The sequence below is a fragment of the Nocardiopsis sp. L17-MgMaSL7 genome (genome assembly GCF_003182025.1).
Lineage (GTDB): Bacteria > Actinomycetota > Actinomycetes > Streptosporangiales > Streptosporangiaceae > Nocardiopsis > Nocardiopsis prasina.
The window spans coordinates 1-57,280 of record NZ_QGTF01000014.1; the positions used below are offsets into that span (position 1 = coordinate 1).

Here is a 57,280-nt window from a genome sequence, read left to right on the forward strand (position 1 = left end):
TTCGTCACCGTCCCCAACGGCGCCCATCCGGCCGACGAGAACCGCATCATCATGAGCGACGCGGCCCCGGCCCTGTTCGAGGCGATCAACAACGGTGTGGACCTGGGCGGCGGCGAGGACGAGGACAAGGACGAGGAGAAGTCCGAGGACGTCTCCGTGGAGCCCGGGGACGTCGCCGTCGAGGTGGTGAACAACACCGGGATCGAGGGGCTGGCCCTGGAGATCCAGGCGGTGCTGGTCCAGGACGGGTTCGTGGTCACCGGAGTCGGCAACCCGGAGGTCCGCGCGCCCGAGCTCACCACCGTCTACCACGGCCCCGGCGACGAGGCCGCGGCCAAGCTGCTCGCGGACAGCCTCACCAACGCCCAGACGGAGGAGGCCGAGGGCCTGGAACAGACCCTCGAACTGGTCGCCGGGTCCGACTGGGAGGGCTTCGGTGGCTCCTCCTCCGAGTCCGACCTGTCCATCACCGACGACCTCGGCGGCGTCACCGCCGAGAAGCAGGAGAGCGCCTGCTAGGTCGCGGTACTACGGGGGTGCCTCACCGGGGGCGCCCCCGTTTCCGTACTCGGGGTCTGACACAACGAGACCGTTCCGGTACCATCCGGGGGGTTACGTCCGAGTAGTCATGGGGAGTCCTGTGACTCGTTCCCTCTTCGGGCGGTTTCTCCTCTCATGTCCCAGATCGGATCGCAGGTGCCCTCTTGGCCCCAAGAAACGTGTCGAAGGCCGCTGCCGGGATGACACCCGGTAAGTGGTTGGCGTGCGGGATGACCGGGGTGGTCATCGCCGGGAGTCTGACTGGCTACGGCGTCTACCAGGACGTCCTCGCCATCGACACCGCCGAGATCGACCCCGACGGCTGGGGGGACCGGCCCGCGCAGGTGGACGGGGTGCACAACATCCTGCTCCTCGGCACGGACGAGCGCGCGGGGGACGACGCCAGCTACAACGAGCTCAACGGCATCCGCCCCGACGTCCTGGTGGTCGTCAGCATCGACGTGGACCAGGGCGGGGTGACCATGGTCAACCTGCCCCGCGACACGATGGTGGAGATCCCGCCGTGCGACGCGGGCGAGGACGGCCAGGGCTGGAACGGCGGCGTCGACCAGCTCAACCACGCCATGACCTACGGCGGCATGGACTGCCAGGGCAACACGGTGGAGACCATCACCGGCATCCACCTCGACCACATGGTCCTGGTGGACTTCGCCGGGTTCGAGAACATCGTGGACTCGATCGGCGGCATCGAGATGTGCGTCCCCGAGCCGATCGACGACCCCAAGGCGCACCTGGTGCTGGACGCCGGACTCCAGCGGCTCGACGGGGAACAGGCCCTGGGCCTGGCGCGCTCCCGCGACAGCGCGGAGAACGGCAGCGACCTCGGCCGGATCGACAACCAGCAGCGGATGATCGGCGCCATCCTGCGCGAGGTCACCGAGGGCCAGATCCTCTCCAGCCCCAGTACCCTCTACGGCTTCCTGGACTCCATCACCGACAGCCTCACCACGGACGACGGCTTCAGCACCGACAAGATGACCGAGCTGGCCGTCGCCATGCGCGAGGTGGACCTGGGCCGGATGAACATGGTCACCGCCCCCGTGACGGACTACCCCGTCGACCCCAACAAGGTCGCGCTGGAGGAGCCCGCCGCACAGGAGCTGTTCGCCGCGGCGGCCTCGGGTGAGCTGGCCGAGGGCGAGGACACCGGGGACGACGCGGGCAGCGAGGAGGACTCCGGCGGGGTCGACTCCTCCGAGGTGTCCCTGCGGGTGCTCAACAACACCGGCATCGACGGCCTGGGCAGCCAGGTGCAGGGACTGCTGGAGGCCGAGGGCTTCGTGGTCACCGAGTCCACCAACCCCGACCTCCGCGCGCCCGAGACGACCACGGTCTACCACGGGCCGGACCGCGCCGAGCACGCCGAGGTCCTGGCCTCCTCCCTGTCGGTCGCCGAGGTGGTCGAGGAGCCCACGCTCGGCGACGACCTGGAACTGGTCATGGGCTCGGCCGACTGGGACGGTCTGGCCGCCGACGAGGGGGCGGGAGGCGGATCCGCCACCGACGGCATCGAGACGACCTCCGCCGCAGAGGACGAGGTGAGCTGCTCCTAGGAGCCGGACCCACGCCACCGCACGAGAACGGGGCCCGTCACACCAGGTGTGACGGGCCCCGTTCTCGTGTGCTCGGGTGGGAGCGGATCAGCCCCCGGCTGTGTTGCCGCGCATGCCCTTGGGCAGCTTCGCGCCCTTGGGCATGGGGCCCTTGGGCATCCGCATCGCGGGCGGCAGCGCCTTGAGGCGGTAGTTCAGCTCGGCGGTGTCGCCCTTGTCCAGGTTGCGCGGCAGCTTGACCAGCGCGCGCTGGAGCTTGGAGACCGGAACCTGGTCCTCGCCGTTGCCGACCTTGAAGTCGTAGATGGGCGTGTCGTGGGCCACGCGGGCCACGCGCTTCTTCTCACCGGCGATCAGCCCCTTGAGCCGGCCGGGGTCGCCCTCGCCGACCAGGACCACGCCGGGGCGGCCCACCACGCGGTGGACGACGTCCATCTGCTTGTTCGCGGCCACACCGGGCTCGACCACCCAGTTGCCGCGCATGTTCTCCAGGATCGCCATGCCCGCGCCCAGACGGCCGTCCAGCATCTGGTACTGGACCCGCTGGGCGGAGCGGGTGAACATGATGAACCCGACAAGGAAGGCGATCGGCAGACCGGTCAGCGGCCAGATGATCCAGGAGCCGGTCCAGATGCCGATGCCGACGAAGACCGCGAGGATCACGACCGCGACGGCGATCGCGATCGGGATCGTCCGCGGGCTCTGCTTGTGCACGACCTTGGCGACCATGCCGATCTGCTTCAACCGGCCCGGCTGCTTCTCGCCACCCTGACCGGCGGTCGTTTTCTCGGACTTCTTCGCCATCGTGCTTCAGGCAGCGCACACCGACCTCGTCGGTGGGGAAGGAGATCCCTGTGCTGCCTTGCCTCCTCTTCGCGGTCGACCTATGGTGCGGCGCCTTCCGGCGCCGCCAGCTGGGCGCCTTGGAACACCAGGATATGTGTCCGGCTCCCGAGATGCGGAACGGTGGCCCGTGGGCCACCGTTCCAGCTTGGTCACGACTCGGTTGTATCAGCCGTTATGCGTTGCTCGTGGCCTTGGCGGCCTCGGCGTCACGCTTCTCGCGGGCCTGCTTGTACAGGGTCCCGGCGCGGTACGACGAACGCACGAGCGGACCGGACATGACTCCGGCGAAGCCGATCTCCTCGGCCTCCTTGCCCAGTTCCACGAACTCCTGCGGCTTCACCCAGCGGTCGATCGGGTGGTGCAGCTTGGAGGGACGCAGGTACTGGGTGATGGTCAGCAGGTCGCATCCGGCCTCGTGGAGGTCGCGCATGGCCTCGCTGATCTCCTCGCGGGTCTCGCCCATGCCCAGGATCAGGTTGGACTTGGTGACCAGACCGTCCTCGCGCGCCTCGGTGATGACCCTCAGCGAACGCTCGTAGCGGAAGCCCGGGCGGATGCGCTTGAAGATCCGCGGCACGGTCTCCACGTTGTGCGCCAGGACCTCGGGGCGCGAGCCGAAGACCTCGGCCAGCTGGTCGGGGTCCGCGTTGAAGTCCGGGATGAGCAGCTCGACGCCGGTGTCCGGGTTGAGCTCGTGGATCTTGCGCACCGTCTCGGCGTAGAGCCAGGCGCCGCCGTCCTCCAGGTCGTCGCGGGCCACACCGGTCACGGTGGCGTAGCGCAGCTCCATCTTCTTGACGGAGGTGGCGACCTTGGTCGGCTCCATCCTGTCCAGCGCCGTCGGCTTGCCGGTGGCGATCTGGCAGAAGTCGCAGCGGCGGGTGCACTGGTCACCGCCGATGAGGAACGTGGCCTCCCGGTCCTCCCAGCACTCGTAGATGTTGGGGCAGCCCGCCTCCTGACAGACGGTGTGCAGGCCCTCGCCCTTGACCAGGGACTGGAGCTCGGTGTACTCCGGCCCCATGTGCGCCTTGATCTTGATCCATGGCGGCTTTCTCTCGATCGGGGTCTCGCTGTTGCGCGCCTCCACGCGCAGCAGCTTGCGGCCCTCAGGAGCGATGGTCAACGCGAACCCGTTCCCTTCTGTACCCCTTGACGGGGACCCTCGCGCCCCTCGTGGGGGCTGTGGTCAGTCATCCACGGGCGGTGGCGCCGGAGAGCATTCCGGAGCCGTCGGTGTGGCTGTACTCCGCCGCGCCGAGGACGTCGGCCAGGTGCCGTTCGAGGCGCGGTCGCGCGTCGGCGACGGTGACGGAGCGCCCCAGTTCGTTGGTGAGCGAGGTGACCCCCGCGTCGGAGATCCCGCAGGGGACGATCCGGTCGTACCACGACATGTCATTGTCGCAGTTCAACGCCAGACCGTGCATCCCGACTCCGCGGGCGATTCGACAGCCGATCGCGGCGACCTTGCGTTCGATCAGTCCGCGCTCGGGATCGGCTTCCAGCCAGACCCCGGTACGACCCTCGACCCGCAGGCCCGTGAGGCCGTACTCGGCGAGGGTGCGGATGAGGGCCTCCTCCAGCATGCGGACGTAGGCGATCACGTCGATCGGGTCCGGCAGCCTGACGATCGGGTACACCGTCAGCTGGCCCGGCCCGTGCCAGGTGATCTTTCCTCCCCGGTCGATGTCCACCACGGGAGCGCCGGGGTCGGTCATGGGACGATCCGACCTCCCAGTGCGCTTGCCCGCCGTGTAGACGGGTTCGTGTTCCAGGAACAGGACCGTGTCGGCCACCTCATCGGCGACGCGGCTCTGATGGAGCCGTCTCTGGAGTTCCCAGCCCTCGTGGAACGGGACGGGGGTGTCGCCCAGCCATGCGTAAACGAGATCACTCACACCTCCACCTTACGCCCCGGCGAGAGGGGCGGGTCAGGGCAGGATGTCGGATAGCGCACTGCCGTCGCCGGGCCCTCTAAGGGAATAGGGGAACCCGTCCTGGCGTTGCCGCCGAACTTTTCCCGGGTTTTTCGGCGAAAGGACTGCGGGCGGCGGCTGTGTCTTCTAGGTTGTGAGTGGGACATGGAACTCCGCGTCAGTGCGGAGCTACCGTGGGCGACGCCCTGTCGGGCTGGCAGGCGCTCGCTGAACCCGCAGACCTTTGATGATGGGGATCATCAGGGGATGGTGATTGGTGGGGTAGAAAGACGGGGCGGTGCCGTTCAGGCGCCGCCCCGTCCACCTTTTCGCCCGCGCGGTCCCTCAGCCCGGGAAGGGGCGCCGTGCGCGGGCCTCACGCAGCGACAGCGCCCACCACACCAGCTGGTCCAACATCTCCTCCACGGCGTCCTCCGCGCCCCTCAGCTCCGCGACGGGGCCTCCCTGCGAGCCGAACGTCCGCTGGGCGTTGTGCAGGCTCACGGAGGTGCGCACCGACGTGACGTGCAACTCGGCGAAGACCGCGCGCAGCTGCTCCACCGCGCGCAGGCCGCCGGACATGCCGCCGTAGGAGACGAAGGCGACCGGTTTGGCGAACCACTCCTTGCGCGCGGAGTCGATGGCGCTCTTCAACGGGCCGGGGTAGCCGTGGTTGTACTCCGGGGTGACCACGACGAAGCCGTCGGCGGCGTCGACGCGGGGCGAGAACGCGTCCAGGGCGGCCCCGTGGCCGTCGCCGAGGTCCAGCTCGGCCACGTCCAGGACGTCGAGGGTGACGCCCTCCCGGGACGCGGCCCGGTCCAGGAACCATCCGGAGACCACGGTGCCGGTACGGCCGTTGAGGTTTCCACCCAGGATGACGGCGATCCGCAGGTCCGGCTGTTGCATGGAGTTCCTCGTCTTCGACTGGCCCGGGGCCGGGGGTTCGGGGAGGCGCGACCACGATAGGACGTCAAGTGAGGTTGAGGTCAAGTCGGGGGTGGTGGTGGGTGTCGCCGACGTACGAAAGGCCCGGGCCGGACACCCGTGCTGGGTGCCCGGCCCGGGCCGGGAGCGGCCTCCCCGAGCGGGGAGGCGTGGCTCAGGACAGACCGAGGTCGCCCTCGAAGGCGCCCTCCTCCAGGCGCTCCTTCACGGTCTGGAGGAAGCGTCCGGCGTCGGCGCTGTCGATCAGGCGGTGGTCGTGCGCCATCGACAGGTAGACCATCGAACGGACCGCGATGACCTCGCCGCCCATGGCCTCGTCCTCGACGACCACGGGACGCTTGACGACCGCGCCGGTCTCCAGGATCGCGACCTGCGGCTGGTTGATGATCGGGGTCCCGAAGAGCGCACCGGTGTGGCCCGTCTCGGAGATCGAGAACGTGCCGCCACCCAGCTCGTCCGGGCCGAGCTTGCCGGTGTGGGCGCGCTCGGTCAGGTCGGTGAGGCCGCGGGCCAGACCACCGAGGTTCAGCGAACCGGCGTCCTTGACCACCGGGGCGAGCAGACCGCGCTCGGTGTCCACGGAGACGGCCAGGTTCTCGACGTCGTGGTAGGTCACCGTCTGGTCGGCGGCGTTGATCACCGCGTTGACCTTCGGGTGGGCCTTGAGGGCCTCCACGGCGGCCAGCGCGATGAAGGGGAAGAAGCCCAGCTCCACGCCCTCGCGCTTGGCGAAGTCGGCGGAGGACTGGTCGCGCAGGCGCGCGATCTTGCTGACGTCGACCTCGATGACCTGGGTGGTCGTGGCGGAGACGCGCAGCGACTCGACCATGCGGTCGGCGATGGACTTGCGCAGACGGCTCAGCTTCTCCGTGCGACCGCGCACCGAGGTGTCCGAGGTGACCTTGCGAGCGGCGGCGGGCGCGGCGGCGGCCGAACGCTGGGTCTCGGCCGCCTTGAGGACGTCCTGCTTGCGGATGCGACCGCCCACGCCGGTGCCGGTGACCCGGGTCAGGTCGACGCGGTGCTCGCTGGCGAGCTTGCGGACCAGCGGGGTCACGTAGCCCTCGGCCACGGCGTCGGTACCGGAGGCCTGACCGGTTCCGCTGAGCGTCTCGACGTCCACCGACGGGCTGCCAGCGTCCTGCTCACGTGCGGCGGGAGCAGGCGCGGACTGGGCGGGGGCGGGCTCGCTCTTGGGGGCGGGCGCGGGCTCGGCCGGGGCGGCGGCAGCGGGGGCGGGGGCGGCACCGGATCCGCCGCCGATGATCGCGATCTCCGCGCCGATCTCGACCGTCTCGTCCTCGTCGACGAGGATCTTGGTGAGCACTCCGGCCACCGGGGACGGGATCTCGGTGTCCACCTTGTCGGTGGAGACCTCGAGGAGCGGCTCGTCCTCCTCGACGGTGTCGCCGACGCTCTTCAGCCACTGGGTGATGGTGCCCTCGGTGACGCTCTCACCCAGGGCGGGGATGGTCACGGGGGTGCCGGGGCCGTCGGAGTCGGCGGCCGGCGCGGCGGGCTCGGGCTCGGGGGCCGGGGCGGGCTCCTCAGCGGCGGGCTCGGGCTCAGGCTCGGGCTCGGCGGCCTCGGGCTGAGCGGCCTCGGGCGCGGGTGCCGCGTCGTCGGCGCCGTCACCGTCGCCGCCGATGATCGCGATCTCCGCGCCGATCTCCACGGTCTCGTCCTCGTCGACGAGGATCTTGGTGAGCACTCCGGCCACCGGGGACGGGATCTCGGTGTCCACCTTGTCGGTGGAGACCTCAAGGAGCGGCTCGTCTACCTCGACGGTGTCGCCCACGTTCTTCAGCCACTGGGTGACGGTCCCCTCGGTGACGCTCTCACCCAGGGCGGGCATGGAAACGGAAGTCGGCATGGATTCCTCGTTGGATCTGGACGCGGTACCTGCCCAGGCCTTGATGGGCAGCGCGGATGTGTGCGGGGGCGGGCCGGTGAGGGCCCGCCCCCGGGGGTGAAGCGGTCAGTCGTGGACGTGCAGCGGCTTGCCCGCCAGCGCGAGATGCGCCTCGCCCAGCGCCTCCGACTGGCTCGGGTGCGGGTGGATCAGCTGCGCCACCTCGGAGGGCAGGGCCTCCCAGTTGTAGATCAGCTGGCCCTCGGCGATGAGCTCGCCGACGCGGCTGCCGACCATGTGGACGCCCAGCACGGGGCCGTCCTTCTCGGCGATGACCTTGACCGCGCCCTGGGTCTGGAGGATCTGGCTCTTGCCGTTGCCCGCCAGGTTGTAGTTCATCTCGACGACGTCGTGACCGCGCTCCTTGGCCACCTTGGTGGTCAGACCGACGGAGGCGACCTCAGGCTCACAGTACGTGACACGGGGGACACCGTCGTAGTCGATCGCGGGCGGGTTCTGCCCGGCGATGTGCTCGGCGACGAAGATGCCCTCGGCGAACCCGACGTGCGCGAGCTGGAGGGTCGGGATGAGGTCGCCGACCGCGTAGACGTTGCCCACACCGGTGTGCAGGTTCTCGTCGACCTTGACGAAGCCGCGGTCCAGGGTGACGCCCTGCTCCTCGTAGCCCAGGCCCTCGGAGACCGGGCCGCGGCCGATGGCGACCAGCAGGACCTCGGCCTCCAGGGTCTTGCCGCCCTGGAGGGTGACGACCACGCCGGAGTCGGTGGTCTTGACCGACTCGAACGGAGTGCCCAGCTCGGACTTGATCTTCCGCTTGCGGAAGGCGCGCTCCAGCAGCTTGGAGCTGGACTCCTCCTCGACGGGGACCAGGTTCTTGAGGGCCTCGACGATGGTGACGTCGGCGCCGTAGGAACGCCACACGCTGGCGAACTCCACGCCGATCACGCCGCCGCCCAGGACGATGACGGACTCGGGGACGCGGTTCAGGCCCAGGGCCTGGTCGCTGGTCATGACCTTGTCGCCGTCGATCTCCAGGCCCAGGGTCTTGGGCTTGGAGCCGGTCGCCAGGAGGATGTTCTTCCCCTTGTAGACCTTGCCGTCGACCGTGACCTCGTCCTTGCCGGTGAGCTTGCCCTCACCCTCGACGACGGTGATCTTGCGGGACTTGATCAGTCCGCTCAGGCCCTTGTGCAGGCCGCTGATCACCTTGTCCTTGTACTTGTGCACCGCGTCGATGTCGATGCCCTCGAACGTGGCCCGGACACCGAAGTTCTCGCTCTCCTTGGCGGTGTCGGCCACCTCGGCCGAGTGCAGGAGGGCCTTGGTGGGGATGCAGCCGCGGTGCAGGCAGGTGCCGCCGAGCTTGTCCTTCTCGATCAGGACGACGCTCATGTCCAGCTCCGCGGCGCGCAGTGCCGCCGCGTAGCCGCCGCTGCCGCCGCCAAGGACGACGAGGTCGAAGGTGCCGCCGCTCTCACTCACGGGAACGAACTCCTAGTTGTGGTGGCTGGTGATGGGTGGTGGAAGACCGCGGGCCACCGCCGCCGCTGGCGGTGTGTCGATCGGGGACCCCCGGCTGCCGGGGACGGGGGGCGCTCGGCTCGGGAGCGCCGCCCCGCCCTTCCGGACTACTGCTTGCGGGCGTAGTCCTCGGCGATGCGGACGAGGGTGCGGGTACCCGCACCCGTGCCGCCCTTGGGGGTGTATCCGTGCGGGCCGCCCTGGTTGAAGGAGGGCCCGGCGATGTCGAGGTGGGCCCACTTGGTGCCCTCCTCGATGAACTCCTGGAGGAAGACGCCCGCGGAGAGCATGCCGCCCCAGCGCTCGCCCGCCACGTTGGCGATGTCGGCGACCGAGGAGTCGAGCCCGGCGCGCAGCTCGGCCGGGAGCGGCATCGGCCAGGAGGCCTCGCCCTCGGCGGTGGCGGCGGCGACGATCTCGTCACGCACGGCGTCGTCGTTGGACATGACCGCGAACACGCGGGTGCCGAGCGCGACCAGCTGGGCGCCGGTCAGCGTGGCGATGTCCACGATGAGGTCGGGCTCGTCCTCGTGGGCGCGGACCAGGCCGTCGGCCATGACCAGGCGGCCCTCGGCGTCGGTGTTGAGGACCTCGACGGTCCTGCCGCCGTAGATGCTCAGGACGTCGGAGGGGCGCTGGGCCGTGCCGCTGGGCATGTTCTCGGCCACGGTCAGGTAGCCGACCGCGTTGACCTTCAGGCCCAGGGTGGAGATGGCGCGCATGGCGGCGAGCACGGAGGCGGCGCCGCTCATGTCGGACTTCATCCAGTCCATCGAGCCCGCGGGCTTGAGGGAGAGGCCGCCGGAGTCGAACGTGATGCCCTTGCCGACGAAGGCGACCTTCCTGGTGGCCTCGGGGTGGCTGTAGGCCAGCCGGACCAGGCGGGGCGGGTTGGCTGAACCCTGACCGACACCGGTCAGGCCGCCGTAGCCGCCCTCGGACAGGGCGCGCTCGTCCAGGACCTCGATCTCCAGCTCGGCCTGCTGGGCGATCTCCTGGGCCGCCGACGCCAGGTCCTCGGGGACGAGGTCGGCGGGGGCGGTGTTGACGAGGTCGCGGGTGAAGGAGACAGCCTCGGCCAGGACGGCGGCGCGCTCCACGGCGTCGGCGGCACCGTCGGCCTCGCTGACCACGGTGAGCGTGGCGGCGCCGCGCGCGGCCTTCTTCTCCGCCTTCTCACCGGTGCGGTAGCGGTCGAAGCTGTAGCAGCCGAGTTCGGCGCCCAGGGCGACGGCACCGGCCTGCTCGGCGGTGCTCGCGGGCAGGGCCAGGACGACGCGGCCCGCACCCTCGGGGCGCGCGCTCAGCGCACGCAGCGCCGCACCTGCGGCGCGTGAGAGGACGTCGGGGTCGACGGCACCGTCGGTGGGCGCCGGGCCGAGCCCGACCGCGACGACGACCGGGGCGCTGACGGCTCCGAGGGAGGCAATGGTGTGCACCTCCTCAGGGGCGCCGCTCGCTCCCAGGAGCGACAGGGTCGAGCCGAGGCCGCCGGAGAAGGCGGCGTCGACGCTATGAGCGCCCGATGCGGGCTCCGGGGCGTCGCCTCCGGAGTGGTAACCGACGACAACCGCGTCGGCGTCGAGCGAACTGGGGGACTCCGTGTTTACTGACAACGTCGTGCTCACGTCCTCGATGCTAGTCCTCCCGCGCCCCCGACGGTGACGCGGCGTCCCACGCCCCAGGGGTCCTGACGCGGCGCTCCCCGCCGTCGCGCGGTGCCGCCGGTGGCCCCGGGTGGGTGCGCCTCCGTCCGCGCCATGTGGGGGCTCTGGTCCCTCGCGGGAGGTGTCGCACGCGGTCGGCGGCGCCCGAACGCGCTGTCCCCGGCCCTGACCGCGTGAAACCCGGTGTGAAAAAATGTGATGATGGCGACATCCGGCCGTCGCGGAAAACTACCAGACCGCACGAATCGGCAGGTGAAGCAGCCCCCGGTCCTTCACAGCGGGGCGCCGCCACCCCCCTCCCCGTACCCGGCACCCCGGCCACGGCTCCGGAGCCGTCCAGTTCTAGGATCGCTTCTGCGAGCCCTCACTCGCCCTTGACCTGCACGGGAGGAACACATGCCGGGTCCCGCAACCTCCGTCGCGTTGGCCCCGCGGGCCTCCCGTCTGGCCACCGTCGCGTTGACCCTGTTCGCCGTGTCCGTCACGACCCAGGCCCCGGCCGGGGCGGACTCACAGGTGGCGGACGCCGTCCGGGAACTCGCGTCGGGTGAGCATGTCCACGTCGCCGAGAACGGCCCGGACGTCCCCGAGGAGACGCTGGCGCTCGCCCGTGCACGGCTCTCCGAGGCGAGGACCCCGATCCGGGCCGCCCTCCTCGAAGGCGTGGACCCGGCGCGGGCCGTGCACACCCTCGCCGGGGAGGTCGGCGAACCCGGCCTGTACGTGGTGGCCACCGAGGAACGCGCCGCCACAGGGAGCGTCACGACCAACCTGTCCTGGACCGCCGTGGGCATCGACACCGGCGGCGCCGACCTGGAGGAGCACTTCGTGTTCTCCCACGGAGACACGGTGGAGCAGCTGGTCAGCGCGGTGGACCTGGTGGACGGCGACCTGCTCGACGACATCGGGTCGGCCGTGCGCGAAGAGACCGTGTACGTCCACCCCGCCGTCGAGGCGGCCCTGCCCGACCTGGACGCCGCGGCGCTCCGGGAGCGGTTCGACGGCCTGGACGACACCCGAGTCGCGGTCGTTCCTCCACCGGGCGAGAGCGCCTCCAGCTACGAGGAGGAGTACGCCGACGCCCTGCTCGACCCGCTCGGTGACGACGGCACGGCCCTGCTCGCGGTGTGGACCTACGACGACTTCCGGTTCACCCCGGCCTCCGGACCGGAGGGGCCCGAGCCCGCGGACCTCGCGTGGCTGCTGCCGCTCGGCCCCGGCCTGGACGGACTGGCCCCCGCGCTCCACGTCTTCGCCGGAGCGGTGGACGGGAACGTGGTGGCCGACGCCCGCACGGCACTCGCCGAGGACCACCTGTTCGTGCACCCGAGGGCGGGCGCCGACATCAGCGAGGCGCAGCGCGCCGAGTTCGACGCCGCCCTGGCCGCCCTGGACGAGCCGGTCCGGGTCGCGGTCCTGCCCTCCGGTGCTCGGCTGGAGGCCGACCCGGACGGCGGCGCCGCTCCTCTGGCGGAGGCGGTGGGCGACGGGCTCGACGGCCCCGTGGTCGTCTACGCGCTGGACGGCTCCGGCGGAGTGGAGTACTACCCGGTGGACGGAGGCGTCGACGGTGAGCACGACCTCGACTCCGCCGTCTTCTTCGGCCTCGACCACGACAGTGCCCGCGCCTCGGTGGACGGCCTCCTCGCGGAGTTCGGCGACGGTCCGGTGGTCAGCACGGACACCCCCGCCACGGACGGGGGGACCACCCTGCCCTGGCCCGCCGCACTCGGACTGCTGGTCTCCCTGGGCCTGGTCTCGCTGGGCCTGGTCGGCTCGCGGGAGCGGCGTCGGGCCCTGGCCGCCCGGGAGGAGGAGCGCCGGGCCGCCGAGCAGGAGGACGCCGAGACCATGGCGGAACTGCGCGCCGAGGAGGCGGCCCGGGTCGCCGACATCCAGGAGGAGAACGACCGGGGCATCACCGAACTGGGCGAGGCCCTGGCCCACGCCGAGGCGCCGGTCACCGACTCCGTGGCGGAGTTCGAGACCCACCTGAGGGAGTACGAGCGGCTCAAGGAGGACAACGAACGCGCGGACGACATCGACCGCGTCCTCTCCGTCCGCCACCGCACGGAACAGGCGCGCGACCGCCTGGAACGGTGGAACCGCCGCCAGCGCGGTCAGTGACCGAGGGGCTCAGGCCCGCACAGCCGCCGCCGTCACCAGCAGGACCACCGTCACGGCCGTCTCCACCAGGGCGCCCAGGACGTCCCCGGTCACCCCGCCCAACCGGCGGACGGCCCGGTACAGAAGAGCTCCGGCCGCCGCCAACCCGGCCACCGACCCCACCGCGCAGGCCACGGCGAACCCGGGGGAGTGCGCCAGCCCGAGCAGGCACGCGGCCAGCACCCCGGCCGCGCACACCGACGCGGCCAGGGGACGCACCGTCCCGGCCACGAACGAACCCAGCCCGTCGGGACGCGCCGAGGGCACCCCCGTGCACGCCAGGGTCACCGCCAGCCGTCCGGTCGCGCCCGCGACCACGGCCCCGGACACGGCCGCCCAGGGTGAGACCCCGACCAGCTGCGCCAGTGCCAGTACCTGGGCGCCCACCGCCACCAGCAGGGTGATCACCCCGAACGGGCCGATGTCGGAGCGGCGCATCACCTCCAGCGCACCCTCCGCCGGGCGTCCGCTGCCCAGGCCGTCGGCGAGGTCGGCCAACCCGTCCAGGTGCAGGCCCCGGGTGAGCAGCGCCCCCAGCCCCACCGAGAGCAGCGCCGCTAGCGGCGCGGACCAGCCCCACCACGCGCCGGCCGCCGCGACCCCGCCGACGACCCCGCCGAGCAGTCCGCCCAGCAGGGGAGCCCAGACCATCGCCCACCCGGCCACGCCGCGGTCCACCCGCGCCACACGGACCGGCCAGACCGTGAAGGTGCCCACGGCCATCCGTGCTCCGGCCAGAGCGTCGGCCCCGCTCACCCGAGCTCCACCACGCGTCCCGCCGTCACGAGCACCACCGCTTCGGACTCGGCACCCACCCACTGGTTCAGCAGGCCCAGCTGATCGCGGAAGATCCGGCCCGAGCGGGTCGGCGGAACCACACCCGAGCCCACCTCGTTGGTCACCGCCACCACGTAGGCCCGCGTCGAACGCCAGGCCTCCAACAGCTCGTGGACCGCGGTCTCCAGCAGCTCCTCGGCGTCCTCGGGCGGCTGGTCCTCCCAGAGACCGCATTCGCCCATCACCCAGGTCAGCCAGGTCCCCAGGCAGTCGATCAGCATCGCGCCCTGCGTCTGCCTGAGCAGCGACGCGAGGTCGGTGGTCTCCTCGGTCCGCCACCACCAGGGGCGCCGCCGCGCGTGTCGCTCGACCCGCTCAGCCCACTCCGGGTCCGCCTCGTCGGGGACCGGCCCGGTGGCCGCGTAGACCACCCGGGGTTCGGTCAGCAGACGGAGTTCGGCCTCGGTCGACTTGCCCGAGCGCGCGCCGCCGGTGACCAGGGTCCGGTACGGCCCTTGCGGGCGGGACTCCGGCCACACGGCGGGCGGACAGGACATGACCGTGCCGTCCCCCGGGGCCATGACGCCCCACAGGTGGGCCCGCCGGGCGAACTCTTCGGGGGACCGGATCCGGTGGTCGCCGCCGACCGCCACGACGGCGGTGGTCACCCCGATCACCCCGGACCGTCGCAGCTCACCGACGACCTCCGGACGCTGGGCCGCGTCCACGATGACCATGTCCACCTGTTGGGCGGGCGCCGACGAGTACGCGGACGAACCGGAGGGACGACCGTCGGCGGGCGGTCCCCCCGGCAGCGGACCAGGTCCGGAGCGGGCGAACAGCAGACGGCCTCCGTCCGCGCCCTCCACCAGGGCGCCGTCCGGTGTGTTCGTCACCGTGTAGCCGGGCGGGACCGGTCCGACCGCCCCCGCCTCGCGTAGGCGGAAGCGGTCGTCGACGGTCACCCGCAGCGGCAGGCGGCGTTCCGCATGGGCCTTGTTGCAGGACGAGCAGGTGCACTGCGGGGCTGGCCAGCCCGTGTGACCCGCTGTCCCCAGAAATCGGATACGCACCCAAAAAAGTAAACAGCATCGTGGACCAAGGCTTGGTTAAGCTCGGCTCAGGATCGCGGTGCACCCACCGTGGAACCGGCGACGAAGGGCGGGCGAGGATGGCGTGGACGTGGCGGTACATCGGGGTCGACGGTGACCGGACGGGGGCGGAGGACCTGCCGACCGAGTCGTTCACGTCGCGTGGCGACGCCGAGAGCTGGCTCGGGGAGAACTGGGCGGAGCTCGCGGAGGGCGGAGTGGCCAGCGTCGCCCTGCTGGAGGAGGACCACGAGGTCTACACGATGCCCCTCGGCGCCGAGTAGGTCGGCCGCGCGCACTGCCGGATCCGGCCCGACCAGGTCCGGCCGTGGGACGGGCCGAGGGCCCGGCGGTCGCACGGCCGCCGGGCCCTCGGTGACGCGGCACCAGGCCCTGTTTCTTGGATGAATCCTCCCAGCCGTCGCCCGCCACCACCCCCAACGGACGCCTGCGGCGCGGTGTCCTCGCGTCACCACCGGGCGGCCTCTCGCATCGATGTCGGCACTCCGCCGACACGAGCGAGAGCATCCGGAAGAACAGGCCCTAGCCGCGGACGTTCTCCGGGCTCTTGGTGAGCTCCGGGTCGCGCTCCACGCTGTCGCCCAGGACCTCGTCGATCCGGGCCATCAGCGCGGCGTCGAGCTTGACCCCGGCCGCCTTCACGTTGCTCTCGACCTGCTCGGGGCGGGAGGCGCCGATGATCGCGGCGGACACGTTGGGGTTCTGGAGGACCCAGGCCACGGCCAGCTGGGACAGGGTCAACCCGGCCTCGGCCGCCAGCGGCTCCAGCCGCTGCACCCGCTCCAGCAGGGCCTGGTCCGCGACCTTGTCGGCGAGGAAGCGCTCGCTCTTGGGGTCGCTGGCCCGCGAACCGCTGGGGAGCTCCTGGCCCGGCTTGTACTTGCCGGTGAGGACGCCGCCCGCGATGGGGGACCACACGAGCTGGCCGATGCCCTCGCGCTCGGAGAGCGGGACGACCTCGGACTCGATGACCCGCCAGATCATGTTGTACTGCGGCTGGCTGGAGACGATCCGGTCGAAGCCCATCTCGTCGGCGATCTTCAGCGCCCGCTCGATCTGGTCGGCGCGCCACTCGGAGACACCGATGTACAGGGCCTTGCCCTGGCGGACCAGGTCCTCGAAGGCCCGCATGGTCTCTTCGAGCGGCGTGCTGTAGTCGTACCGGTGCGCCTGGTACAGGTCCAGGTAGTCGGTGCCCAGACGGCGCAGGGAGTCCTCGCAGCCGCGGATGACGTGCTTGCGGTTCAGACCCCGGTCGTTCCTGCCCTCGCCCACCGGCCAGAAGACCTTGGAGAAGATCTCCAGGCCGTCACGGCGCTGACCCTTGAGCGCCCGGCCCAGCACCTCCTCCGCCCTGCCCTGCGCGTAGGCGTCCGCGGTGTCGAACGTGGTGATGCCCGCGTCGAGCGCCGCGCGGACGCAGGAGGCCGCGGTGTCCTCCTCGACCTGGGAGCCGTGGGTGATCCAGTTCCCGTAGGCGATCTCGCTGATGATCAGACCGCTGTTGCCAAGATGCCGAAATTCCATGCCGAGCACTCTAGTTGGCGGGGCCTCGGCCGGCGTGACGGGGCTCGGGGCGATGTGAAGGGCCGGTGCGGTCACCGGCCCCGCTCACGTCGTCGGGGATGGGGATGTGGGACGGCCGGTGGTTCAGCGGACGCCGCTCGGTGTGGGGTCGTCGCCGACCTTCAGCCGGGGCTTGGGCAGACGCAGGCGCCGGAACTGGAGCTGGCGCATCGCGGCGTACATGCCGATGCCCTTGACCGCCGGGTCGTCCGGGAAGTACTCGGTGGCGTGGCGCTTGACCGTGCGGCCGATCATGACGCCCTCGGCGATGATCGTCACCATCATCAGCGGCCACAGCACGTAGGCGACGCCCACCTGGAAGACCGGGTTGTTGATGAACAGCAGCGCGATGATCAGGATCGAGAACGGGAGGAAGAACTCGCTCGCGCTGCGGCGCGAGTCGATGAAGTCCCGGGCGTACGCGCGGGCCTTGCCGAGGTCCTGCTGCCGGAAGTACTTCTCGTCTCCCTTGGGAGCGCCGGAACGCCGGGCGGTCGTGCCGCGTTGACGTTCGAGACGGTCCCGGTAGGCGCGGTAGGCCTCCTTACGGGTCTCAGGGGCCTTCACCGGTCGGCGCGGGGTGCCTTCGGATTCCCTGCGCTTAGGGGTGGGCACACCCTTCTTGGGGGTATATCCCTTAGGTTGGGTGGCCTCAGTGGCCTCAGGGCTGGCGGATTCGGCGGAGGTCGAATCCGGGGCTGCGGAAGCGGAGCGACGTCGGAACACACCCTCAGGGTAGCCGGTCATAGCTTTATGGCGACCGCGGGCCAGACCGCGTAGGGTTGGGCAAAGCGCCCGCTGGGAACAGCCGATGTACGCACCGAGAAGGGGACGGCCACGCCAATGAGCGTGTTTCAGCGACTTTCGATGATCTTCAAGTCCAAGGCCAACAAGGCCCTGGACTCTGTCGAGGACCCTAGGGAAACCCTCGACTACTCGTACCAGAAACAGCTCGAACTGCTTCAGAAGGTTCGTCGCGGTGTCGCTGACGTCGCGACCTCCCGCAAGCGGGTCGAGCTCCAGATCCAGCAGCTCGAACAGCAGTCCGGCAAGCTGGAGAACCAGAGCCGCGCCGCTCTGACCCAGGGCCGCGAGGACCTCGCCCGCGAGGCCCTCACCCGTCGTTCCGGCCTCACCAGCCAGATGGAGGGCCTGCGCGAGCAGCACTCCAACCTCCAGAACGAGGAGCAGAAGCTCACGATGGCGGCCCAGCGCCTGCAGGCGAAGGTGGACGCCTTCCGCACGCGCAAGGAGACCATCAAGGCGACCTACACCGCCGCCCAGGCCCAGACGCAGATCAGCGAGGCCTTCTCCGGTATCTCCGAGGAGATGGGCGACGTCGGCATGGCCGTGCAGCGGGCGGAGGACAAGACCGCCGAGATGCAGGCCCGTGCGGGCGCGGTGGACGAGCTCCTCGCCTCCGGCGCGCTGGACGACGTCACGGGCACCGGCCCGAAGGACGACATCCAGTACGAGCTCGACCAGATGGCGAGCACGACCGGTGTCGAGGCCGAGCTGGAGCGCATGAAGCTCGAACTCGGCGGCGGCAGTGGTGGCGCCACCCCGCAGATCGAGGGCGGCAACGGGGCCGGGAACCGGGAGGGCTCGTGATCGTTCGCATCATGGGTGAGGGGCAGCTCGACCTCACCGACGCCGACCTGGGCCTGCTCAACGACTTCGACGCCGCCCTGGAGGCCGCGATCGAGTCCGGTGACGAGGCCACGTTCCGCAAGGCCCTGCACGACCTCCTGGCGAAGGTCCGGGAGGACAGCAAGCCGCTGCCGCCCGACTCCCTGGAGCCCTCGCAGTTCATCCTCCCCCCCGCCGACGCCAGCATGGACGAGGTTCGGGAGATGCTCCAGGACGACGGGCTCATCCCGGGCTAGGAACCACCCCGGGCCAGGGACCACCCCGTCTCGGTTCCCGCGTGCGCGTTCTTCCACCCCGGCCGCCGTGATCCGTCACGGCGGCCGGGGTGTGTCCGGGGTCATGCGGCCGTGGGGACACGCGGTGCCCCGCTTTAACCCGTTTCTCACCTCCCCGAACTACACTCCGACACATCCGCAGGGGAGGGAGTCGGCGTGGCTGGTTCGAAGTTCCGTCCGGACCGGGGGCTGACGGCCCGGATGGTCATGACCATGGTCCTGCTGTTCCTGGTCTACGTCGCCTTCGTGGTGGGTTTGGTCCTCGCCGGGCTCAACGTCTGGCTGGTGCTGGTCCTCGTCGCGGCGTTCGCCCTGTTCTCCTACTTCTCCTCCGACAAGATCGCGATGTTCGCGATGGGCGCCAAGGAGGTCACCCCCGAGCAGGCGCCCGACCTGCACGCCATCGTCGACCGCCTGTGCGCCATGGCCGACATGGCCAAGCCGCGGGTGGGCATCGCCGACACCGACGTCCCCAACGCCTTCGCCACCGGCCACAACGAGAAGTCAGCGGTCATCTGCGTCACCACGGGGCTGACGCGCCGCCTGGACGGCCCGGAGCTGGAGGCGGTCGTCGCCCACGAGCTCTCGCACATCGCCCACCGCGACGTGATGGTGATGACGATCGCCGGGTTCCTCGGCATCGTCGCCGGGTTCCTCACCCAGGCCGGTCTGCGCTTCGCCATGTTCGCCGGAGCGGGCGGCGGACGCGGCAACAACAACGGCCCCGCCCCGGCGGTCGTCGCGCTCCTGGTCGTCCTGGTCAGCGCCGTCGCCTGGGTCCTGAGCTTCCTGCTCACCCGCGCACTGTCCCGCTACCGCGAGCTCGCCGCGGACCGCGCCGCCGCGTACCTGACCGGCCGACCGTCCGTGCTGGGCAGCGCCCTGTCCAAGATCACCGGCGACATGGCCCGCATCCCCACCCGGGACCTGCGCCAGGCCGAGCCGTTCAACGCGTTCTTCTTCGCCCCGGCCTTCGCGAAGAAGGGCTTCAGCATGAACCAGCTCATCGCCACCCACCCGCCGGTCGAGCAGCGCCTGGCCCAGCTCGGCGACATCTCCCGCCAGCTCGGTCGCGGAGCCTGACCCCACCGAACCACCCACGAGGGGAACCCACCACCATGAGCTTCTGGCGCAGCCTGCTCGGCCGCTCGGAACCGGCCAAGCCCGACCTGGACGCGCTCTTCGGCCTGCCCTCGGCCGCGCTCACCCTGCGGGCCGGGGTGGGCCTGACCCCCACGGGTTCGGGGTCGGTGGCCTTCCGCGCCTCCGAGGGCGCCGCCTTCGCCGACATCGAACGCGACGTGACAGAGCTGCTCAACGCGGGGGAGGGGCCGTCGGTGGAGCAGACCACCGACGACTACGGCTACACCTGGCTGGTCCTGCGCCCCGGCGCCGCGCTGGGGGCGGCCACCGGCGACGGGCCCTCGGGCGGGGAGCTCGTGGACACCGACATCACCGGCCTGGTCACCGACCTGCACGCCGTCAACTCGACGCTGGAGGCCAACGGCTACGGCCCCTCCCTGCTGTGCTCGCTGGTCGGCTTCACCGACACTCGGGGCCGTTCCGTGGGCCTGGTCTACCTGTACAAACGGGGCACCTTCTACCCCTTCGCCCCCGAGGGCGGTCAGCGCCGCGACAACGCGCTGGAACTCCAGGTGGAGGCGTCAGTGGGGGACGACCTGCCGATGGAGAAGGACCGCTCCCGCTGGTTCCCGGTCTACGGCGCCCCCGGCCTGTGAGGCGGGGCCGTCCGGAGATGGCATCTGCGGCCCGGACAAATTACCCTTGGAGGTACGAGCACACCCGTGCGTCGCCTGGGTCACACCTGCACCGTGCGGCCGGGGTGCCAGCGCGAACACAGCGGCCACGCGACGGAATGCCACACCGGCCTCCGACGTTGGGACCCGTTGAAGAGGACTGGACCCGCCGACGCGGGCCGGTCCGGTAAGCGACCGGGGTCGCCAGACGGCCGCAACCCCTTTCAAGAGGAGCTTTACAACATGACGGTTCAGAGCGAGGCCACCGCGCAGGGAGTCATCCTCACCGATGGTGCGGCCGACAAGGTTCGGGCGCTCCTTGACCAGGAGGGCCGGGACGACCTGCGCCTGCGTGTGGGCGTCCAGCCCGGTGGTTGCTCGGGGCTGCGTTACCAGCTCTACTTCGACGAGCGCGACCTCGACGGCGACGTCATCGCCGACTTCGACGGTGTCGAGGTCGTCACCGACCGCCGCAGCGCCGCCTACCTCATCGGCGCGACCATCGACTTCGTGGACACCATCGAGAAGCAGGGGTTCACCATCGACAACCCCAACGCCACCGGTTCCTGCGCCTGCGGTGACTCCTTCAACTAGGCGTCCCGAGGCTCCCCACGGGAGCGTTCAGGTTCTCGGAACCACAGGGGGAGGGCGGACGCGGACGAGCGTTCGCCCTCCCCCTCTGGGTACCCTTGGCTGGTCCGAACGGGCACGTCCCCGGCATGCCCTGAAACAGCTCGCCGGATCGCCCCCGAGCGATCCACCTCGCCAGCAAGGAGCCCACGTCCCGTGCGTATCGCGGTTGCCGGATCCATCGCCACTGACCACCTGATGACCTTCCAGGGCCGGTTCGCCGAGCAGATCATCCCTGAGCAGATCCAGCAGTTGTCCCTCTCCTTCCTCATCGACGAGCTGGACGTGCGCCGTGGCGGCGTCGCGGCCAACATCTGTTTCGGCATGGGCGGGTTCGGCCTGAGCCCGGTCCTGGTCGGTGCCGCCGGCGCCGACTTCGAGGAGTACCGTTCCTGGCTCGACCGCCACGGCGTCGACACCTCCGCGGTGCACATCTCCGAACTGCGTCACACCGCCCGGTTCGTCTGCACCACGGACCTGGACCAGAACCAGATCGCGTCCTTCTACACGGGCGCGATGGCCGAGGCCCGCAACATCGAGCTCCAGCCGATCTCCGACCGCGTCGGCGGCCTCGACCTCGTCCTGATCGGCGCCGACGACCCCGCGGCCATGATCCGTCACAGCGAGGAGTGCCGTACCCGCTCCATCCCCTTCGCCGCCGACCCCTCCCAGCAGCTGGCCCGTATGGAGGGCCCGGAGGTGCGCACGCTGATCGAGGGCGCCGCCTTCCTGTTCACCAACGAGTACGAGAAGGCCCTGGCCGAGCAGAAGACCGGCTGGTCCGACGCCGACGTCCTGTCCCGCGTGGGGACCCGCGTCACCACCCTCGGGGCCAAGGGCGCCCGGATCGACCGCAAGGACGAGCCGAGCGTCCACGTTCCCTCCGCCGCCGTCGACGAACTCGTCGACCCCACCGGCATGGGCGACGCCTTCCGTGCCGGCTTCCTGTCCGCCCACTCCTGGGGCCTGCCCCTGGAGCGCGCGGCCCAGGTCGGCAACGCCACCGCCGTGCACTGCCTGGAGGCCGACGGCCCGCAGGAGTACACGCTCACCGGCGCCTCGCTGCTGGAGCGCCTGGAGCGTTCCTACGGTGCCGAGGCCGCCGAAGAGGTCCGCCCCTTCGTGTGACCCGTGTCCGCCCCGGCCGGAAAAGAACGCACTCTGGTCGGGGTGGTACCCCGGAGCCCGTAAAGTGGATGGCTGTGACCCGCACGGGAAGTCCCGTGCCCGCCCGGTGCGTCGAAACGCGTGCCGGGTCATTCGCCCGAACCGCTCGCGCCGGGTCACGCGCGGCGGTGGGGAACCCGCTCCGACCCGCACCGCGGGACACCGGGGCTCGGGCGCCCTGAGCGCCTCCCAGATCTAGGCCAGCCTTACCTGGGATTCCCTGATTCACCCTGAAAGGACTTCGCATGCGCTACACCGGACCGAAGGTGCGGTTGTCCCGGCGCGCCGGCACCCCGCTGACCCGTAAGGCGGTCAGCTACTTCGAGAAGCGTCCGTACCCGCCCGGCGAGCACGGTCGTCGCGTCCGCCGCAACAGCAGCGACTACGCCGTTCGTATGGCGGAGAAGCAGAAGGTGCGCTGGTACTACGACCTGACCGAGAAGCAGCTGGTCAGGATCTACGAGAACGCCAAGAAGCGTCCCGGCCGTACCGGTGAGGAGATGCTCGGCGAGCTGGAGCTGCGTCTGGCCACGGTCGTGCTGCGCGCCGGTCTGGCCGCCTCGATCTACGCCGCGCGTCAGTTCATCAACCACGGTCACATCACCGTGGACGGCAAGAAGGTCGACATCCCGTCGTACCAGGTCAAGCCGGGCCAGATCATCAGCGTTCGGGAGAAGTCCCGCTCGATGGTCCCGTTCGTCGAGGCCGCCGAGGGCATCCACGCCGACGACAAGATCGCCGGATACCTCGCCGTGAGCCACAAGGACCTGCGCATCGCGGTCGTCGACCGCCCCAAGCGTGAGCAGATCCCCGTGCCCTTCGACGAGCAGCTCGTCGTCGAGTACTACGCTCGCTAGACGGTTCCCGCGGTCGCGGTTCCCTTCCTCGGGGGCGGAACCGCAGTGTGGGACAGGCCGCGTGGACCCCGTGTCCGCGCGGCCTTCGCCTTGTCCGGTACCTCCCTCCCTCCGCCCCTTTGGTGCTTCGGGAGGGGGATCGGGTACTTCGCGCCGCCCCCGGAAAACTGGACGGCGTGAATCGTTATCGCAACGGGACCGAAAGCCCGGCCCGGTGTTCCGGTGATGTCGTCGGCGGTCAGTACATCCGGCGGATGTGAAAAGCGCTACCCCGCGCCAGTGGCCGCTCGACGACGAACTCGTGCATCTTCATCCGGCACCAGGACGGTATGTCCGCGCTCGCCGCGGGATCGTCCGCGGTGACCGCGATGACCGCCCCGATAGGCACTTCGCGCAGTCGGGCGGCCAGCATGATGATCGGGATCGGGCACTTGAGCCCCACCGCCTCCACGGTGACCAGCGGCTGCTGCGACGTCGGTCGCTCGGGCACGTCCACCCCCTGTTGGTTGTCGTCCTGTGGCCCAATCTTGACCCGGTGCGCTGCAAAAGGCGCACCCGGTTAAGGGTGTCGTAAACCCAGCGATACGCTCGCCTTGGTCTCGCGTCGCGAACGCGCACACCACCGCATCGAGCGGAGATGTGAACGGGAGCGGCCAAGGGGCCCGGGGGATCGCCGGGCCGCGCCTCGTAGCCAGCCGGGAGGACTTCCCTCGGGGGCGACCTGGCCCGGCTCCGTGGGGCCGCCGAACGTTTCGAGAGGGCGCGTCTGGCAACACGCTGACCAGGCAAGCCCATGAACGGCACGCTGGGCGGTTCGCGATAATGTTTCCCCCTGACAAGCTTTGGATACTTAGGCCGCTCGTGGAGAATCCACGGGCTTCACCGCTGGGAAGGCAATCCGTGAGTCCGACCCGCCAAAAAAATCGGCGCTCAACACTGCGCCGATGGGCACCACGCGGCGCCGCGCTCGCCGTGCTGGGGCTGGCCGCGACCGGCTGCGCGTCGAACGATCTCACTCGTTTGGGCATGCCGGAGCCGATCACCGAGCAGGCCGAGCGTGTTATCTCGCTCTGGCAGGGCTCGTGGGTGGCGGCTTTCGCGGTCGGCGTCCTTGTGTGGGGACTGTTCATCTGGACAATCCTCTTCCACCGCAAGCGCTCTGAGCAGTTGCCGCCGCAGGTGCGGTACAACATGCCCATCGAAGCGCTGTACACCGTTCTGCCGATCGTCGTCATCTCGGTGCTCTTCTTCTTCACCGCGCGAGACCAGGCCTACCTGCTCGACACGGAAGAGCCCGCCGACGTCCATGTAGAGGTCGTGGCCTTCCAATGGGCCTGGCAGTTCAACTACATGGACGACACCAAGGAGAACGGTGGCGACGTACTCTTCTCCGAGGTTGGTATTCCCAACCCGGACGGCACCGCCAACCGTGACACCCAGACGACCCTCGTCCTTCCCGAGGGCGCGGTCGTCCACTTCGACCTCCACTCTCCCGACGTCATCCACTCGTTCTGGATCCCGGCCTTCGGCTTCAAGATGGACGTCGTCCCGGGCCGGGACAACTCCTTCCAGGTCAACCTCATGGAAGGTTCCGAGGGCGAGTACGTCGGTCGTTGCGCCGAGCTGTGCGGTGTGGACCACACCCGCATGCTCTTCAACGTCGAGGTCCTCCCGCAGGACGAGTACGACGCCTGGGCCGCAGAGCAGGAGGCCAACGCGACCGAGGCCGCAGAGGCCGCCGAGGCCGCTGCCGCTGAGTCCGAGGCCGCCGAGACCGACGACGCCGAGGGCACGGGTGCTGACGGCACCGACGCTGAGGGCACGGGAGCCGAGGCGACCGAGTCCGAGGAGAATGACGAGTAAATGACCACGACGGCAACCGAACCCCGCACTGACGGTCAGGCACCGTCACGCAAGGGGTCGATCATCGTCAACTGGCTGACGTCGACCGACCACAAGGTCATCGGGTACATGTACCTGATCACCTCCTTCGCGTTCTTCCTCTTCGGAGGCGTGCTGGCGCTCCTCATGCGCCTGGAGCTGTTCCACCCGGGCATGCAGTACATGTCCAACGAGCAGTTCAACCAGCTCTTCACGATGCACGGCACGATCATGCTGCTGATGTTCGCGACCCCGCTCTTCGTCGGGTTCTCGAACATCCTCATGCCGTTGCAGATCGGCGCCCCCGATGTGGCCTTCCCCAGGATCAACCTGTTCGGCTACTACCTGTTCCTCTTCGGTAGCCTCATCGCGATCAGCGGCTTCCTGACCCCGGGCGGCGCGGCCAGCTTCGGCTGGTTCGCCTACACCCCGCTCTCCGACGCGGTCCGCTCGCCGGGCCTCGGCGGCGACCTGTGGATCCTGGGCCTGGCCGTCTCCGGTCTGGGCACGATCCTCGGTGCGGTCAACTTCATCACCACCGGCCTGTGCATGCGCGCGCCCGGTATGACGATGTTCCGCATGCCGATCTTCACCTGGAACACCCTGCTCACCAGCGTCCTGGTGCTCATCGCGTTCCCGGTCCTGACCGCGGCCCTGATCGCTCTGGGCGCCGACCGCATGGTCGGCACCCAGGTCTTCAACGCCGAGCACGGCGGCGCCATCCTGTGGCAGCACCTGTTCTGGTTCTTCGGCCACCCGGAGGTCTACATCATCGCGCTGCCGTTCTTCGGTATCGCGACCGAGATCCTCCCGGTCTTCAGCCGCAAGCCGATCTTCGGCTACAAGAGCCTGGTGGCGGCGACCATCGCCATCGCGGGCCTGTCCGTGACCGTGTGGGCCCACCACATGTTCCCGACCGGCGCGGTGCTCCTGCCGTTCTTCTCGTTCATGACGTTCCTCATCGCGGTTCCGACCGGTGTGAAGTTCTTCAACTGGATCGGGACGATGTGGCGCGGACAGCTCACGTTCGAGACGCCGATGCTGTTCACGATCGGCTTCCTGGTCACCTTCCTCTTCGGCGGTCTGACCGGTGTGCTGCTCGCTTCGCCGCCCATCGACTTCCACGTCACCGACTCCTACTTCGTGGTGGCGCACTTCCACTACGTGGTGTTCGGCACCGTGGTGTTCGCGATGTTCGCGGGCTTCTACTTCTGGTGGCCCAAGTTCACCGGGCGGATGCTCAACGAGAAGCTGGGCAAGTTCCACTTCTGGCTGCTCTTCCTGGGCTTCCACGGCACGTTCCTGGTGCAGCACTGGCTGGGCGCCATGGGCTTCCCGCGTCGTTACGCGGACTACCTGGACACTGACGGCTTCACGCAGCTGAACCAGATCTCCTCTGTCTCCTCGTTCGTGCTCGCGGCCTCGACGCTGATCTTCTTCTGGAACATCTACGTCACCGCCAAGAGGGCGCCGCTGGTCACCGTGGACGACCCGTGGGGTTACGGCTGCTCGCTGGAGTGGGCCACCTCGTGCCCGCCGCCGCGACACAACTTCACGTCGCTGCCCCGGATCCGGTCCGAGCGTCCGGCCTTCGACCTCAACCACCCGCACGCGGCCGCACCCGGTGCCGTCGCCGCCGGTGCCGAGAAGAAGTAGGGGGTAGAGCACATGAAGATGCAGGCCTACCTGTTCATGGGCATCTCGACCTTCTTCGGTCTTGCTGCCGCGCTGTACATCTACTGGTCGCTCCAGGACACCGGTGAGATCGAGTGGGCGGGTACCACCGCCCTGGTGGTCTCCATCGGTTTCGGCTGGATGATCGGTTTCTGGCTCTGGCAGTCGGCTCGCCACAGCGAGCACCACCACGGCCTGCCGGCCGAGGAGCGGCTCGACGGCGAGATCGCCGAGAACGCCGGTGAGTACGGCTTCTTCAGCCCGCACAGCTGGTGGCCGATGTTCGTCGCGATGGCCGTCGCCTTCACGGCGGTCGGCGTGGCGATCGGCTGGTGGATGGTGATCACCGGTTTCTTCGCCGTCATCCTCACCTCGCTGGGCTGGGTCTTCGAGTACTACCGCAAGGAGTTCCAGCACTGACGTGCACACCCCGCGTGCCTGTCACTCTATGAGTGCTTTCGGCTACGCAGGGTAGGATGTGAGTGTCACCGCCCCGGTGACCGGACGCGTCGTCCCAGACGACCTCCGGCCGCCGGGGCGCTCTTGTTCGGTGGCCCACGTGACGCTGCCTTCGCAGGTCACGCCGCATCCAGGCCCTGTCGGCGTCACGCCGGTGCGCAGGCTCCGCGCACGCCTCGGGCCGCGTACGGACGCTGGAGGTCCTTGGCGTGAAGCGACGAATCGCCTCTTCCCGAACGGCCGCGGCAGCGGCAGCCCTGGTGTTCCTCGCGGCGGCGTGCACCCCCGAGGGCGGGGACGGCCCCGGGGGCACCGCGGCCCCCGGCGAGGGCGAGCCGGGGCCGGAGGTGGAGGTCACCCCGGAACCGGGCGCCACGGAGATCCCTCCCAACACCCCCATCCGGGTCGAGGCCGTGGACGGCACCCTCACCGACGTGCGGGCCCATCAGGAGACCGAGGGGGAGGTCGCCTCCGGTGACGCGAAAGAGGTGGCCGACACCGGGGTCGAGGGTGAGGAGGAGGACCCCTTCCCCGTCACCGGCACACTCAACGAGGCCGGGGACGCCTGGGTCAGCGACTGGAACCTGCGTCCCGCGTCCTCCGTCAGGGTGTTCGTGACCGCGGCCGACGAGGAGGGCGAGGAGACCGAGGTGGTCTCGGAGTTCACCACCATGGGCGCGGAGGCCGACCAACGCCTCGAACTCGTCTCCAACTTCCCGAGCGAAGGTGACGTGGTCGGGGTGGGCATGCCCGTCATCGTCAACTTCGACCGGGCGGTCACCAACAAGGAGCAGGTGGAGAACTCCATCCAGGTCACGGCCGAGGAGGAGACCGAGGGCGCCTGGAACTGGGTCACCGACGAGATGGCGGTCTTCCGGCCCAAGGAGTACTGGGACCCCTACCAGGAGGTCACCGTGGACCTTCGGCTGGCCGGGGTCGAGTCCTCCGAGGGCGTCTACGGCGTGGAGGACCACCGCGTCCGGTTCGAGGTCGGTCGCGAGCTGGTGTCGACAATGCACGTTCCCGACCACGAGATGACCGTGTCCATCGACGGCGAGACCGTCCGCACCATCCCGGTCAGCAACGGGTCCGCCGAGGAGCGCTTCAACACCACCACCTCCGGTGTCCACCTCACCATGGAGAAGTACCAGGCCCTGGTCATGGACTCCGCGACCGTGGGCATCCCGGAGGGGTCGCCCGGCTACTACCGGCTGGACGTGGACTGGGCGGTCCGCACCTCCAACAGCGGCGAGTTCACCCACGCGGCTCCGTGGAACGCGGGGAACATCGGCAGCGCCAACACCTCCAACGGGTGCACGAACATGACCATGGAGGACGCCCGCTGGTTCCACAACCAGGCCCTCATGGGGGACATCCTGGAGACCACCGGCACCGAACGCGACCTGGAGTGGGACAACGGCTGGGGCTTCTACCAGCGTTCCTGGGAGGAGTGGCTGGCCAACAGCGTCACCGGGCAGCCGCAGAGCACCGACGGCTCCGGCACGCCCGGCTCAGTCCACGGTGACGACCTCTAGGGTGTCGGCTCCGCGCCCCTGAGAAGGCCGTCCAGGCGTCGGAGGGTGCGCTCCCAGGTCCACTCGGCGCTCACCCACTCCCGGCCGCGTGCGCCCATCTGGGCGGCGCGGTCGGGGTCCTTCAGGAGTCGGATGAGCGCCCGCGCGGTCGGGCCGGGCATCGATCCGTCGACCACGTGTCCGGTCTCGCCCTCCAGGACCGCGTCCGGGGCGCCGCCCGAGGCCCCGGCGACCACCGGCAGGCCGGTGGCGGACGCCTCCAGGTAGACCATGCCGAGGCCCTCCACGTCCAGGCCGCCCCGCCGGGTGCGGCACGGCATGGCGAAGACGTCACCGGCGTCGTAGTGGGCGGGGAGCCGTTCGGCGGGGACCGGTCCGGTGAAGCGCACCGAGTCCGTCCCCTGCGCGGCCGAGCGGAGCCGGGGCGCGAGGGGGCCGTCCCCGACGAACAGCAGGACGGCGTCGGGCACGTCGGCCAGCACGCGCGGCCAGGCCCGGAGCAGGGTGTCCTGGCCCTTGCGGGCCACCATCCGGGAGACGCACACGACCACCGGACGCGAGCCCAGGCCCAGCTCCCGTCGGACCTCCTCGCCGCCCGAACCGGGTCGGAAGCGCTCGGTGTCCACCCCGGGGGCGAGGCGGCGCATCCGTTCCGCGGCGGTGGCGGACAGTGAGCGGGCCAACCGTCGGCGGGTGTACTCGCCGAGGTAGGTGACGGTGTCGACGCCGTCACCGATCCGCCGTAGCGCCGAACTCGCCCCGGGGACCACCGTCCAGCCGGTCTCGTGCCCGTGGGTGAGCGCCACCTGGCGCCGCACCCGTGAGCGCATCCCGGGGGCCAGGAGCCCCAGGGGGGCGGCGGCCCCGTAGAGCACGGAGTCGCACCCCTCCATCTCGGCGATGGCCCGGGCACGCCGTGCCACCCCCGGCGTGGGGAGCAGCACCGGCCCGGCCTCGCGCACGATGGGGAACGCCTGGTGCAGGTCGAAGTAGGGGTCGGCGCGGTGGTCCTCCGCCGTGGGGGAGGAGCAGTAGACCAGCACGGACCCAGGGGGGCGGCGCCGGGCCAGCTCGTGCACGAAGGACTCGATCCCGCCCGCGCGCGGAGGGAAGTCGTTGGTGATGATCAGGGTTCGCGACACCTGAGCGAGTCTAGGCGCCCGGACACGGAGAGGGCCTCTGGGAAACGGGTGGTTTCCCAGAGGCCCTCTCGCCGGTTCCCCGGCCGTGGGTGTCCGGTCCCTAGGGGCGGACCGCCGCGACGAAGTTGGAGCGGTAGTAGTCGCTCAGCTGGACCGTGCCGATGGGGCGGGAGGACGTGGAGGCGTGCACCATCACGCCGTCGCCCGCGTACAGGCCCACGTGGCTCGGGTTCGGGCCGTAGAAGAAGATCAGGTCACCGGGCTGCATGTTCTCCCAGGAGACACGCTGACCCGCGTTGATCTGGTCGTAGGTGGTGCGCGGCAGGTTCACGCCCGCCTGGGCCCAGGCGGCCTGGGTGAGACCGGAGCAGTCGTAGCCGTTGGGTCCGGTGCCGCCCCAGACGTAGGGTTTCCCGACCTGCTGGTAGGCGAAGCTCAGCACGGTCTGGGCGTTGCCGGTGGCCGGGCCGGTGTAGTCGGCGCCGCCGCCTCCACCGCCCCCTCCGCTGCCGCCCCCGCTGGCGTCGCTGCTGACGTTCTCGGTCGCGGCGGCCTGTTCCTCGGCGGTCAGCTCGGAGAGGATCTCCTCCTGCTCGCTGATCGCGTCCTCCGCCGCCTCGGTGGCCTCCTCGGCCTGCTCCAGGGCATCGGCCGCGGCCTCCTCCGTGGACTCGGCCTCGCCGCGCAGGCCCTCCAGGTGTTCGAGCTCCTCCATGTACTGGGAGAGGCTCTCGTGCTGCTGCTCGGAGAGGTAGGTGAGGTCGGCCTGGTGCTCCAGGGCCTCCTCGGGGCCGGTGGCCCCGATCAGCTGGGCGGGAGAGGTCAGGTCCACGCCCGTGTAGGTGGTGTTGGCCAGGGCGCGAACGCCGCTGCTGAGGGAGTCGACCTTCTTCTCGGCGGTCTCGACGTCGGCGAGGATGCCCTCGAGTTTCTCCTCGGCCGCCTCGTGGGCCTCCTTGGCCTCGTTGTAGGTCGCGTTGAGTTCGATGAACTCCTCTTCGAGGCGTTCGATCTCCTCCTGGACCTCCTCGGACGTGGGCTCGGCGTGGGCCACGGCGGCGGGGAGGAGGAAGGCTCCGATGGCGAGGGAGGCGATGACCGCGGTACGGCGTTGGCGTTCGCCACGGGATGCAGACACTGAAGCACCTTTCTCCCCTTGTCCCAGGCGATACGGGGAACAAGGGACTGCACCGGGTGGGGAACCTCGGGCCAGAGAGGGTGGCCGAAACGGTGTGGGGGTGTGCCCGACCCGGGCGCGGCTGTCACCACCAGGGGGTGGTGAATGAGGAGCAACCGCGCTCGGCGATGAACACTAGTGCATTGGTCAGGAAGCTCTCAACTGTTTCGTGACATTCCGCTGGAAGACGAAGAGTGTCCGAAAACCGGGTGCATGTCCCTAAAAGGACCCCTGGCGGAGGGTGCGACCCCCTCGACGCGAGAGGCCGCCGTCCCGGTGGGGGACGGCGGCCTCAGGTGACCACGAGGGGATCAGGGGCGTACGGCGAACTGGAACTGACCGCCCCAGTAGGCGGCCAGGCCGACGACCTCGATGTTGCGGCCGCTGCTCGGGGCGTGGACCATCTGCCCGTTGCCCGCGTAGAGACCGTTGTGGCCCAGGTCGCCGAAGAAGAACAGGATGTCACCCGGCTGGACGGCGTTCATGTCGTAGATACGGGTACCCACGTCGGCCTGCCCGTAGGTGGTGCGGGGCAGGTCGACGCCGGCCGCGCGCCAGGACGCCTGGACCAGGCCGGAGCAGTCGTAGCCGTTGGGGCCGGTGCCGCCCCACACGTAGGGCAGGCCGACCTTCCCGTAGGCGAAGTCCAGGGCTGACGAGGCGTTGCCGCTGCCGCCGTGGCTCTGACCGCCGCTGTCGTCCCCGCCCTCGGCCGAGGCGTCGGAGTCGGGGAACTGGGCCAGGATCTCCTGCTGCTCCTCGATCGCCTCCTCGACCTCGTCCTTGGCCTCCTCGGCCTCGTCCTTGGCCTTCTCGGCCTCTTCGAGGGCCTTCTCCGCCTCGTCCTTGAGAGCGAACAGGCGCTCGGCGGACTCGCCGAAGTCGTCCAGCTGGGTCTGCTGGGTGTCCGACAGGTAGTTGAGGTCCGCGTTCTGCTCCAGCAGCGCCTCGGGGCCGTCGGAGGTCAGGACGTTGGCGGTGGAGTTGAGCTCGCCGCCCTGGTAGGTGGCGCTGGCGAACTGCTGGACCTTCTCCCGCAGATCGTCGTAGCGCTCCTGCTCGTCACCGACCTGGCCGTCGAGCTCGTCGAAGGCGGCCTTGGCCGCCTCGTAGTCCTCTTCGGCCTGGTTGAAGTTCTCGACCGCGGTGGAAGCCTCTTGGTTCAGCTCCTCGATCCGGTCCTCGACCTCGTCCTGGGTCGGCTCGGCGTGTGCGATGCCGGGGGCGATGAAGGTACCGGCGGCGACCACACCGAGACCGGTCGTAGCGATTCGGCGAGCCGTACGCCGACCACCGGAGTTCTTCATGGCGGTCCACGCTCCTTGAGGTTGAAAAGTCCGCATGGGGTGCTGGAGACGGAAGGAAATCGGGGGGAACCCGTGTGTGGGCACGGGCCTCACGAGAGTGTGCGGGTCCCGGTCGGCCTGGGGAGGCACAAGGGTGGCCTTCTATCCGACAGGGCACTCACGTTCCTGGAAGAACCTAGCGGAACGGCCTGCGCGCCTCAACCACGGCACCCGCACGATTCCGCCCGGGACACCGTGCTTCCCGGCGGGGGAGGCGCGGACCGACCAGGTCGGAGGGGAGGGTCGACGGGCCCGGCGCGCCCACGCGCGTGGTGAGACTCTCAGCCGAGACGAGGCGGCGGAGGAGGCGCACCGGACCCGGGGCGCTCAGGAGTGCGACTCCAGGTGGCGCAGGAAGACCGTGGACGGCACCGCGCGAGCCCCCGCCCGCCGGACCGCCGAGACGATCTCCTTGTCGGAGGTGACCACCGCGATCGGTCGGCCGGGTGGTTCGGCCCGCACCAGCCGCACGATCAGGGTGTCGGCGATCTCCCCGGGAGCGCTGAAGAGCACCCGTACCCGGCGGCTGGGCGTCACCGGCGGGGCCTCCACGTCGGCGCCGTCGAACACACAGGTGATCTCCGCCTTGGTCCGGCTCGCCAACCCCTCCAACGACGAGAGCAGGCGTGCGCGCTGGTCCGCCAGCGGCAGGGTCCCGTACCCGGTCTTGGTGACGTTGTAGCCGTCCAGCAGCAGGTGCACCCGAGGAACCGTCAGCAGGTGCTCCAGCAGGCCGGGGGCGTCGTCGGGCAGACCGCCCAGCGACACCCGGCGGTGCTCCTCCTGGGCCTCCGCCACCAGGTCGGCCGGACTGTCCAGGGACGTGGGCAGCGCCAGCTCGCGGCGCAGACCGTGTGAGGCGTCCACCAGCACGTCCAGCAGCACGCGCAGCCGGGCCTCGTCGGCGTTGCGGCCGGTGCGCACCGCGCGGCGGGCGTTCTCCACCTGCGCCTCCGCGTCCGCGAGGCGGGACCGCAACCTGCGGTTCTCCACCTCCAGGGCGCTGACCTGGCTCTCGTTCTCGTGTCGCCGGTCGGTCGTCTCGGACACCACCCGCTCCGCCTCGGCCACCGCCCTCCTGGCACGCTGGCGCTCGCTGTGCACCTTGCGGCGCAGCTCGGCGATCTCGGTGCGCTGCTCGCCGATCTGTCCGCGCAGGCGCTCCAGCTCCGCCTGGTGGCCCTGCTGCGTCTCCTCCAGGCGTCGCCGGACGTCGTCGAGGGCCTCCGCGGCCTCGTCCACCTCCCGAGCGCTGGTCTGACGCTCCAGCTCCTCGTGGACGCCCTCGATGATCTCCGGCCACCCCTTGGGACGCAGGAGGTAGGCGCTGGCCGCCACCGCCACCGGATCGGCGGCGGGCGGGACGACCCCCGCGCGCATGCCCTCGGCCAGCTCGGGCCAGACCTGCTCCACCCGGGCGGCGACCTTGCCGCGGAAACCGTGGTCGTTCTCCAGCTGCGCGGCGATCTGCGGACCGGCCAGCCGTGCCCGGCGGCGGGGCTCGAACTTGGCGACCCGGCGCAGTACCGGGGGCAGGTCGGAGGAACGCATCCCGCCGAGCACGTCGGAGCCGTACTCGACGACACGGGCGCGCACGGGTTCGGGCAGCGGGCGGCGCAGCCGTTCCCCGCCCTCCTCCGAGGGCACCGACTCCTCGTGCTCCTCGTGGTTCACCGCCCCGGGGGTGCGGTCGCCGTCGTCACCACCGGAGCCGCCCGTCTCCGGGCGGGCGCTCATGCCCGACCCGTCGGGCTCTCCGCCGATGCGTCGGAGACCGACGAGTCGGCGTCGGGGCGGGGGACGATCTCCACACTGTCGGTGGCGCCGCACCAGCGGCACTTCACCCGCTCGACCGTCTCGGAGAGCACTGTGCGCTCCTCGACCGCTCCGACGCCGGACAACTCCTGGTGCACGAAGTCCTGGGAACGGACCGTCCGGGTCACGTCGAACCGCGTGAGGTTCCCGCACCCGGTGCATCGCCAACGCTCACTGTCACCCGGCATCGCGATCCCCACGGTTCCTCCTTGCGTCGTCCTCTTCACGGGCCGGCGGACTCTGCCGTCCCGTCCCCCACATCTTTCCATGTCGGGCGCGTCTGACCGTAGTCCGGAAGTGTTTGGTCGTGGGCCCCGACTAACCTGACCGCGTGGTTCGACAGTCCGTGGCGCCCGAGGGCGTCCAAACCAGCATCGGGGACCTGGGCACACCGCTGGCCGGGGTGTCCTTCGTCGTCGTCGACCTGGAGACCACCGGCACGAGCGCCTCCCGGTCCCGGATCACCGAGATCGGCGCGGTCAGGGTCCGCGACGGCCGGGTGACCGACGAGTTCACGACCCTGGTCGACCCCGGCATGCTCATCCCGGCCAACATCACCCTCCTGACCGGCATCACCCAGTCGATGGTGGCCACCGCCCCGCCCATCACCCGGGCGCTTCCGGATCTGCTGGCCTTCCTGGACGCCGAACCCGACACCGTCCTGGTGGCGCACAACGCACCCTTCGACACCGGATTCCTCAAGGCCGCCTGCGAACGCGAGGGCGTCGAGTGGCCCGGCTACCCGGTCGTGGACACCCTGCGGCTGGCCCGGGCGGTCCTGCTCCGGCCCGAGGTCCACAACCACCGCCTGGGCACCCTCGCCGCCTACTTCGGCGCCCCCACCACCCCCAACCACCGGGCCCTGGACGACGCCCGCGCGACCGTCGACGTGCTCAACGGCCTCCTGGCCCGCCTCGCGCCCATGGGGGTGACCAGCCTGGAGGAGCTGCGGGCGGTCAACAAACCCCCCAGCCGCGCCCAGCGGGCGCGCCGCCACCTCGCCGAGGACCTGCCGGAACGCCCCGGCGTCTACGTGTTCACCGACGCCCGGGGCGAGAGCCTCTACGTCGGCAAGAGCAACAACCTGCGCCGCAGGGTCGCCACCTACTTCACCGCCGCCGAGTCCCGAAGACGCATCCGGGAGATGGCGGGCCTGGTCGAGGGCGTCACGCCCATCGTGTGCACCACCGAACTGGAGGCCTCGGTCCGCGAGCTGCGCATCATCGCCGAGCGCAAACCGCCGTTCAACCGCCGCTCACGCAACCCCGAGCGCTCCTCCTGGGTCACGCTCACCCCGGGGCCCCTGCCTCGCCTGTCCGTGGTCCGCGTCATCAAGGACGACGGCGCCCCCTACCTCGGCCCCTACCCCTCGCCCCGGGCCGCCGAGGAGGCCAGGGAAGCGATCCTGCACGCCCTTCCACTGCGCCAGTGCACGCACACGTTCACCGTCGAGCCGCCGAAGGACCGTGAGCGCGGCGCCCGGGACACCCCACCACGGCTGGCCCCCAACGGAGTGAAACCGTGCGTCCTCGCCCAGCTGGGACGCTGCGGCGCCCCCTGCGACGGGACCGAGTCGCTGACCGACTACACCGCCCACGCCGACGCCGCCCGCACCGCGATGACCGGCGACCCCGCCGTGGTCGTGGACGCGCTCACCGGGCGCATCCGGGAGCTCTCCGCCGAACTCCGCTACGAGGAGGCGGCGGCCCTGCGCGACCGCCTCTCCGCCTTCCTGCGCGGGGCCCGGCGCGCCCAGCGGCTCACCGCGATCGCCGCCGTCCCGCACCTGGTCGCGACCGGCCCCGGAGGCACCGGCTGGGAGACCGTGGTGGTCCGCCACGGCCGCCTGGCCGCCAGCGCCGTCCTGCGCCCCGGCACCGACCCCACCGCCTTCCTGCACTCCCTCACCGCCACCGCCGAGCGGGTCCCCCCGGGGTTCGGCCCGGTCCCCAACGCCACGGCGGGGGAGACCGAGCTGCTCCTGGACTGGCTCGAACGACCCGGGACCCGCCTGGTGGAGATGGAAGGTGAGTGGACATGCCCGTTGCGGAGCGCCGAAGCCCACACCGGGATGACACACTGGGCGCATGGCCGCGCTTCCGCTCAATGACGACTACCCCGTCCGACGCGCGCCCGTCATCGCCTTCGGGCTGATCGCGGTCAACGTCCTCGTCTACCTCGTCTCGCCCCAGTCGGCCACCGCCGTCTGGTACCCGCCGGACGCGGTCGGGCGCTACTGCGCGATCGACGACTACTTCATGCGCTGGGGCGCCATCCCCGACGAACTACTCGGCCGGGTCGACCTGGCCGGACCGCTGAGCCCCACCTGTGAGGGGATCACGGGCAAGTCCGTGTGGTTCTCCGTGTTCAGTTCCATGTTCCTGCACGCGGGCGCCATGCACCTGCTCGGGAACATGGTCTACCTGTTCGTGTTCGGGCCGGTCGTCGAGGACCGCATCGGCAAGCTCCGCTTCCTCGCCCTCTACCTGGGCACCGGGGTCGTGGCCGCCTTCGGCTTCGCCCTGGTCGACACCGACGGGACCGTGCCCATGGTCGGCGCCTCCGGCGCGATCTCGGGGGTCCTCGGCGCCTACCTTGTGGTGCAGTTCCGCAGCAGGGTCACCACACTGGTGTTCGGCGTCATCCCGATGCGTCTGCCCGGGTGGGCCGTGGTGGGAAGCTACTTCGCACTTCAGTATCTTCTCTACGTCACATCCTCGACCGCCCCTGGCGCTGGCACCAACGTGGCCTACGCGGCACACGTCTACGGGTTCATCGCGGGGGTGATCGCGGGGCTGGTGGTCCACCGGCTGCGCTGGCGCTCGGGGACCAGGCTCTCCGACGCCCACTAGCGCGCCCCGGCCCGGCGCCGCCCCGCACCGAACCGCCCAGGAGGCACAGTGATCACCGCGATCGTCATGATCAAGGCCGACGTCCACCGCATCCCCGAGGTCGCCGAGGCGATCGCCGAGATCGAAGGAGTCAGCGAGGTCTACTCCGTCACCGGCGGCGTCGACCTCATCGCCATGGTGCGGGTGCGCCGCCACGAGGACCTCGCCGACGTGATCCCCAACCACGTCAACAAGGTCCCCGGCGTGATCTCCTCCGACACCCACATCTCGTTCCAGACCTACTCCAAGCACGACCTGGAGTCGGCCTTCGCCATCGGCTGGTAACCCGGCTCCGGCCGGGCTCCGCCTCCGGGGGAGGGTTCGCAGAGCCCTACAGGGCCTTGGCCAGCCCCTGGCTGGTCTCCACCCAGGAGGCCAGCCGGCGCTCGGCCGCGCCGCTGTCCACAGCCTCGGCGGCCCGGCCGTACCCGGCGCGGACCGCGTCGGTCAGGGAGCCGTCCACACCCTCCACGGCGGCCAGCGCGGCACCGGCGTTGAGCAGCACGGCGTCGCGCACCGGCCCCGGCCGCCCGGCGACCAGGTCCCGTACGGCCTGGGCGTTGAACTCCACGTCCCCACCGCGCAGGGCGTCCGGACCCGAGCGCTCGATACCGAGGTCGGCCGGGTCCAGGCGCTCACGGCGAGCCTGGCCGCCCTCGACCACCCAGACCGTGGATGTGGTGGCCGTGGTCAGCTCGTCCAGGCCGTCGTCGCCCCGGAACACCAGTGCCGAGGAGCCCCGGCGGGCGAACACCCCGGCGATCACCTCGCACATGCGCTCGTCGAACACTCCGATGGCCGAGGCGGTCGGCTGGGCGGGGTTGGTCAACGGCCCCAGGAAGTTGAACACGGTGGGGACCGCCAGCTCGCGGCGCGGCTTGGCCGCGTACCGCAGCGAGGGGTGGAACAGCGGGGCGAAGCAGAAGGTGACACCGGCTTCCCGGGCCACCCTCACGGTCAGCTCCGGCGGAAGGTCCAGGACCACACCGAGGCGCTCCAGCACGTCGGCCGTGCCGCAGGAGGAGGAGGCCGCCCGGTTGCCGTGCTTGACCACGCGCGCCCCCGCGGCCGAGGCCACGATCGCCGCCATAGTGGACACGTTCACCGTGTGGGCCCGGTCGCCGCCGGTCCCGACGATGTCCAGGGTGGGGCCGTCCACGCTGATCCGGATCGCGTTGTCGAGCATGCCCTGGGCCAGTCCGGTCACCTCGGACACGCTCTCGCCCTTGGCGCGCAGGGCGATCGCGAAGCCCGCGATCTGCGCGTCGGTCGCCGAGCCCGCCATGATCTCGTTCATCGCCCACGCGGTGTCGGCGCTGCTGAGGGTGACCCCGCCCAGCAGGGCGGTGATCAGGTGGGACCAGCTCCGCTCCTCGACGGCGGAGGCCCTCTGGTCCTGTTCGGGTGTGACGGGGACGTTCATCTACTTCGACTCCTGGGAGAACGGGCAGGTGGAGCCGGGGCGGGCGCACGGGCCCGCCCCCTCAACGGCTCCGGGGGACAGGGAGGGACGGGTCGGAGCGACGCCATCGCCCGATGTCGGCGCCGTGGTTGAGGGCTCCGCCCACCACGATGCGACGGCGCAGGTCCCTGTCACCGTTCATCCTGTCGGTCATCTCGTCACACCCCACGGTCTCAGCCGCTGAGCGCCGCGACGCGCTGGCGCATGAGCTCGGCCAGCGACTCGGCGAGCGCGACCGGGTCGATCGGGTGGCTCACCACCTGGTCGGCCTGCGACCAGGTCGCCAGCCAGCCGTCGTCGCGCCGACCCACCAGCAGGAGCACCGGCGGGCAGCGGAAGATCTCGTCCTTGACCTGGCGGCACAGGCCCATCCCGCCGGTGGGCGCGGCCTCACCGTCGAAGATGGCCACGTCGATCCGCTCGGCCGGGTCCTTGGACTCCAGCTTGCGCAGGACGCCGGGGGCGGTCGCGCACTCGACGAACTCGACCTTGGGCACATCGGTGGCGGGGCGGCGGCCGATCGCCGTCCGCACCTGCTCACGGGTGTCCGCCTTGTCGCTGTAGACCAGCACGCGCATCCTGGCACCCGTGTCCGTACCGCTGACCACCATCGCGCAACCGTCCCATCGCGTCTGACCGCGGCCGCCGCCGTGGGGGGTGCGACCGTGGCGTTCGTTGGCTCTTCCGCCTATGACTGTATTGCCTCGGGGCCGTCCGGCACCGAGGGGAGCCGGCGGACCGGTGAAGGAGTTGAGACCTTCGACACCACAGGATGCCAGGGACACACGGGGCCGCGCTAACCCGCCCTGGGCGCGGCGTTGTCCAACGGTGATCGTTTCGATACCTTGGCGTTGGTTGGGACAGGTTGAAGCGTCTTCCAGCCGGGTACGGATCGCCTCAACCGCGCCGGATCGCGCTTTTGTGCGCTGGCGGGCGCGTCGGAGGCCGACACCGGGTGCACGAGCGGCTACAGTAACGCCCGAGTCACGGTGGGAGCGCCGCCCCGGCCCCCGAGACCGGTCGATACCGGGACCGATCCGTCTGCTTACGGGGGGTCGAGTACGGACCTGCGCGAGAAGCCGTAATAATGCTCCCGTGGCGACAGCAACCGCGAACCCAAAAACAGCAACCGCATCAGCTCATGGTGTGGCAAAGCGTCCTGACCTGGTGAGTGTTGGCACCATCGTGTGGCTGGCCAACGAACTCATGTTCTTCGCTGCGCTGTTCGCGATGTACTTCACCATCCGATCGGTGACCAACGGGAACCCCGAGCTCGGCGAGTGGGCGGACGTCCACCTCAACGTGCCGTGGGCTTCCACGATCACCATTGTCCTGGTGGCCTCCAGCTTCACCGCGCAGATCGGCGTCTGGGCCGCTGAGCGCGGCGACGTCAAGAAGCTGCGCATGTGGTTCTTCATCACGTTCTTCATGGGCCTGTTCTTCATCCTTGGACAGGCGTATGAGTACTACGAGCTCATCGTCCACGAGGGCCTGACTCTCCAGTCGAGCGCCTACGGGTCGATGTTCTACCTGACCACGGGCTTCCACGGACTCCACGTCATCGGTGGTTTGATCGCGTTCCTCATCATGCTGGGACGCACGTACGCCGCGAAGCGCTTCACTCACCAGCAGGCGACCAGTGCGATCGTCGTGTCCTACTACTGGCACTTCGTCGACGTCGTCTGGGTCGCTTTGTTCGTAACCATCTACTTCATCCAGTAACCCGAAACGGGGAAACCGTGAAATGGATTACCGCGCGGCGACGGCATCCCCTGGCGGGGTATGTCGTCGTCATCCTCGCGCTAGCCCTGTTCGGGGTGGGGTACGCCGGACTGGCCCCCACCTCGGACCAGGCGCAGGCGCAGACCCTTGCCGCTGAGGCGCCGTCCGCGGACGACGTGGACATCGCCCAGGGCAAGACCATCTTCGACCAGACCTGTGCCTCCTGCCACGGCCTGGACGGTTCGGGTTCCGACCTGAACGGTCCCGACCTGCGCGAGGTCGGCCCCGCCGCCCTCGACTTCCAGGTCAGCACCGGTCGTATGCCGTCGATGGACCCGGACAGCCAGATGCCGCGCAAGCCGATGGCCGTGTCCGAGCAGGATCTGGCGGACCTGATCGCGTACTACAACGCGCAGATCAGGACCAACGGTGCCGGAGCCGACGTGCCCTACGAGGTGCCCGACGCCGCTCCGCAGCGTGCCGACTTCGACCAGGAGGAGGCCTACGAAGAGGCCCTCTCCGAGTACGAGGCCGAGTACGACGCCTACATCGAGGGCGCCAGCAACACCGACATGGGCATGAAGCTCTACCTGACCAACTGTGCGCACTGCCACAGCTGGTCCGGTGGCGGCGGCGCCCTCACCGACGGCCGCTGGGCCCCCGAGATCCATGACTCGTCTCCGCGTGAGATCTACGAGGCCATGGTCAGCGGACCCGGCGCCATGCCGATGTTCAGCGACGGCGTCGTCACCCCCGAGGAGAAGCAGGAGCTCATCTCCTACGTCAAGACGCTCCAGGCGGAGCCGAACGCCGGTGGCATCTTCGACCTGGACCGAGTCGGCCAGGTCGCCGAGGGCTTCATCGGGTGGACCGTCGGTCTCTCCCTGATCATCGCCTGCGCGATCTGGATCACCGCGAAGCAGCGTGCCCATGACTGAGAACAACAACGACAACAACACGGGGGACGACGCCAAGGAGCGCGTCGTCGGAACCCCGACGGACACCACCGACGTGGTGACCGAGACCTCCGCCAAGGCTGAGAGCGAGCACAACGGGCCGTACCTGGCCTCGGAGACTCACCAGCACTCGGAGGAGAAGCAGGTCCGCGGCGAGAAGCTCGCCTCGGTGTGGTTCATCATCGCCTTCCTCGGCGGTGTGGGTTTCATCGTCTCGTACTTCCTGTTCCCGCCCACGGCGGCGGGGCCCGCGATCGCCGACCCCCAGATCGGCCAGTACTCGAACGTGCTGCTTGGTGGAACGCTCACCATCGCCATGTTCGGTATCGGCGCCGGTATGACGGTCTGGGCACGTAACGTGATGCCGCACTACGAGGTGGCGTCGCCGTACGAGGATCTTCCCTCCAGCCCGGAGGAGAAGGGCTCGTTCAGCGAGTTCTTCATGAAGAGCGCGGACGAGAGCGGCTTCACCAAGCGGCCGCTCATGCGTCGTACGCTCATCGCGGCCATGCTGCCGCTGGGCATCGCGCCCATCGTCCTGCTGCGCGACACCGGCCCTCTGCCGGGCGAGCAGATGAAGGTGACCCCCTGGGTCGACGGCATGCACATGTACGTCGAGGGCACCCACCGCAAGATCAAGGCGGAGGACCTGGAGAACGACCCGTACGGGATGATCTCCGCCCTCCCCGCCCTGGACGACGACCGGTACCCGCACGGGATCAGCCTCACCGACCAGGCCAAGTCCGTCATCCTGCTCATCAAGATGCCGGAGGACGACTGGAAGGGCGGGATGAACGACGCCGTCCGCGAGGGCAGCGACGAGACCCGCCTCAACTGGACCCACGAGGGCATCGTGGCGTACTCGAAGATCTGCACGCACGTGGGTTGCCCCGCCGCGCTGTACGAGCGCACCACGCACCGCATCCTGTGCCCGTGCCACCAGTCGACGTTCGACGCGTCGGACGGCGCCAAGGTGGTCTTCGGTCCCGCGCACCGTCCCCTGCCCCAGCTGCCGATCGGCGTCGACGACGAGGGCTTCCTCATCGCCAAGGGCGACTTCAACGAGCCGACCGGGCCGACGTTCTGGGAATACAGGAAGGACTAGTCGATGAGTAAGACCACGCAAGCTCCCAAGGCGCTGCGCGGCGTCGGAAACTTCATCGACGACCGCTTCCACCTGGCCAAGACCGGCGAGAAGAACCTTCGCAAGGTCTTCCCGAACCACTGGTCCTTCATGCTGGGCGAGATCGCGCTGTACTCGTTCATCATCCTGCTCGTCAGCGGTGTGTTCCTCACGCTGTGGTTCAAGCCGAGCATGATCGAGGTCGTCTACGACGGCTCCTACGAGCGCCTCCAGGGCGTTCCCATGAGTGAGGCCTTCGCCTCGACCCTCTACATCGACTTCGACGTCCGTGGCGGGTTCCTCGTTCGGCAGATCCACCACTGGGCCGCGCTGATCTTCGTGGCCTCGCTGGTGGTGCACGCGCTCCGGGTGTTCTTCACCGGTGCGTTCCGCAAGCCGCGTGAGATCAACTGGCTCATCGGTGTCGCCATCTTCACCCTGGCCATGGTCGAGGGCCTCTTCGGCTACTCGCTGCCGGACGACCTGCCCTCGGGCATGGGTGTCCGCATCCTCCAGGGCGTGATGCTGGCGCTGCCGCTGGTGGGCTCGTACGTGTCGATGTTCCTCTTCGGCGGGGAGTTCCCCGGCGAGGACATCATCACGCGCCTGTACATGCTGCACGTGCTGCTGATCCCCGCGCTGCTGCTGGGGCTCATCGTCGCGCACTTCATGATCCTCTGGCACCAGAAGCACACGCAGTATCCGGGACAGGGGAGAACCGACAAGACCGTCGTGGGAACACCCATGTTCCCGGCGTTCGCGGTCAAGGCGGGCGGGTTCTTCTTCTTCACGTTCGCCGTGATCGCCGGTCTGAGCGCGTTCGTCCAGATCAACCCGATCCACCTGTTCGGTCCGTTCACTCCGACGTCCATCACCTCCGGTCTCCAGCCGGACTGGTACATGGGCTTCATGGAGGGTTCGCTGCGCATCTTCCCGAACACCCTGGACTTCACGATCCCGATCGGCGCCGGCTACCCGGTCATGACGGCGGTCCTGGTCCCGGGTCTGGTGGTACCGGGCCTGATCTTCGGTGCCATGGGCGCCTGGCCGTTCGTGGAGCAGTGGATCACCGGCGACAAGCGGGCCCACAACGTCGCGGACCGTCCTCGCAACGCCCCGGTCCGCACCGGTCTGGGTGTCGCGGGCATCGTCTTCTACGGTGTGCTCTGGCTGGCCGGGTCGAACGACATCCTGTCGGAGACCTTCTCGATCGACCTGTACCTGACCACGTACATCTTCCGTGTGCTGGTCATCGCCGGTCCGATCGTGGGCTACATCGTCACCAAGCGGATCTGCCTGGGTCTCCAGCGCCGTGACCGGGAGACCCTGGAGCACGGTTACGAGAGCGGCATCGTCCAGCAGCTGCCCAGCGGTGAGTTCATCGAGGTTCACAAGGAGAACTCCGACGAGACCACCCACGTGCTGGAGAGCAAGCCGGTCATCACCTCGACCGCTCTGGAAGAGGACGCGACCGACGACAACGGTGTGGAGAACCCGGCGGCCCGCAAGCCGATGGGCAAGCTCCGCCGTGCGCTCGCCCACTGGTACACGAAGGACAACGTGTCCTTCGAGGGCGTGGAGGCCCACAGCGGCCACCACCTGCACCACTCCTCTCACGGAGACGACAAGGGCCACTAGGGTCCACCTGTCGTGACGACGGACCCGGCCGCATCGCGCGGCCGGGTCCGTCGTGTGTCCGCCGCAGGAGCGGCCCGACCGGCCCCTGGCGACGCTGAGAGGCGCTCGGCGGGGCGTGGAGGGGCGGGCGCACACCCGTGGGTGGGCGCGGCGCTCCGGGGCCTTCAGCGCACGGAGAAGGGGGCCGACCGCCCGTGGCGGTCGGCCCCCTCAGTCATGGGGAGCGCCGGGCTCAGCCCGCGTAGATGTCGTCGATCTCCTTGCTCCACTGCTTGCTGACGACGTGGCGCTTGACCTTCAGGGAGGCGGTCATCTGGCCGCCCTCCTCGGTGAAGTCGCTGGGCAGGATCTTGAACTTCTTGATGCCCTCGGCCTTGGAGACCGCCTTGTTGGCGTCGTCCACGGCGCCCTGGATGGCGGCCTGGAGGTCGGCGTCACCGGTCAGGTCGGCGATCTCGCCCGTCTTGTTGTTCGAGGTTTTCCACAGCTCGAAGGACTCGGGGTCGATCGTGACCAGGGCCGCGATGAACTTGCGGTTGTCACCCACCACCATGCACTGGCTGACCAGGGCGTGGGAGCGGATGCGGTCCTCCAGGACGGCCGGGGCGACGTTCTTGCCGCCCGCCGTCACGATGATCTCCTTCTTGCGGCCGGTGATGCTGAGGAAGCCGTCCGCGTCGAGGGAGCCGAGGTCACCGGTGCGGTAGAAGCCGTCCTCGTAGGCCTCCTCGGTGGCCTTCTCGTTCTGCCAGTAGCCGACCATGATGTGGTCGCCCTTGAGCAGGATCTCGCCGTCGTCCGCGATGCGCACGGTCGTGCCGGGCATGGGCTGGCCGACGGTGCCGATCTTGTTGAAGCCGGGGCTGTTGACCGAGGTCGGGGCGGTGGTCTCGGTGAGGCCGTAGCCCTCGACGATGGTCAGGCCGACGCCGCGGAAGAAGTGCCCGAGGCGGTCGCCGAGGGCGGAGCCGCCGGAGACCGCGTAGTCGGCCTGGCCGCCGAGGCGGTCCGTGATCTTCCCGTAGACGAGTTTCTTGAACAGACCGTGCTTGAGCTTGAGGGTGAACGGGACGTTCCCGGTGGCCAGCGCCTTGCTGTACTCGATGGCGGTGTCGGCGGCGGCGTTGAAGATCTTGCCCTTGCCCTCGCCCTCGGCCTTCTGCTGGGCCTTGGTGAAGACCTTCTCGAACACGCGGGGGACCGCGAGGAGGAACGTGGGCTTGAAGACCGAGAACTGGTCGATCAGGTCCGGGCCGGTGCTGGGGAAGTGGCCCAGCACGGCCTTGCCCTCGATGACCATGACCTGGACGAAGCGCGCGAAGACGTGCGCCAGGGGGAGGAAGAGCAGGGTGGAGGGAACGCCCTCGTGGCCCAGGATGATCGGCTTGGCCGGGCCCTCCAGCGCGGAGTGGGCGATGAAGAGGAAGTTGCGGTGGGTGAGTTCGCAACCCTTGGGGCGGCCGGTGGTGCCGGAGGTGTAGATGAGCGTGGCGAGGTCGTCGGCGCCCACCGCGGTGCGGCGGGTCTCGAGGTCCTCGTCGGAGACGTCGGTGCCGGTGGCGGTGAGGGCCGTGAGGTCGTCGCCGTCGAACCGCCACAGGTGGGCGAGCTCGGGCGTGTTGGCCCGGATGCCCTCGACGCGCTTGGCGTGGTCCTCGGTCTCCACGAACGCGGCCTTGGCGCCGGAGTCGGAGAGGATCCACTCGATCTGCTCGGCGGAGGAGGTCTCGTAGATGGGTACGGTGACGGCGCCGACCGACCAGACCGCGTAGTCGACCGCGGTCCACTCGTAGCGGGTGCGCGACATGAGGGCGACGCGGTCGCCCTGCCCGATGCCCGCGTTGATCAGGGCCTTGGCGTATCCGACGATGTCGCCGTGCAGCTGCTCGACGGTCACGTCGCGCCACTGGCCGGCCCCGGCCTCCTCCTGACGGCGGGCGGCGACGGCGTTCGGCTCGCTGGCCGCGCGCGCAAAGAGCGTGTCGGTCAGCCGCGCGTCATCGGAGATCTCAGCCTTCGCGGGAGAGCTGTATTCGCGCACGTGATGCTCCTGGACGTGTACGGGTTCTGGGTGGTGGGGACGTGACGACCGTAACAACACCATCCTACTCGTGAGTAGAACAGGTTGCCGTTCGGTATCCAACGGTGATCCGAGCCGGACGCGCCCCGCGGGGCGAACACCCTGCTCGTCGTGTGTCCGCCCGGTGGCCGCGTGTGGTCGGGTCGGGCCTTCCCCTGTGATGTTGTCGGCGTGGTCGTTGCCGCCGGGGGGCGGGTCGCCCCCTGTCGGTCCGCCCGGAATTCGCAGGTCAAGCAGTTGATCCCGGCTACTGTCCGCGCGGAGCCGAGACTATCGCGCGCCGAGCTCTTCGTGTGCATCCGGTGAGGTTCGCGTCATTTCCGCCCAAAAAGGAGTGTTGTCCGATTGGGGTGCCGAACTGAGGGCCCGGTGGTTCCTCCCGGTTGCCGTAACGCGACGGACCCCAGGGGTCATCCCCGGTCAGGTCCCCCGGGGGTCCCTGGCTCTTCCCTGAACCTCCCCGGCCGCGCCTGTCGGCGCCGGGCCCGGGCGGTTAACGTGATGCCAGACGCACCTACAGGAGGCTCACGGACATGACCGACAACAACACCGGGCGCTCGGAGCGGTCGGGCGGCGGACGTCCCGACAACCCCGACCTCATCGACGACGCGCTGCGCCTGGTCGACACCCTCCAGCGCAGGCTCCTGGTCGCCGGGGTCAAACGCGGTGTCAGTGCCGTCACCAGCCCCCCGGCCAAGGGTGACGTGTGGGAGGAGGCGATCCGCGTGGAGACGCAGGAGCAGCGCCCCCCGCTGGAGGAGTTCGTCGAGATCGTGCGCAGGAGCGCGCCGGAGGTCGCCGGGCACCTCGGGCGGGCCGGCCTGTCCTTCGCGGACGCCGTGGGGCGCACCTGGGGCGTCGTGGAGCGCTCCTTCGAACAGGGCCGGGAAGAGGCCGCCCGGGCGCGGGAGGAGCGGGAGGAGCGTGAGCGCGAGGACCGCGAGCGGGACGCGCGTGCCCGACGTGACTCGCCGGAGGCTTCGGAGGGGGCTTCCCGGGGTGCCGATAAGGCCCAGGGTGGCGAGGATTCGCAGGTCACGGCAGGGGATTAGGGCAAAAGGGGTGCTGGTCCCTCTTGGGGTGTGCCCCGCCGCCCGAGCCTGGTTTAATCGAATGGTTTACACCATTTGAAAACCCTCTGCCATGAACCTTGAGACTTATGTCAGAGTTCGGGCGTAAGTAGAAGGAGCTGCCCCCATGCTGACCATTGGCGTAGACATCGGCGGAACCAAGGTCGCCGCCGGTGTCGTCGACCACGACGGGCAGATCCTGGACAAGGTCAAGTACCCCACCCCGGCCAACGACCCGCGCGCCCTGGCCGAGGTCGTGGGCCGGGCCGTACGGGAGCTCCGCGATCGCCGACCCGAACGCGGGGTCAGCGCGGTGGGGGTGGGCGTGGCCGGGTTCGTGGACGAGGACCGCGCCACCGTCCAGATCGCCGTCAACCTCGGCCTGCACGACGAACCCCTCAAGGAACGCGTGCAGCGGCACGTCGACCTCCCCGTGGTCATCGAGAACGACGCCAACGCCGCCGCCTGGGCCGAGGCCCGGTTCGGAGCGGGGCGCGGCAGCGATCACATCGTCTGCGTGACCCTGGGCACCGGGATCGGTGGCGGCCTCGTCCTCGGAGGCGCCCTGCACCGGGGGCGCCACGGCGTCGCCGCCGAGGTCGGGCACTACCGCATGGTCCCGCACGGCCGCCGCTGCGCCTGCGGGAACCACGGCTGCTGGGAGCAGTACGCCAGCGGCCGCGCCCTGGTGGCCGAGGGACAGGACCTGGCCCGCACGGACCCCGAGAGGGGCGAGCGCATGCTCAAACTCGCGGACGGCCTCGTGGAGCGGATCGAGGGCGAGGTCATCACCCGCGCCGCGATGGAGGGCGATCCGGCCGCTCTGGAGTGCTTCCGGATCGTGGGGGACTGGGCCGGGCTCGGCCTGGCCGACCTCGCCGCGATCCTGGACCCCGAGTGCTTCGTGCTCGGCGGCGGGGTCTCCGACGCGGGGGACATCATCCTCGACCCGGTGCGCGCCTCGTTCGCGCGGCACGTCTCCGGACGCCCCGACCGCCGCCTGGCCGAGGTGCGCGTCGCCGAACTCGGCGGCGAGGCGGGCATCGTCGGCGCGGGCGACCTCGCCCGGCACTGAGGGGCCGCGTCGGCCACCGCGCACTCGACCGACGCGAAGGGGGCGGTCACCGGGATTCCCCGGTGACCGCCCCCTCGTGTCCTGCGCGGTGCGACGCTACGCGTCGTCGTCCCGCTTCCCCCCGGCCTGCTCGGCGTCGGCCCGCTCCGCTGCCTTCCGGGCGCGCTTCTCCTCGCGAGCAGCCTCCTTGCGGGCCTTGCGGTCGGTCCTGCGCTCGGCGCGGCGGGTCCGGCGCTCGTCCTTGGCACTGGCCTGCTGCTCGCGCCGGGCCTCCTTCTCCTCGGCCTCGATCTCGGCCTTGACCGCCTGCGCGTAACGGTCCACGTACTCCTGGCCGGAGAGCTCCATGAGCGCGTACATGATCTCGTCGGTGATCGCCCGCAGGACCCGCTGGTCCTTCTCCATCCCGTAGTACCGGGAGAAGTCGAGCGGCTTGCCGAAGACCACCTTGGGGCGCACACCCAGCTTGGGGACGGTGCGGCCGGGCGGCATGATCTTCTCCAGGTTGATCATCGCCATCGGCACGACCGGGGCCTTCGCCTCCAGAGCCAGACGGGCCACACCGGTGCGTCCCCGGTACAGCTTGCCGTCCGGGGAGCGGGTGCCCTCGGGGTAGATCCCCAGCAGTTCGCCGCGCTTGAGCACGCGCAGCCCGGTGCGCAGGGCCGCCTCACTCGCCTTGCCGCCGGAGCGGTCGATCGGGATCTGACCCACGCCGGTGAAGAACGCCCGGCTGACGAACCCCTTCACACCGGTGCCGGTGAAGTACTCGGCCTTCGCGAGGAAGGTGATCCTGCGCGGGAGCGGCAGCGGACCGAAGAAGTGGTCGGAGAACGACAGGTGGTTGCTGACCATGATGGCCGGACCGCGCCGCGGCACGTTCTCCACGCCCTCCGCGCGGGGTTGCCACAACACGGCCAGAACCGGCCCCAGGATCGCCTTGACCACCCAGTAGAACATTGCTTCAGATCACCCCTGCACACGCGGGGAGCACTGGGGCAGGGCCTGCCACGTCTCACTGTCCCGCTCGGCTGACATTGTCCGGAAGGCCCCCACCGCGGACACGGGGAGGCTGACGAGCGCCATCTTCCCACCACGTGCGGGTCTCCACCAAAAGCGTCCAGAACGGACTCATACCGTTCTTCGCGGGTCAGGAGCAGAACGCGCCGCGGGGCACTGTCGAGGATACTCACGACCGGTGGGGGTCTCGCGGCAGGTCCGCCCCAGGACACCCGGGAACACGCCGGGCGCTCCCGGGGTTCGGGCAGGAGAACGCTACCGTTCACTCGATGACAAACGCTCGCCCGAGCGACTAGCCTCACGGCTGGGGCCGCCGTCCCGACCGGTTCCCCGCCGAACGATCCCGGGAGCAGATCTGTGAGACCGACCAGCGCCATCCCCCTCATCCCGGGGGCGGACCCCTTCAGCCACACGGGTTCGGGCGTCGGAGTCCTGCTCTGCCACGGGTTCACCGGGTCGCCGTACTCGATGCGCCCCTGGGCCGAGTACCTGGCGGAGGCGGGCCTGACGGTGGAACTCCCGCGCCTGCCCGGACACGGCACCACCTGGCAGGACATGGCCTCCACCACCAGCGACGACTGGTACGCGGAGGTGGAGGCGGCACTGCTCGACCTCGCGCACAGGTGCGACGAGGTGTACGTCATGGGCCTGTCCATGGGTGGCGCGCTCACCCTGCGCCTGGCCCAGGAACACCCCGACATCGTCCGGGGGGTGGTCCTGGTCAACCCTTCCCTGACCGTGGAGGACCACAGGCTCCCGATCATCGCCCCGATCCGCCACCTCGCCGCCCGCCTGATGCCCTCCACGCCCGGCCTGTCCAGCGACGTGGCGCTGGAAACCGCCTCCGAGGGCGGGTACGACCGGGTGCCCACCGCCGCCGCCGCGACACTCCCGAAGCTGTGGCGCGCGGTTCAGGACGGCATGTCCGGTTTGCGGGCGCCTGTTCTGGCCTACCGGAGCCCCCAGGACCACGTCGTCGGACCGGACAGTCTGCGTATCCTCGCTAAGAGGGCGGTCAACACCCGGCTGACGATCCACCTGCTCCACGACAGCTACCACGTCGCGACTCTCGACCACGACGCCGCCACCATCTTCGAAGGAAGCCTCGCGTTCGTACGCGAGCGCAGTAGAAGCGGGGAAGGAACCGACCGATGACGCAACGTCGGGGCAACGGCCTGCTCGCCGACGCCTACGTTCCGCTGATCCTGCTCGCGCCCTCCCACGCCGACCTCATGCTGGAGGCGCTCCGGCGCAGCGGGATCGCTGCCTACGCGGTCCCCCTGGCGGAGGACGTCCTGGAGCCGACCGGCGGCCAGGTCGAGGACCCGCCCACCGACCACCTCTACGTCGACGCCGAGGAGCGCGGCGCCGCGGAGCGGGTGCTCGGCTCCGAACTGCCCGACCTGAGCGAGCACGGAGCCGGCCCCGACCTGTTGGCGCCGCGCGCCGAGATCAGACCCGAGGCCGAGGGCGAGGAGGCCCAGGAGGCCTCCGCCGGGCACGAGGGCAACGACGCACCCGTCGGCGGCGACCTCCTGGACGGCCCCCCGGCCAACGTCGAACCCGACGCCTCCCGGGCGCGCGCCAACGACGAGGACGACGTCTGGAACGACCTGGTCGCCCGCTTCTACGACGACTCCGAGGGCTCCAGCGAACAGCGGGACCGGGTCGCCTGGCCCGACGTCGAGAACCTCAGCGCTCCCGACGAGCACCAGACGCGGCTCGGCGACATCCTCGCCAACCTGCCCCGGGACCCGGGCGAGGACGACGAGGAGTCCCGCGATGAGGACCGCCGCCGGGCCGAGGCGGAGATGGAGGGCCACTACGAGCCGCCGCCCCCGCCGCCCCTGCTCCAGGGCGACCGGGTGGGCATCGCCGCCTGGTTCGGACTCCTGGGCGGGCCGGTGCTGCTGTTCGGCGCCGCCTTCATGGGCATCGCACTACCGAACTGGGTCATGTTCCTGGCCGTCGCGGCCTTCCTGACCAGCTTCGTCGTGCTCATCCTGCGCATGACAGACTCCCGGCCGCCCGGTGACAACGGTCCCGACAACGGGGCGGTGGTCTGACCCCTGGGCTTCGACGTCCCCCTCTGGCGCGCCTTCGCCCTCTTCCGCGCCGTCGCTCTGGTCTACGCCCTCGTGCCGCTCGCCCAGCACCACGAGTACCTGACCCGGCCCTGGCTCGCCTGGGCGGTGCTGGTCGCCATGGCCTGCTGGACCGTGGTGACGACCTACGCCTACGCCCACCCGGCCTGGCGGACCTCGCGCCTGCTGGTCGCCGACCTCGCCGTGGCCTTCGGCTGCATGTTCGCCACCGGTCTGGCGGCCACCCCCCACTACCTCACCCAGGCGCCCCCGCTGAGCTCATACTGGTTCGCCGGGGCCGCGCTGTCGGCCAGCGTCATCTGGGGCCGCCGCGGCGCCGCCACGGTCGCGCTGGCCTACGGCTTCGCCGACATCACCCTGCGTGTGCTGATGGACGCCAAGATCACCGCGGCCACCGTGCGCGGGGTGGCACTCCTGCTGCTGGCCTGCCTGGCCGTCGGCTACATGGCGCGGGTCGCCGAGCAGGCCGAGCGGCGCTTCGCCCAGGCGGTGACCCTGGAGGCGCGCATCCGCGAACGCGAGCAGCTGGCCCGCTCCATCCACGACTCGGTCCTCCAGGTCCTGTCCCTGGTGCGCCGTCGCGGCGACGAGATCGGCGGCCAGGCCGCCGAACTGGGCCGGATGGCCGGGGAGCAGGAGGTGCGGCTGCGGTCCCTGCTCACCGACGGCCTCGACGCGTCGGCGTCGGTGCCCACCGAACCCGGTGCCGAGGCCGCCCCGGACTCTCCGGCGGACCTCAGAGAGGCGCTGCGCCGTCTGGAGACCGTGCTGGTCTCGGTGTCGGCCCCGGCCACCCCGGTGCTCCTGCCGGGAGACACCGCCGCCGAACTCGCCGCCGCCGTGGCCGCCGCGCTGGACAACGTGGAACGGCACTGCCCGCCCGGGACCCGGGTGTGGGTCCTGCTGGAGGACGAGGAGCACGCGGTCACCGTGACCGTGCGCGACGACGGCCCCGGCATCGAGCCCGGGCGTCTGGAGCGGGCCCGAGCGGACGGCCGCCTCGGTGTCGCCCAGTCGGTCGTCGGCCGGGTCCGTGACCTGGGCGGCACCACCGAGCTGTTCTCGGAGCCCGGTGAGGGCACCGAGATCGAGATGTCCGTCCCACGCGCCTGAGCCCCGGGCGGGCACGGCGTCAGCGCAGCGGGGGCCCGTCCCCGGGTTCCTCCTGGTGGGAGAAGCGCTCCTCGTTCCAGGGGTCGGCCCTGTTGTGGTAGCCGCGCTCCTCCCAGAACCCCCGCCGGTCACCCACCATGTACTCCACGGACCGCAGCCACTTCACGCTCTTCCAGCCGTACAGGTGCGGTACCACCAGGCGCACGGGGAAACCGTGTTCGGGGGCCAGCGCCACACCGTCGCGGTGCGTGGCGAGCAGCACTCCGTCGTCGAGGAAGTCGTCCACCCGCAGATTGGCGCTGTAGCCGTACTCGCCCCACGCCATCACGTGCGTGACCTCAGGCGACGGCGGGGCCAGCCGGACGAGGTCGGTCGCGAGGAGCCCTCCCCAGGGGACCCCGGGCACGGTGAACCGCATGACGCAGTGGAAGTCGCGGACCACGTCCGTGCGGGGCAGACCGCCGAACTCCTGCCAGGTCCACCGGTAGGTGCCCAGGGACTCGGTCGCGCCGAACACCCGGAAGTCCCACCGCTCCGGGCGGAAGGTGGGCACCCTGCCGTAGTACAGGGGCCTGTGCTCGTGGCGCACCGCCTGGCCCGGCGGCAGGCGCGGTCGCTGTTCCGCGCCCGTGCCCCCGGCCTCCTCGCCCTCGGACAACCCGTCCTCCCGTCCCTTCGATCCGGCCCCGCGGGCCCTGGTACGTCCCCCCGCGCAGGGGTGGACGACGGCGTCCTGTCATCCTGCCAGGCGCCGGCGAGAGCCACGTCACTCCCCCCGGTCGTGTGGGGGAGTGCTCACCTTGCGCTATAGTCACTGCCATGCAGCAGAACTTTTGGCGCTTTTATGGCTACCGGCCCATCTCCCCGGTCGCCTGTAAAGCGCTGCGCTGACACAGACGACTTCCCAGGAGCCCCGGGCCGGTAACGGCCCGGGGCTCCTTTGTTTTCGCCCGGGGTCGAAGCCCCCGGCCTCGGCGCGACAACCGCGCGGCTCAGCCACCCAACCGACACACAGGGAAAACCACATGGTCATCGTTATGGCGCCGGGCGCCACCTCCGACAACATCGAAGCCCTCGTCGAGCTGGTCACCTCCGCCGGAGGCGAGGCGTACGTGACACGCGGCGTCAGCCGCACCATCATCGGTCTGGTCGGCAACGTCGAGCGCTTCCAGGACCTCGGCCTGGCCGCCAAGCCCGGGGTGAGCGAGGTGCTGCGCATCTCGGCGCCGTACAAGCTCGTCAGCCGCGAGAACCACGACAGCCGCACCGTGGTCAGCGTCCGCGGTGTCCCGATCGGCGGCGACAACATGACCGTCATCGCGGGCCCCTGCGCCGTCGAGACCCCCGAGCAGACCCTCGAAGCGGCCCTCATGGCCAAGGCCGCCGGTGCGGCCCTCCTGCGCGGCGGCGCCTACAAGCCCCGCACCTCCCCGTACGCCTTCCAGGGACTGGGTGAGGAGGGCCTGAAGATCCTCGCCGACGTACGCGAGAAGACCGGAATGCCCATCGTCACCGAGGTCGTGGACGCCGCGGACGTCCCGCTGGTCGCCTCCTACGCGGACATGCTCCAGGTCGGCACCCGCAACATGCAGAACTTCGCCCTCCTCCAGGCGGTCGGTGACGCCGGGAAGCCGGTCCTGCTCAAGCGCGGCATGAGCGCCACCATCGAGGAGTGGTTGATGGCCGCCGAGTACATCGCCCAGCGCGGCAACCTCGACATCGTCCTGTGCGAGCGCGGCATCCGCACCTTCGAGAAGGCCACCCGCAACACCCTGGACATCAGCGCCGTTCCGGTCGCGCAGGGTCTGACCCACCTTCCGGTGATCGTCGACCCGTCGCACTCCGGCGGCAAGCGCGACCTGGTCCTCCCGCTCTCCCGCGCGGCCATCGCGATCGGCGCCGACGGCGTGATCGTGGACGTGCACCCGAGCCCGGAGACCGCGCTGTGCGACGGTCCGCAGGCGCTGCTGGAGGAGGACCTGCCCCAGCTCCGCGACCTGGCGGGCACCCTGGCCACCCTGAGCGGCCGCACCCTCACCCCTGCGCCCGCGCGCGAGCTCGCCGACAGGTGAACGCCGGTTTCTGAGGCCCCGGCCGCCCGGGGGTGACACGACGGTGCCCCGGACGCTCACGAGCGTCCGGGGCACGGTACCGTCCACGGGCCCGGAGCGGGCCCGCCCGTCCTACACGGCCGGGGTGACGGCCTTGGCGGCGGAGGGGGCCACCTGGGTGGGCGCGGCCTCTCCCAGGAAGCTGGGGCGGTGCAACTGCGCGGTGGTCACCAGGTGCTCGGCCAGCTCCTCAGCGTCCAGGCGCTTCTCGATCTGGCGCAGGTCGCCGATCTTCGCCGCGGTCTCGACCTGGCGCGGAGTGAGCATCGTGCAGCAGTCCTCGTCGGGCAGCTCCGAGATGGCCAGCGTCCCGATCCGGCGGGCCTGGTCCATGATCTCGGTCTTGTCCATGCCGATGAGCGGCCGCAGGATCGGCAGGTCGACCGCGTCGTCCAGGGCGGTCAGGTTGGTCATCGTCTGGCTGGAGACCTGGCCCAACGCGTCACCCGTGATCAGGCACTCCGCCTTGAGGTCGTCGGCCAGTGCCTCGGCGGTCTTGAGCATCAGCCGCCGCTGGGCCACGATCTGGAGCCGCTCGATGCCGGAGCTCTTCAGCTGCTGCTGGGCCTTGCCGAACGGCACCACGAACAGGCGCGAACCCACCTGGTAGCGGTCCAGCTGGCGGACCAGGCTGTAGGCCTTGTAGATGGACTCGGGGCCGGTGAAGGGCATCCCGGAGAAGTGCAGGAAGTCCACCTTGAGCCCGCGCCGGATCATCCGGTGCGCGGCGACGGGGGAGTCGATGCCGCCGGACATCAGCACGAGGCCGCGCCCGCTCATCCCGGCGGGCAGACCGCCCTGACCGGGGATGCCGTCGGTGAAGACGAACGCCTCGTCCTTGTCGACCTCGACGTACAGGGTGTTGTCGGGCCGCTTCAGGTTCACCTTGTAGCCGTGCGCCTCGATGATCCGGGACCCGAGGTATCCAGCCAGGTCGCCGGAGTTCATCTCGAAGCGCTTGTCGCGGCGACGGGCGCGCACCGCGAAGGTGCCCTCGCGGCCCGCCATGGAGCGCACACCGATGTCGACGATGGCGTCCAGGTCCTTGGCCACGCGGCGCACCAGGTGCACCCAGACCACGCCCATGACGTTGGCCATACGGTCGGCGATCTCCGCGATCTCCAGGTCGGAGGAGCCGGGCTTGCGCACGATGATCACGCCCGCGCCGCGCTGGGAGAGGCGGATGTCGCCCAGGTCTCGCACGGAGGAGCGGATGTTGTTGTGCAGGCGGCGCTCGAACAGCTTGCGGTTGGAGCCCTTGAGAACGATCTCGCCGAGCTTCATGAGCACGCAGAGCTCGCCGAGCCCGGCGTCGGCTCCGACCTCGGTTACGGGGAGCGGCGCGGACTCAAGCGACGCGGACATGGTGCTACCTCCGGAGGGTGATACCTGGGGTGGGCGGTGGAACGATGCCTTCCAGTATCGAACAATCCCCGGACCGCTCGGTCCATTCCCGGTGCACACGGCATCCGGGTGAGACCCCGGACACGGCCGGGCCCCTCCCTGACGTGGGAGGAGCCCGGCACACGCCACGGTCACGCCCTAGCCGAAGAAGACCTCGGCCTCCTCGTAGCGCTCCGCGGGCACGGTCTTGAGGGTGTCGGTGGCCTCGGCCAGGTCGACCCGCACGATGTCGGTGCCCTGGAGGCCGACCATCTTGCCGAAGGACTTGTCGTGCACGGCCTCGATGGCGTTCACGCCCAGGCGGGTGGCGAGCACCCGGTCGAAGGCGGTGGGGGTGCCGCCGCGCTGGACGTGGCCCAGCACGACCGAACGGGCCTCCTTGCCGGTGCGCCGCTCGATCTCCTCGGCGAGCGTCTGGCCGATCCCGCCCAGGCGCACGTGGCCGAAGGCGTCCGTCTCGCCGGTGGCCAGCTCCAGCTGCCCCTCCTTGGCGTGGGCGCCCTCCGCGACCACGATGATGGGCGCGTACTGGGTCTCGAAACGGCTCTCGACGTGCTTGACGACCACGTCCATGTCGAAGGGGCGCTCGGGGATGAGGATGACGTTGGCGCCCGCGGCCATGCCCGAGTGCAGGGCGATCCATCCGGCGTGGCGGCCCATGACCTCCACGACCAGGGCGCGGTGGTGCGACTCCGCCGTGGTGTGCAGGCGGTCGATCGCCTCCATGGCGATGTTGACCGCCGTGTCGAACCCGAACGTGTAGTCCGTGGCGTTGAGGTCGTTGTCGATGGTCTTGGGCACGCCCACCACGTTGACGCCGCGGTCGTGCAGCTGGCGGGCGACGCCCAGGGTGTCCTCGCCGCCGATGGCCACCAGCGCGTCCACGCCGAGCCCGGCCATGTTGTCCTTGACCCGCTCGACGCCGCCCTCGATCTTCATGAGGTTGGTGCGGGAGGAGCCCAGGATCGTGCCGCCCCGGGGGAGGATGCCGCGCACCGCGGAGACGTCCAGGGGCATGGTGTCGCCCTCCAGGGGGCCGCGCCAGCCGTCCCGGAAGCCGACGAACTCGTATCCGTAGTCCTTGATGCCCTTACGGACCACGGCGCGGATGACCGCGTTCAGACCAGGGCAGTCTCCACCGCCGGTCAGCACCCCGACTCGCATACGACTTCTCCTCGACGTTGGTGGGTGTTCCAGGCGCTGGGCGCCCTATGGTCTAGACCATAGTGGGCGGGGGGAGTCCGGGCCAACCCCGCCTGGAGAACGCCATCCGAAACCTCGCGTTACGGCCGCCGTCGGGGGGAGGCGTCACGGGGTCATTCGTCCAGGCCCCGGTCGATGGCGTAGCGCACCAGCTCCACCCGGTTGTGCAGGTGCAGCTTGGTCAGGGTGTTCTGGACATGGTTCTGGACCGTGCGGTGGGAGATGGTGAGGCGGCGGGCGATCTGCTTGTAGGCCAGTCCCTTGGCCACCAGCCGCAGCACCTCGGTCTCCCGGGGCGTCAGCTCGGGTGCCCGCTCCCGGCTGTCGGCGGAGCTGTCGTCCTCGGCCGACAACCGCCGGTACTCGCCGAGCACCAGTCCGGCCAGCCCCGGTGTGTAGACCGCCTCGCCGGTGTGCACCCGGCGGACGGCGTCGA

General features: G+C 70.2%; 54 protein-coding genes (1 of these 54 cut by a window edge). 28 read left to right on the forward strand and 26 right to left on the reverse strand.

The window, feature by feature from the left end:
- Positions 1-519, forward strand: a 519-nt coding sequence (locus BDW27_RS21905; RefSeq protein WP_146223286.1) for a LytR C-terminal domain-containing protein, incomplete at its 5' end; no start/stop codon positions are given.
- Between the two features lie 221 nt (positions 520-740).
- Positions 741-2,114 carry an LCP family protein gene (locus BDW27_RS21910; RefSeq protein ID WP_199560742.1) on the forward strand — a complete coding sequence of 458 codons (1,374 nt, stop codon included), beginning with the start codon at positions 741-743 and terminating at the stop codon, positions 2,112-2,114.
- Positions 2,115-2,201: 87 nt separating this feature from the next.
- Here the strand turns inward: BDW27_RS21910 and BDW27_RS21915 are convergent, their stop codons facing one another.
- The 7 genes from BDW27_RS21915 to BDW27_RS21945 form a co-directional block, all read right to left on the reverse strand.
- Positions 2,202-2,918, reverse strand: coding sequence for a DUF4191 domain-containing protein (locus BDW27_RS21915; protein WP_017546491.1), 717 nt, complete (start codon positions 2,916-2,918; stop codon positions 2,202-2,204).
- Positions 2,919-3,132: 214 nt separating this feature from the next.
- On the reverse strand, positions 3,133-4,086 hold the full coding sequence (gene lipA, locus BDW27_RS21920) for a lipoyl synthase (RefSeq protein WP_017546492.1): 954 nt from the start codon (positions 4,084-4,086) through the stop codon (positions 3,133-3,135).
- 67 nt (positions 4,087-4,153) lie between these two features.
- On the reverse strand, positions 4,154-4,858 hold the full coding sequence (gene lipB, locus BDW27_RS21925; protein WP_110051463.1) for a lipoyl(octanoyl) transferase LipB: 705 nt from the start codon (positions 4,856-4,858) through the stop codon (positions 4,154-4,156).
- Between the two features lie 363 nt (positions 4,859-5,221).
- Positions 5,222-5,785, reverse strand: coding sequence for an NADPH-dependent FMN reductase (locus BDW27_RS21930; protein ID WP_110051464.1), 564 nt, complete (start codon positions 5,783-5,785; stop codon positions 5,222-5,224).
- Positions 5,786-5,978: 193 nt separating this feature from the next.
- Positions 5,979-7,697 carry a 2-oxoglutarate dehydrogenase, E2 component, dihydrolipoamide succinyltransferase gene (gene sucB / locus BDW27_RS21935; protein WP_110051466.1) on the reverse strand — a complete coding sequence of 573 codons (1,719 nt, stop codon included), beginning with the start codon at positions 7,695-7,697 and terminating at the stop codon, positions 5,979-5,981.
- 105 nt (positions 7,698-7,802) lie between these two features.
- Positions 7,803-9,179 (reverse strand): dihydrolipoyl dehydrogenase, encoded by a 1,377-nt coding sequence (gene lpdA / locus BDW27_RS21940; RefSeq protein ID WP_017546497.1) that lies wholly within the window; start codon positions 9,177-9,179, stop codon positions 7,803-7,805.
- A gap of 146 nt (positions 9,180-9,325) precedes the next feature.
- A complete protein-coding gene (locus BDW27_RS21945) occupies positions 9,326-10,846 on the reverse strand; it encodes a leucyl aminopeptidase (protein WP_110051468.1) in 1,521 nt (506 codons plus the stop codon).
- A 435-nt stretch (positions 10,847-11,281) separates the two neighbouring features.
- On the opposite strand from BDW27_RS21945, the gene BDW27_RS28090 reads away from it, so the two are divergent.
- A complete protein-coding gene (locus BDW27_RS28090; protein WP_110051470.1) occupies positions 11,282-13,012 on the forward strand; it encodes a hypothetical protein in 1,731 nt (576 codons plus the stop codon).
- Between the two features lie 9 nt (positions 13,013-13,021).
- Here the strand turns inward: BDW27_RS28090 and BDW27_RS21955 are convergent, their stop codons facing one another.
- Together BDW27_RS21955 and BDW27_RS21960 are read right to left on the reverse strand one after the other, a co-directional pair.
- Positions 13,022-13,807 (reverse strand): adenosylcobinamide-GDP ribazoletransferase, encoded by a 786-nt coding sequence (locus BDW27_RS21955; RefSeq protein WP_110051472.1) that lies wholly within the window; start codon positions 13,805-13,807, stop codon positions 13,022-13,024.
- Positions 13,804-14,793 (reverse strand): bifunctional adenosylcobinamide kinase/adenosylcobinamide-phosphate guanylyltransferase, encoded by a 990-nt coding sequence (locus BDW27_RS21960; RefSeq protein WP_110051474.1) that lies wholly within the window; start codon positions 14,791-14,793, stop codon positions 13,804-13,806. The genes BDW27_RS21955 and BDW27_RS21960 overlap by 4 nt, the downstream gene beginning before the upstream one ends.
- Before the next feature lie 206 nt (positions 14,794-14,999).
- Here BDW27_RS21960 and BDW27_RS21965 point away from each other — a divergent pair, with 206 nt between their 5' ends.
- Positions 15,000-15,203: a hypothetical protein gene (locus BDW27_RS21965; RefSeq protein ID WP_017546502.1), complete on the forward strand. Its 204-nt coding sequence runs from the start codon at positions 15,000-15,002 to the stop codon at positions 15,201-15,203.
- A 259-nt stretch (positions 15,204-15,462) separates the two neighbouring features.
- Here BDW27_RS21965 and BDW27_RS21970 read toward each other — a convergent pair whose 3' ends face one another.
- Positions 15,463-16,467 (reverse strand): aldo/keto reductase family protein, encoded by a 1,005-nt coding sequence (locus BDW27_RS21970; protein ID WP_199560737.1) that lies wholly within the window; start codon positions 16,465-16,467, stop codon positions 15,463-15,465.
- Between the two features lie 123 nt (positions 16,468-16,590).
- Positions 16,591-17,253 carry a DUF3043 domain-containing protein gene (locus BDW27_RS21975; RefSeq protein WP_026129604.1) on the reverse strand — a complete coding sequence of 221 codons (663 nt, stop codon included), beginning with the start codon at positions 17,251-17,253 and terminating at the stop codon, positions 16,591-16,593.
- Positions 17,254-17,349: 96 nt separating this feature from the next.
- On the opposite strand from BDW27_RS21975, the gene BDW27_RS21980 reads away from it, so the two are divergent.
- The 7 genes from BDW27_RS21980 to rpsD all read left to right on the forward strand — a co-directional run bounded on the left by BDW27_RS21980 (position 17,350) and on the right by rpsD (position 22,842).
- Positions 17,350-18,117 (forward strand): PspA/IM30 family protein, encoded by a 768-nt coding sequence (locus tag BDW27_RS21980; RefSeq protein WP_083927601.1) that lies wholly within the window; start codon positions 17,350-17,352, stop codon positions 18,115-18,117.
- Entirely contained in the window at positions 18,114-18,392 is a 279-nt protein-coding gene (locus BDW27_RS21985) for a hypothetical protein (RefSeq protein WP_049565627.1), read from the forward strand. Before BDW27_RS21980 ends, BDW27_RS21985 begins: the two co-directional genes overlap by 4 nt.
- A gap of 195 nt (positions 18,393-18,587) precedes the next feature.
- Complete coding sequence (gene htpX / locus BDW27_RS21990; protein ID WP_017546507.1) at positions 18,588-19,514, forward strand: zinc metalloprotease HtpX; 927 nt, start codon at positions 18,588-18,590, stop codon at positions 19,512-19,514.
- A 35-nt stretch (positions 19,515-19,549) separates the two neighbouring features.
- Positions 19,550-20,170 carry a hypothetical protein gene (locus BDW27_RS21995; RefSeq protein ID WP_110051476.1) on the forward strand — a complete coding sequence of 207 codons (621 nt, stop codon included), beginning with the start codon at positions 19,550-19,552 and terminating at the stop codon, positions 20,168-20,170.
- 261 nt (positions 20,171-20,431) lie between these two features.
- The gene (locus BDW27_RS22000; protein ID WP_017546509.1) at positions 20,432-20,782 is read left to right on the forward strand and encodes an iron-sulfur cluster assembly accessory protein; all 351 of its coding nucleotides are present in this window, start codon (positions 20,432-20,434) and stop codon (positions 20,780-20,782) included.
- Between the two features lie 192 nt (positions 20,783-20,974).
- Positions 20,975-21,946, forward strand: a complete 972-nt coding sequence (locus BDW27_RS22005; RefSeq protein ID WP_017546510.1) for a carbohydrate kinase family protein — start codon at positions 20,975-20,977, stop codon at positions 21,944-21,946.
- A gap of 284 nt (positions 21,947-22,230) precedes the next feature.
- Complete coding sequence (gene rpsD, locus BDW27_RS22010; RefSeq protein ID WP_017546511.1) at positions 22,231-22,842, forward strand: 30S ribosomal protein S4; 612 nt, start codon at positions 22,231-22,233, stop codon at positions 22,840-22,842.
- Between the two features lie 238 nt (positions 22,843-23,080).
- Here rpsD and BDW27_RS22015 read toward each other — a convergent pair whose 3' ends face one another.
- The gene (locus tag BDW27_RS22015) at positions 23,081-23,338 is read right to left on the reverse strand and encodes a sulfurtransferase TusA family protein (RefSeq protein ID WP_017546512.1); all 258 of its coding nucleotides are present in this window, start codon (positions 23,336-23,338) and stop codon (positions 23,081-23,083) included.
- A 530-nt stretch (positions 23,339-23,868) separates the two neighbouring features.
- On the opposite strand from BDW27_RS22015, the gene coxB reads away from it, so the two are divergent.
- The 4 genes from coxB (at position 23,869) to BDW27_RS22035 (ending at position 28,391) form a co-directional block, all read left to right on the forward strand.
- Positions 23,869-24,705 carry a cytochrome c oxidase subunit II gene (coxB, locus tag BDW27_RS22020; protein WP_017546513.1) on the forward strand — a complete coding sequence of 279 codons (837 nt, stop codon included), beginning with the start codon at positions 23,869-23,871 and terminating at the stop codon, positions 24,703-24,705.
- Positions 24,706-26,379 (forward strand): cytochrome c oxidase subunit I, encoded by a 1,674-nt coding sequence (gene ctaD / locus BDW27_RS22025; RefSeq protein WP_017546514.1) that lies wholly within the window; start codon positions 24,706-24,708, stop codon positions 26,377-26,379.
- A gap of 12 nt (positions 26,380-26,391) precedes the next feature.
- Complete coding sequence (locus BDW27_RS22030) at positions 26,392-26,817, forward strand: cytochrome c oxidase subunit 4 (RefSeq protein ID WP_017546515.1); 426 nt, start codon at positions 26,392-26,394, stop codon at positions 26,815-26,817.
- Positions 26,818-27,065: 248 nt separating this feature from the next.
- Positions 27,066-28,391, forward strand: a complete 1,326-nt coding sequence (locus BDW27_RS22035) for an Ig-like domain-containing protein (protein WP_110051478.1) — start codon at positions 27,066-27,068, stop codon at positions 28,389-28,391.
- Here BDW27_RS22035 and BDW27_RS22040 read toward each other — a convergent pair.
- From BDW27_RS22040 to BDW27_RS22060, 5 genes are all read right to left on the reverse strand, one after another.
- On the reverse strand, positions 28,388-29,533 hold the full coding sequence (locus tag BDW27_RS22040) for a glycosyltransferase family 4 protein (RefSeq protein ID WP_110051479.1): 1,146 nt from the start codon (positions 29,531-29,533) through the stop codon (positions 28,388-28,390). The genes BDW27_RS22035 and BDW27_RS22040 overlap by 4 nt on opposite strands.
- Positions 29,534-29,633: 100 nt before the next feature.
- Positions 29,634-30,671, reverse strand: a complete 1,038-nt coding sequence (locus BDW27_RS22045; protein ID WP_017546518.1) for a C40 family peptidase — start codon at positions 30,669-30,671, stop codon at positions 29,634-29,636.
- Positions 30,672-31,021: 350 nt separating this feature from the next.
- Entirely contained in the window at positions 31,022-32,017 is a 996-nt protein-coding gene (locus BDW27_RS22050) for a C40 family peptidase (protein WP_083927602.1), read from the reverse strand.
- A 366-nt stretch (positions 32,018-32,383) separates the two neighbouring features.
- Positions 32,384-33,793, reverse strand: a complete 1,410-nt coding sequence (locus BDW27_RS22055; protein ID WP_110051481.1) for an NYN domain-containing protein — start codon at positions 33,791-33,793, stop codon at positions 32,384-32,386.
- Entirely contained in the window at positions 33,790-34,071 is a 282-nt protein-coding gene (locus BDW27_RS22060) for a hypothetical protein (RefSeq protein ID WP_017546521.1), read from the reverse strand. Before BDW27_RS22060 ends, BDW27_RS22055 begins: the two co-directional genes overlap by 4 nt.
- 131 nt (positions 34,072-34,202) lie before the next feature.
- Between BDW27_RS22060 and BDW27_RS22065 the strand changes: the two genes are divergently transcribed.
- Genes BDW27_RS22065 through BDW27_RS22075 form a run of 3 tightly spaced genes read left to right on the forward strand, consistent with a single transcriptional unit; the run spans position 34,203 to position 37,047 of the window.
- Positions 34,203-35,981, forward strand: a complete 1,779-nt coding sequence (locus BDW27_RS22065) for a DEDD exonuclease domain-containing protein (protein ID WP_017546522.1) — start codon at positions 34,203-34,205, stop codon at positions 35,979-35,981.
- A complete protein-coding gene (locus BDW27_RS22070; RefSeq protein ID WP_110051483.1) occupies positions 35,959-36,723 on the forward strand; it encodes a rhomboid family intramembrane serine protease in 765 nt (254 codons plus the stop codon). Before BDW27_RS22065 ends, BDW27_RS22070 begins: the two co-directional genes overlap by 23 nt.
- A 48-nt stretch (positions 36,724-36,771) precedes the next feature.
- Positions 36,772-37,047, forward strand: coding sequence for an Lrp/AsnC family transcriptional regulator (locus BDW27_RS22075; protein ID WP_017546524.1), 276 nt, complete (start codon positions 36,772-36,774; stop codon positions 37,045-37,047).
- 46 nt (positions 37,048-37,093) lie between these two features.
- On the opposite strand, the gene trpD is transcribed toward BDW27_RS22075, so the two are convergent.
- The 3 genes from trpD to BDW27_RS22085 all read right to left on the reverse strand — a co-directional run bounded on the left by trpD (position 37,094) and on the right by BDW27_RS22085 (position 38,835).
- Positions 37,094-38,185, reverse strand: a complete 1,092-nt coding sequence (gene trpD / locus BDW27_RS22080; protein ID WP_110051485.1) for an anthranilate phosphoribosyltransferase — start codon at positions 38,183-38,185, stop codon at positions 37,094-37,096.
- A 61-nt stretch (positions 38,186-38,246) separates the two neighbouring features.
- A complete protein-coding gene (locus BDW27_RS28045) occupies positions 38,247-38,378 on the reverse strand; it encodes a hypothetical protein (protein WP_017546526.1) in 132 nt (43 codons plus the stop codon).
- 19 nt (positions 38,379-38,397) lie between these two features.
- On the reverse strand, positions 38,398-38,835 hold the full coding sequence (locus tag BDW27_RS22085; RefSeq protein WP_017546527.1) for a hypothetical protein: 438 nt from the start codon (positions 38,833-38,835) through the stop codon (positions 38,398-38,400).
- A 535-nt stretch (positions 38,836-39,370) separates the two neighbouring features.
- Between BDW27_RS22085 and BDW27_RS22090 the strand changes: the two genes are divergently transcribed.
- The 4 genes from BDW27_RS22090 to BDW27_RS22105 all read left to right on the forward strand — a co-directional run bounded on the left by BDW27_RS22090 (position 39,371) and on the right by BDW27_RS22105 (position 43,663).
- Positions 39,371-39,946 (forward strand): heme-copper oxidase subunit III, encoded by a 576-nt coding sequence (locus BDW27_RS22090; protein WP_255421502.1) that lies wholly within the window; start codon positions 39,371-39,373, stop codon positions 39,944-39,946.
- A gap of 95 nt (positions 39,947-40,041) precedes the next feature.
- The gene (locus BDW27_RS22095) at positions 40,042-40,884 is read left to right on the forward strand and encodes a cytochrome c (protein WP_017546529.1); all 843 of its coding nucleotides are present in this window, start codon (positions 40,042-40,044) and stop codon (positions 40,882-40,884) included.
- Positions 40,877-42,007 (forward strand): ubiquinol-cytochrome c reductase iron-sulfur subunit, encoded by a 1,131-nt coding sequence (locus tag BDW27_RS22100; protein ID WP_110051488.1) that lies wholly within the window; start codon positions 40,877-40,879, stop codon positions 42,005-42,007. The genes BDW27_RS22095 and BDW27_RS22100 overlap by 8 nt, the downstream gene beginning before the upstream one ends.
- A gap of 3 nt (positions 42,008-42,010) precedes the next feature.
- Entirely contained in the window at positions 42,011-43,663 is a 1,653-nt protein-coding gene (locus BDW27_RS22105; RefSeq protein WP_110051490.1) for a cytochrome bc complex cytochrome b subunit, read from the forward strand.
- 232 nt (positions 43,664-43,895) lie between these two features.
- On the opposite strand, the gene BDW27_RS22110 is transcribed toward BDW27_RS22105, so the two are convergent.
- Positions 43,896-45,704, reverse strand: coding sequence for a long-chain fatty acid--CoA ligase (locus BDW27_RS22110; RefSeq protein WP_110051491.1), 1,809 nt, complete (start codon positions 45,702-45,704; stop codon positions 43,896-43,898).
- Positions 45,705-46,276: 572 nt separating this feature from the next.
- Between BDW27_RS22110 and BDW27_RS22115 the strand changes: the two genes are divergently transcribed.
- Together BDW27_RS22115 and BDW27_RS22120 are read left to right on the forward strand one after the other, a co-directional pair.
- The gene (locus tag BDW27_RS22115) at positions 46,277-46,795 is read left to right on the forward strand and encodes a hypothetical protein (protein ID WP_110051493.1); all 519 of its coding nucleotides are present in this window, start codon (positions 46,277-46,279) and stop codon (positions 46,793-46,795) included.
- Positions 46,796-46,940: 145 nt separating this feature from the next.
- A complete protein-coding gene (locus BDW27_RS22120; RefSeq protein ID WP_017546534.1) occupies positions 46,941-47,888 on the forward strand; it encodes an ROK family glucokinase in 948 nt (315 codons plus the stop codon).
- Positions 47,889-47,984: 96 nt separating this feature from the next.
- Here BDW27_RS22120 and BDW27_RS22125 read toward each other — a convergent pair whose 3' ends face one another.
- Complete coding sequence (locus BDW27_RS22125; protein ID WP_110051494.1) at positions 47,985-48,848, reverse strand: 1-acyl-sn-glycerol-3-phosphate acyltransferase; 864 nt, start codon at positions 48,846-48,848, stop codon at positions 47,985-47,987.
- Positions 48,849-49,265: 417 nt separating this feature from the next.
- Here BDW27_RS22125 and BDW27_RS22130 point away from each other — a divergent pair, with 417 nt between their 5' ends.
- The 3 genes from BDW27_RS22130 (at position 49,266) to macS (ending at position 52,126) form a co-directional block, all read left to right on the forward strand.
- The gene (locus BDW27_RS22130; protein ID WP_017546537.1) at positions 49,266-50,063 is read left to right on the forward strand and encodes a carboxylesterase; all 798 of its coding nucleotides are present in this window, start codon (positions 49,266-49,268) and stop codon (positions 50,061-50,063) included.
- Positions 50,060-50,974, forward strand: coding sequence for a hypothetical protein (locus BDW27_RS22135; RefSeq protein WP_017546538.1), 915 nt, complete (start codon positions 50,060-50,062; stop codon positions 50,972-50,974). Before BDW27_RS22130 ends, BDW27_RS22135 begins: the two co-directional genes overlap by 4 nt.
- Positions 50,975-51,046: 72 nt before the next feature.
- On the forward strand, positions 51,047-52,126 hold the full coding sequence (macS, locus tag BDW27_RS22140; protein ID WP_017546539.1) for a MacS family sensor histidine kinase: 1,080 nt from the start codon (positions 51,047-51,049) through the stop codon (positions 52,124-52,126).
- Between the two features lie 19 nt (positions 52,127-52,145).
- On the opposite strand, the gene BDW27_RS22145 is transcribed toward macS, so the two are convergent.
- Complete coding sequence (locus BDW27_RS22145; RefSeq protein WP_199560739.1) at positions 52,146-52,784, reverse strand: molybdopterin-dependent oxidoreductase; 639 nt, start codon at positions 52,782-52,784, stop codon at positions 52,146-52,148.
- Positions 52,785-53,151: 367 nt separating this feature from the next.
- Between BDW27_RS22145 and aroF the strand changes: the two genes are divergently transcribed.
- Positions 53,152-54,198 (forward strand): 3-deoxy-7-phosphoheptulonate synthase, encoded by a 1,047-nt coding sequence (gene aroF, locus BDW27_RS22150; RefSeq protein ID WP_017546541.1) that lies wholly within the window; start codon positions 53,152-53,154, stop codon positions 54,196-54,198.
- 111 nt (positions 54,199-54,309) lie between these two features.
- Here the strand turns inward: aroF and thiI are convergent, their stop codons facing one another.
- The 3 genes from thiI to BDW27_RS22165 form a co-directional block, all read right to left on the reverse strand.
- On the reverse strand, positions 54,310-55,602 hold the full coding sequence (gene thiI / locus BDW27_RS22155; RefSeq protein WP_110051496.1) for a tRNA uracil 4-sulfurtransferase ThiI: 1,293 nt from the start codon (positions 55,600-55,602) through the stop codon (positions 54,310-54,312).
- 177 nt (positions 55,603-55,779) lie between these two features.
- A complete protein-coding gene (locus BDW27_RS22160; protein WP_017546543.1) occupies positions 55,780-56,805 on the reverse strand; it encodes a 6-phosphofructokinase in 1,026 nt (341 codons plus the stop codon).
- Positions 56,806-56,957: 152 nt separating this feature from the next.
- Positions 56,958-57,280, reverse strand: partial view of a response regulator transcription factor gene (locus BDW27_RS22165; protein WP_017546544.1) — the 3' end only. Its footprint extends 343 nt past the window's final position; the window shows 323 of its 666 coding nt (coding positions 344-666); its start codon lies off the right edge, out of view — the gene reads right to left on this strand; it ends in the stop codon at positions 56,958-56,960.

Bases quoted from the DNA above. Each gene is read 5' to 3' on its own strand.
- BDW27_RS21910 (WP_199560742.1), top strand. From the start codon at position 741: ATGACACCCGGTAAGTGGTTGGCGTGCGGGATGACCGGGGTGGTCATC.
- BDW27_RS21915 (WP_017546491.1), bottom strand. From the start codon at position 2,918: ATGGCGAAGAAGTCCGAGAAAACGACCGCCGGTCAGGGTGGCGAGAAG.
- BDW27_RS21930 (WP_110051464.1), bottom strand. From the start codon at position 5,785: ATGCAACAGCCGGACCTGCGGATCGCCGTCATCCTGGGTGGAAACCTC.
- sucB (WP_110051466.1), bottom strand. From the start codon at position 7,697: ATGCCGACTTCCGTTTCCATGCCCGCCCTGGGTGAGAGCGTCACCGAG.
- BDW27_RS28090 (WP_110051470.1), top strand. From the start codon at position 11,282: ATGCCGGGTCCCGCAACCTCCGTCGCGTTGGCCCCGCGGGCCTCCCGT.
- BDW27_RS21965 (WP_017546502.1), top strand. From the start codon at position 15,000: ATGGCGTGGACGTGGCGGTACATCGGGGTCGACGGTGACCGGACGGGG.
- BDW27_RS21970 (WP_199560737.1), bottom strand. From the start codon at position 16,467: ATGGAATTTCGGCATCTTGGCAACAGCGGTCTGATCATCAGCGAGATC.
- BDW27_RS21975 (WP_026129604.1), bottom strand. From the start codon at position 17,253: ATGACCGGCTACCCTGAGGGTGTGTTCCGACGTCGCTCCGCTTCCGCA.
- BDW27_RS21980 (WP_083927601.1), top strand. From the start codon at position 17,350: ATGAGCGTGTTTCAGCGACTTTCGATGATCTTCAAGTCCAAGGCCAAC.
- BDW27_RS21995 (WP_110051476.1), top strand. From the start codon at position 19,550: ATGAGCTTCTGGCGCAGCCTGCTCGGCCGCTCGGAACCGGCCAAGCCC.
- BDW27_RS22000 (WP_017546509.1), top strand. From the start codon at position 20,432: ATGACGGTTCAGAGCGAGGCCACCGCGCAGGGAGTCATCCTCACCGAT.
- rpsD (WP_017546511.1), top strand. From the start codon at position 22,231: ATGCGCTACACCGGACCGAAGGTGCGGTTGTCCCGGCGCGCCGGCACC.
- coxB (WP_017546513.1), top strand. From the start codon at position 23,869: ATGCCGGAGCCGATCACCGAGCAGGCCGAGCGTGTTATCTCGCTCTGG.
- ctaD (WP_017546514.1), top strand. From the start codon at position 24,706: ATGACCACGACGGCAACCGAACCCCGCACTGACGGTCAGGCACCGTCA.
- BDW27_RS22030 (WP_017546515.1), top strand. From the start codon at position 26,392: ATGAAGATGCAGGCCTACCTGTTCATGGGCATCTCGACCTTCTTCGGT.
- BDW27_RS22050 (WP_083927602.1), bottom strand. From the start codon at position 32,017: ATGAAGAACTCCGGTGGTCGGCGTACGGCTCGCCGAATCGCTACGACC.
- BDW27_RS22055 (WP_110051481.1), bottom strand. From the start codon at position 33,793: ATGAGCGCCCGCCCGGAGACGGGCGGCTCCGGTGGTGACGACGGCGAC.
- BDW27_RS22070 (WP_110051483.1), top strand. From the start codon at position 35,959: ATGGCCGCGCTTCCGCTCAATGACGACTACCCCGTCCGACGCGCGCCC.
- trpD (WP_110051485.1), bottom strand. From the start codon at position 38,185: ATGAACGTCCCCGTCACACCCGAACAGGACCAGAGGGCCTCCGCCGTC.
- BDW27_RS28045 (WP_017546526.1), bottom strand. From the start codon at position 38,378: ATGACCGACAGGATGAACGGTGACAGGGACCTGCGCCGTCGCATCGTG.
- BDW27_RS22085 (WP_017546527.1), bottom strand. From the start codon at position 38,835: ATGGTGGTCAGCGGTACGGACACGGGTGCCAGGATGCGCGTGCTGGTC.
- BDW27_RS22100 (WP_110051488.1), top strand. From the start codon at position 40,877: ATGACTGAGAACAACAACGACAACAACACGGGGGACGACGCCAAGGAG.
- BDW27_RS22105 (WP_110051490.1), top strand. From the start codon at position 42,011: ATGAGTAAGACCACGCAAGCTCCCAAGGCGCTGCGCGGCGTCGGAAAC.
- BDW27_RS22115 (WP_110051493.1), top strand. From the start codon at position 46,277: ATGACCGACAACAACACCGGGCGCTCGGAGCGGTCGGGCGGCGGACGT.
- BDW27_RS22120 (WP_017546534.1), top strand. From the start codon at position 46,941: ATGCTGACCATTGGCGTAGACATCGGCGGAACCAAGGTCGCCGCCGGT.
- BDW27_RS22125 (WP_110051494.1), bottom strand. From the start codon at position 48,848: ATGTTCTACTGGGTGGTCAAGGCGATCCTGGGGCCGGTTCTGGCCGTG.
- BDW27_RS22135 (WP_017546538.1), top strand. From the start codon at position 50,060: ATGACGCAACGTCGGGGCAACGGCCTGCTCGCCGACGCCTACGTTCCG.
- aroF (WP_017546541.1), top strand. From the start codon at position 53,152: ATGGTCATCGTTATGGCGCCGGGCGCCACCTCCGACAACATCGAAGCC.
- thiI (WP_110051496.1), bottom strand. From the start codon at position 55,602: ATGTCCGCGTCGCTTGAGTCCGCGCCGCTCCCCGTAACCGAGGTCGGA.
- BDW27_RS22160 (WP_017546543.1), bottom strand. From the start codon at position 56,805: ATGCGAGTCGGGGTGCTGACCGGCGGTGGAGACTGCCCTGGTCTGAAC.